Source organism: Bacillus paranthracis (assembly GCF_001883995.1).
Taxonomy (GTDB): Bacteria; Bacillota; Bacilli; order Bacillales; family Bacillaceae_G; genus Bacillus_A; species Bacillus_A paranthracis.
Window position 1 is genome coordinate 56,597 of record NZ_MACE01000029.1, and the last position, 46,688, is coordinate 103,284.

Here is a 46,688-nt window from a genome sequence, read left to right on the forward strand (position 1 = left end):
AAGTGCTAAGTAAATTACATCAAGTGCTTGAAGGAAATGAAAACTCAGTTCCAATGCTTCACCAAACGTTCTTTAAAACACTTATTGAACAAGTCGATAATTATTTACTATATCGCATTTGGATGATCGTAAATGATTACGTATCAACGCTTTCTTGTAAAGTTTCAGGAGATTCTATCGATATGTATAGAAAGCTTTACGCTATTTTGGAAGAAAAACAAGAAAATGATGCACTAAAAATTTACGATGAATTAGTAGAGAATATACAGTTTCACTCGTAATGTATAAAATTTGTCGAAATGACCATGACACGTTATGACAAACATTCTATCGCGTAGCGGTTAAAGTTAAACGTAAAGAGTGAGGTTATTAGACAGATTGAGAAGATAAGGCTAACATCAAACTTTGGTGTTAGCCCAATTTTCTTCTTACGCTAACCTTAGCTCTCAACGAAGGGGGTCAAATTGTGCTAAGAGATTTATTCGTGAAAAAGAAAAAGTACGCTGCAATACCTTCAGAACAAGTACGAAAAGATGTACCAGACGGCGTTATGACAAAATGTCCGAAATGTAAAAAAATCATGTATACGAAAGAGCTTCTAAAAAATTTAAAAGTATGTGTGAATTGTGGATATCATCATCCTATGAATGCATGGGAACGTCTTGATAGTATATTGGACGAAGGGTCATTCCGTGAGTATGACAAAGAAATGGTTTCATTAAATCCACTCGAGTTTCCAGATTATGAAGAGAAACTAGAGAGCGATCGTAAGAAGACTGACTTGAACGAAGCGGTTGTAACTGGTGAAGGAACAATTGATGACATGCTTGTTGTTGTTGCAGTAATGGATTCTCGTTTTCGAATGGGGAGCATGGGCTCTGTTGTAGGAGAAAAAATTGCCCGTGCGGTTGAAAAGGCATACGACTTACAAGTTCCATTTATTATCTTTACTGCTTCGGGTGGTGCCCGTATGCAAGAAGGGATATTAAGTTTAATGCAAATGGCAAAAACAAGCGTAGCTTTGAAAAAGCATAGTAATGCAGGAGGATTATTTATTTCTGTTATGACTCACCCAACGACGGGCGGGGTTTCAGCGAGTTTCGCTTCACTTGGTGATTATAATCTTGCAGAACCAGGGGCGCTGATCGGATTTGCTGGTAGACGTGTAATTGAACAAACGGTGCGTGAGAAACTACCGGAAGATTTCCAAACGGCAGAATTCTTACTAGAACATGGTCAATTAGATGCGGTGGTACATCGTGATGATATGAGAGAATCGCTTCGTAAGATTTTAGAAGTTCATCAAGGAGGGGAAATGGCTGTATGGCAGAGCTAGAATTTGAGAAACCAGTTGTTGAGCTAAGAAATAAGATTCGTGAACTGAAAGACTATACGAAAAACAGCCAGATGGACTTCAGTGAGGAGATTCGTATTTTGGAAGACAAGCTAGAAAATTTAGAGGAAGATATATACGGCAATATGAAAGTATGGGACCGTGTTCAAATTGCTCGTCATGCAGAACGACCGACAACGCTCGATTATATTGAGCACTTATTTACTGATTTTTTTGAATGTCATGGAGATCGTCTATTTGGCGATGATGCAGCGATTGTCGGCGGCATTGCGAAGTATAAAGGGATGCCTGTAACTGTAATCGGGCATCAACGCGGAAAAGATACGAAAGAAAATATTCGCCGTAATTTTGGGATGCCTCACCCAGAAGGATATCGAAAAGCATTGCGTTTAATGAAGCAGGCGGAAAAGTTCAATCGTCCAATTATTTGTTTTATTGATACGAAAGGAGCTTATCCTGGTAAAGCTGCTGAAGAACGTGGTCAAAGTGAAGCGATCGCCCGCAATTTATTTGAAATGGCAGGCTTAACGGTTCCTGTTATTTGTATCGTTATCGGCGAAGGTGGTAGTGGTGGTGCACTAGGTCTTGGAGTAGGAGATTACATTCATATGCTAGAAAATTCCACTTATTCTGTTATTACGCCAGAGGGTGCAGCGGCAATTCTTTGGAAAGATGCAGGAAAAGCAAAGGAAGCTGCAGAGGCGATGAGAATTACAGCAGCAGATTTGAAAGAATTAGGTGTAATTGACGAAATTATTCCAGAGGCAAAAGGTGGAGCACACCGTAATGTTTTGAAACAGTCAGAAAATATAGATTTAATGCTTAGAAAAACTTTTGAACAATTAAACGGAATTTCGAAAGATGAATTAATCGAAAAACGTTATGAAAAATATATGAAAATTGGGCAAGTTTCGTTTTCAAACGCTTCCATTTGGATAAAATAAGAAAAGCGTGCGTTCCACTTCGCGAATGCACGTTTTTATTATGAAAAGACACATCTTCTCCATTGTATTTTTATATTTTTTCGTGTTATTTTATTATAAGGCAAATAATCTTTATGAGGTGAGTACAAATGAAACGTATTGGTGTATTAACAAGTGGTGGAGATTCACCTGGTATGAATGCTGCCATTCGTGCAGTTGTTCGTAAAGCGATTTTCCATGATATTGAAGTATATGGTATTTACCATGGATACGCTGGATTAATTTCTGGTCACATTGAAAAATTAGAACTAGGTTCTGTTGGCGATATTATCCACCGCGGTGGTACGAAATTATATACAGCAAGATGTCCTGAGTTTAAAGACCCAGAAGTACGACTAAAAGGTATCGAGCAATTAAAGAAACACGGTATCGAAGGACTTGTTGTTATTGGTGGAGATGGTTCTTACCAAGGCGCTAAAAAATTAACTGAACAAGGATTCCCATGTGTTGGTGTACCAGGTACAATCGACAATGATATCCCTGGAACAGACTTTACAATTGGTTTCGATACAGCTTTAAATACTGTTATTGATGCAATTGATAAAATTCGTGACACAGCTACATCTCATGAACGTACATATGTTATCGAAGTAATGGGACGTCACGCTGGTGATATCGCATTATGGGCTGGTTTAGCTGATGGTGCGGAGACAATCTTAATTCCAGAAGAAGAGTATGACATGGATGAGGTTATCGCTCGTCTGAAACGCGGTAGTGAACGTGGTAAAAAACACAGTATTATCGTTGTAGCTGAAGGTGTTGGAAGTGCAATTGACTTCGGTAAGCACATTGAAGAAGCAACAAACTTTGATACTCGTGTAACTGTATTAGGTCACGTACAACGTGGTGGATCACCAAGTGCACAAGACCGTGTATTAGCAAGTCGTCTTGGTGCAAGAGCAGTTGAATTGTTAATTGCTGGTAAAGGTGGACGTTGTGTAGGTATTCAAAATAATAAACTTGTTGATCATGACATTATCGAAGCGTTAGCTCAAAAACATACAATCGATAAAGATATGTGTCAATTATCTAAAGAATTATCCATCTAATCGGCGTAATGTCGGATATTTGGGAACGGTTTCATAATTTTCGGAGGTGCAATATGCGTAAAACTAAAATTGTATGTACTATAGGTCCTGCTAGTGAAAGTATTGAAAAATTAGAGCAATTAATCGAAGCAGGTATGAACGTTGCTCGTTTAAACTTCTCTCATGGTAGCCATGAAGAGCACGGCGCTCGTATTAAAAACATTCGTGAAGCTTCAAAGAAAACTGGTAAAACAGTTGGTATCTTACTTGATACAAAAGGTCCAGAAATCCGTACTCACGACTTCGTAGACGGACAAGCTGAGCTTGTAACAGGTGCAGAAGTAGTTATTTCTACTGAGCAAGTATTAGGTACTGCAGAGAAGTTCTCTGTATCTTATGCTGGTCTTTATGACGATGTAAACCCAGGTTCTCGTATTCTAATCGATGACGGTCTTATCGAGCTAGAAGTAATCGAAAAAGCTGACGGAAACATCCGTACAAAAGTTCTTAACAGCGGAACTGTAAAAAATAAAAAAGGTGTTAACGTACCAAACGTAAGCATTAAGCTTCCTGGTATCACTGAAAAAGACGTAAAAGATATCATCTTCGGTATCGAGCAAAAAGTTGATTTCATCGCAGCTTCATTCGTACGTAAAGCAGCTGACGTATTAGAAATCCGTGAATTACTAGAAGAGCATAACGCTCAATACATCCAAATCGTACCAAAAATCGAAAACCAAGAGGGTATCGACAACATCGATTCAATCTTAGAGGTTTCTGACGGTTTAATGGTAGCTCGTGGTGATATGGGTGTAGAAATTCCACCAGAAGAAGTACCATTAGTACAAAAACGTCTAATCAAAAAATGTAACGTGTTAGGTAAACCAGTTATTACTGCAACACAAATGTTAGATTCTATGCAACGTAACCCACGTCCAACTCGTGCGGAAGCAAGTGACGTAGCTAACGCAATCTTCGATGGTACAGACGCAATCATGCTTTCAGGTGAAACAGCTGCTGGACAATACCCAGTAGAAGCAGTAACAATGATGGCTAACATTGCAGTACGTGTTGAAAAATCATTACAATATGAAGATATGTTCAAAAAACGTATTAAAGAGTTCACTCCAACAATTACAGATGCAATTAGCCAATCTGTTGCGCATACAGCACTTGCTCTTGATGTAGCTGCAATCGTAGCTCCAACAGAAAGTGGATATACTGCGAAAATGATCTCTAAATACCGTCCAAAATCTCCAATCGTAGCTGTAACATCTGACGAGCAAGTAGGACGTCGTCTTGCACTTGTTTGGGGTGTACAAGCATTTATGGCTGAGAAGCGTGCAGCTTCTACTGACGAAATGTTAGATACAGCGATTCAAACAGGTATGGATGCAGGTCTAATCGGACTTGGAGACACTGTAGTAATCACTGCTGGTGTTCCGGTTGCTGAAACTGGTACAACAAACTTAATGAAGATCCACGTTGTTGGTGAAGAAGTTGCTAAAGGACAAGGAATCGGTCGTAAAGCTGCAAAAGGTAAAGTAGTTGTAGCGAAAACAGCTGCTGAAGCTGTAGCAAACGTAAACGAAGGTGATATCCTTGTTACAACAAGCACTGATAAAGATATGATTCCTGCAATCGAAAAAGCTGCTGCTCTAGTTGTAGAAGAAGGCGGCCTAACAAGCCATGCGGCTGTTGTAGGTGTATCAATCGGTATTCCTGTTATCGTTGGTGTAAACGGCGTAACAGCAACTTTAAAAAATGGCCAAGAAGTAACAGTTGATGCAGCACGCGGAATTGTTTATAATGGACATGCGGAAGTGCTATAAGTAATACGGAGAGAAGGATCGGAGTCCTTCTCTTTTTTTTTTACACAAAAAATGAGATAAAACTAGCTTGAGGCGTCTGAAATTGCTTTTAAAAGCTATTTATTATGAAATTTGATAGGAAAGTGCATTCGGATTTCATGTGGTGTATATGAGCGTTTTGAGGGCGTTAAAAGTGATGGTATATGAAAGGAGTGTAGAACTATGAAGTGGTTACTATTCTTGTTTATATTAATACCGGCTATTGAGATTACAGTCTTAATTGGATCGAGTCATGTAATAGGTTTGTGGTCTACGTTCGCTATGATCGTATTTACAGGCGTTGTAGGTGTGTATTTGGCGAAAAGACAAGGGTTTAAAGTACTTGGAGAGATTCAATCTAAGTTGAATAGAGGAGAAATGCCAGGAGCAGCGGTTTTAGATGGTATTTTTATCTTTGTAGGGGGTATTCTTTTAGTGCTTCCTGGATATGTAACGGATATAATGGGTTTTATCTTTGTTATTCCTGTGACGAGGGCTTTGTTGAAACCGTTTGTTATGAAGTGGATGGAATGGAAGTTTAGAAAGAACTCTACTATTATTGTGCAGAAATAGTACTTAGATCATAGCGATCTAAGTACTATTTTTTTTATCTGCAACAGGATGAGAGGGTGGTTAAAGTTCAGTTAACGAAAGATGTGTTTTAACATGCTGCGAACGTGACGGTTAATAATCGATGGGGATACGATCCTTGTAGATTAAAGTTTTACTTTATTGTATTTGTTGTGTATTTTTTCGATTTGAGGAGTTATTAGCTCTTAATCAGTGTGTTTAAAGTGGGAATCTGAACTTAAGATTGTTTTTGTATGTAAAAGAATGAATTGGAACGAAAAGAGTTAAATAAGGGCAGGTAAATGGTCAGTTTAAGTCTCATTCTGTGCTATTTTGTATATTTATTCATTTACATAAAAAGTAATAAATGTAAGTAATAATTATAAAATTAATAGAATAAATATGTAAAAACACCACGAAATATGCGTTTTTTATGCAAAAAAACAAGAGAATTATCTTTTTTGAGTGCAATTCTCTTGTTTTATGTAATGAGTATGAAAAATAAGTACAAGGAATAATCAGTGGGAATTTCCCACTGATTACATGTAAGTTTTTTGTTGTGTATGAATTAGAAACTATTATTTTGAAGGTGAGCCTTTAATATATTTCCACAAATCATGGAATACACGAGCTTTGTGCAATGTATTAAGTAGTACTAAGGTGACTGGACCGATGATTAATCCTAAGAAGCCAAAGAGCTTAAAGCCGACAAATAGAGCAATCAGTGTTGCTAATGGATCAAGGCCGATATTAGATGAAAGTACCTTTGGCTCCATAATTTGTCTTTGGACAATCACGACGATATATAAAATGAGAAGACCGATGGCAAAAGCAGTGTCGCCAGTGAAAAATACGTATATAACCCAAGGAACGAAGACAGCTCCTGTTCCTAAATACGGGAGTAAATCTACAACCCCTGTAATAATCGCGATAGTAATGGCGTATGGTACGCGTAATATTAAAAGTCCGATTAGTACAATAACAGTTGTCATAGATACGAGTGTAAGTTGCGCTTTAACAAAACCGAATAAAGCTTTTCTTAAATCCACAAAAATAGTTTTTCCATAGCCATGAACACGGTTGGGCAAAAACTTTCTTACTTTCTGAGCAAGACGATGCCAATCGTAACTAATGAAGAAAGTGGCTAATAAAACGAATACAAGTACAGTTAAAGTAGTTGGTAGTGCACTAATGAAATTTGTTAACCCGCTTATAATAGCGGTTAAAAGTTCTTTCATTTGCGTCGTTGCTTCGGTTCCTAAGTTTTGAATGTTTTGTGTAATCGTATAGCGCTGCGGTTCCCCAAGATGATTAAATTTAGAGATTAAATCATCGTAGAGAGGCATAATATGATTAAGTGCAAACTGCTGAGCGAATGCAACGATATCCGGAAATTTTACTGTAACAAGTTGTAGTAAGTATGTTGTGGCAGATATTGCTTCTGTTACAAGATATGTAACGAGTCCGACGATAGCTCCAAATACGAGAATTAAGCTAACGAGTACTGCGAGTGCGCGAGGAAATTGTAGTTTTTGATTCAGGAAATTGACGACAGGATTAATTAAATAAGCAAATGCGAAAGCGATAATAAAAGGATAGATAAGTCCTGACATATATAGTAATGCATAGAACCCGGCTACCGTCGCTACAATGACAAATACGAGTCGCAATATCATATATAGTAAGTTTCGATTCAAAGATGTATACCTCCCATTCCAATTTGGATTATCCTAATTCGTTCAACTTATAACGAGTGTGCCCCACTGATTAAAGTTTCACTTTATGTTATAGTGGAATGATGGATTTTCCTGCTTTTTCAGTATGTGAGTGACTGTGAAAGCTTGGTGTTGATGCTTCTACTATATGGTAAAAACTTCATTTTCTCTTCTTTTTATTTTACCTGTTTCTAATTAGAAAAGAAAGGAGAGACGCCCGTTTTTTAAAATGTATACATGCTTACATTTGGATGGTGAAAGTCTCAGTTTGTCATTTTAAAATGCGTAAAAAAATGAAGTGATTCATGTTGAATAGGCATCGATATAGCATGTATAACGATAGGTTTAAAGGTATTTTTGTTTGGAAATGAGTTCATTATTTTCAGAAAGGAAGTGCAAACATGATTAGTCAGTCAACGTTATTTTTATTCATACTACTTATTATAGGACTTATTGCGAAAAACCAATCGCTTACTGTAGCTATTGGTGTGTTATTTCTATTAAAATTTACATTTCTAGGGGATAAAGTCTTTCCTTATCTACAAACGAAAGGGATTAACCTCGGTGTTACGGTTATTACAATAGCAGTACTCGTACCGATTGCGACGGGGGAAATAGGATTTAAGCAACTTGGAGAAGCAGCGAAATCGTATTATGCATGGATTGCTTTAGCTTCAGGGGTAGCAGTTGCTTTGTTAGCAAAAGGTGGCGTACAATTATTAACGACAGATCCTCATATTACAACTGCGCTCGTTTTCGGGACAATTATAGCAGTTGCTTTATTTAATGGGGTCGCTGTAGGTCCATTAATTGGGGCTGGAATTGCCTATGCAGTAATGAGTATTATACAGATGTTTAAATAAGGAATTTTATAGTAATATAAAATTTTTGAATTCTTTCTGTTCACAAAAGTCAGATAATTGTTTATAATAGGATTAGAAACTTTGAAAAGTTACATAACAGCAGAGACTTTACACCAGATAAAATAAAAACAACATAAAACAATTTTATAATGATATTGTTTTATGTTGTTTTTATCATAAAACTCTTCGGAATTCATTTTCCTCACTAACTTGTTGTTTTGAGCGTGAGGATTCGGGGAGACATTCACGCTCATGCTTTCCATGTAGACAATGGACAATAAGAGGGGAACATCGCAACAAATTTGCATGATCGTGCATTTTGCTTGCCTAAAGAGTGAACGGGCGTTCATAATTCAAAAGGGGAGCAAATAGATATAAGAAGCAAGGTTGGGAGAATTTTCAGGAAAAGGAGAGAATGTCATGACTGTTATTCGAGGTTTAGAAGGGGTAGTAGCAACAACATCATCTGTGAGCTCTATTATTGATGATACATTAACTTATGTTGGGTATAATATTGATGATTTAGCTGAGAATGCTACATTTGAAGAAGTAGTGTACTTATTATGGCATCGCAAGCTTCCTAACGAGCAAGAACTAGCGAAATTTAATGAGATTGTATCGGAATACTATAAAGTTCCAGGTGAGATTTTAGCATATTTGAAACAAGTAGATTTAAAAATCGCACATCCGATGTCTGTTTTACGAACTGCAATTTCCATGCTATCATTATACGATGAGAGCGCTGAAATTATGGATGAAAAGTCCAATTATTTGAAAGCGGTTAAATTACAGGCTCAAGTGGGTACTTTAGTTGCTGCTTACGCAAGAATCCGTAAAGGTTTAGATGTTGTTGAGCCTAGAAATGATTTATCATTAGCTGCAAACTTCTTGTACATGTTAAATGATCGCGAGCCAAATGAAGTTGAAATTGAAGCTTTTGATAAGGCGCTTGTACTTCACGCAGATCATGAGTTAAACGCTTCTACATTTACTGCACGCGTTTGTGTAGCTACACTTTCAGATGTATATTCTGGCATTACAGCAGCAATCGGTGCGTTAAAAGGTCCTCTTCACGGTGGGGCAAATGAAAATGTAATGAAGATGTTAACTGAAATTGGCGAAGAAGAAAATGTAGAATCATATATTCATAATGCTCTTCAAAATAAAGTGAAAATCATGGGCTTTGGCCACCGTGTATATGAGCAGGGTGATCCGCGTGCAAAACATTTACGCGAAATGTCTAAGAGATTATGCGTGCTTTTAGGAGAAGAGAAATGGTATAATATGTCTATCAAAATTGAAGACATTGTAACAAAAGAAAAAGGTCTTCCACCAAATGTTGATTTCTATTCAGCTTCTGTATACCATTGTTTAGGAATTGACCATGACTTATTTACACCTATTTTTGCAATTAGCCGTATGTCAGGCTGGTTAGCTCATATTCTAGAACAATATGAAAATAACCGTTTAATCCGTCCGCGTGCTGATTATAATGGACCAACACATCAAGTGTATGTTCCAATTGCACAACGATAAGCGAATAACACTATTTTGATAGTGAAAATACGCTTTCAAAAGTCTGATTTTTTCGGAAAGATGTAATGATTAGAATATTTTAATTTGACTAACGGTTTGAACTGAGGGGTTATTCCCTCAGTTTCATACATATGAAATTTCAAACATGGGGGTTATCACATTGACGACAGGTGAAAAAATTACTGTAACTAATGGTGTTATGAATGTACCAAACAATCCGATTATTCCATTTATCGAAGGAGATGGAATTGGTCCTGATATTTGGGCAGCTGCATCTCGTGTACTAGAAGCAGCAGTTGAAAAAGCTTATGATGGTGAGAAGAAAATCGTTTGGAAAGAAGTGCTTGCAGGGGAAAAAGCATTCAACCAAACAGGCGAGTGGTTACCAGAAGAAACTTTAAATTTAATTCGTGAATATTTAATCGCGATTAAAGGTCCACTTACAACTCCAGTTGGCGGTGGTATTCGTTCTCTAAACGTAGCACTTCGTCAAGAATTAGATTTATATGTATGTCTACGTCCAGTTCGTTATTTTGAAGGTGTTCCTTCACCTGTAAAACGTCCGGAAGATACTGATATGGTTATTTTCCGTGAAAATACAGAAGACATTTATGCTGGAATTGAATATGCGCAAGGATCTCCAGAAGCAGAAAAAGTTCTTGCTTTCTTAAAAGAAGCAATGGGTGTTAATAAAATCCGCTTCCCAGAAACATCTGGTATTGGTATTAAACCAATCTCAGAAGAAGGGACAAAGCGTCTTGTTCGTGCTGCAATTCAATATGCAATTAACGAAAAACGCTCTTCTGTTACATTAGTTCATAAAGGAAACATTATGAAATTTACAGAAGGTGCTTTCAAAAACTGGGGTTACGAAGTAGCGGAACAAGAATTCGGCGACAAAGTATTTACTTGGGCTGAATATGATCGTATCGTTGAGAAAGATGGCAAAGATGCAGCGAATAAAGCGATGGCAGACGCTGAAGTGGCTGGAAAAATCATCGTAAAAGATTCTATTGCAGACATCTTCTTACAACAAATTTTAACTCGTCCACGTGAGTTCGATGTTGTTGCAACAATGAACTTAAACGGAGACTACATCTCTGATGCACTTGCTGCACAAGTAGGTGGAATTGGTATTGCACCTGGTGCAAACATTAACTATGTAACTGGACATGCTATCTTTGAAGCTACGCACGGTACAGCTCCAAAATATGCAGGTTTAGATAAAGTAAACCCATCTTCAGTTCTTCTTTCTGGTGTATTATTATTAGAGCACTTAGGATGGAACGAAGCTGCGAAATTAGTAACTGCTTCAGTTGAGAAAACAATTGCTTCAAAAGTAGTAACTTATGATTTCGCACGCTTAATGGAAGGTGCAACAGAAGTGAAATGTTCTGAGTTCGCTAATGAACTTATTAAAAACATGGATGTAGCGATAATCAAAAACGCATAATTAAAGCGGGGGGTAAATTATGACAATCAAACGCAAGAAGGTTTCAGTCATCGGTGCAGGATTTACAGGAGCAACAACAGCATTCTTATTAGCACAAAAAGAACTTGCAGATGTTGTATTAGTGGACATTCCACAGCTGGAAAATCCAACAAAAGGGAAAGCGTTAGATATGTTAGAAGCGAGCCCAGTACAAGGTTTTGATGCTAACATTATTGGAACATCTGATTACGCAGATACTGCTGATTCTGACGTTGTTGTGATTACAGCAGGTATTGCGCGTAAGCCTGGTATGAGCCGTGATGATTTAGTAGCAACAAACTCCAAAATTATGAAAAGTATTACGCGCGACATTGCAAAACATTCACCAAATGCAATTATTGTTGTGTTAACAAATCCAGTTGATGCAATGACATATTCTGTATTTAAAGAAGCTGGATTCCCGAAAGAGCGTGTTATCGGTCAATCGGGCGTATTAGATACAGCTCGTTTCCGTACATTCATCGCACAAGAATTAAATCTTTCTGTGAAAGACATTACAGGATTTGTTCTTGGTGGACACGGTGACGATATGGTACCTCTTGTACGTTATTCTTATGCAGGTGGCATTCCGTTAGAAACGTTAATTCCGAAAGAGCGTTTAGAAGCAATCGTAGAACGTACCCGTAAAGGTGGCGGCGAGATTGTAGGCTTATTAGGAAACGGTAGTGCATATTACGCACCAGCTGCTTCTTTAGTTGAAATGACAGAAGCAATCTTAAAAGATCAACGCCGTGTATTACCGGCTATTGCGTACCTTGAAGGTGAATACGGTTATAGTGACCTTTACTTAGGGGTACCAGTAATTCTAGGTGGTAACGGAATTGAAAAAATTATTGAATTAGAACTTCTTGCAGATGAAAAAGAAGCGTTAGATCGCTCTGTAGAATCTGTACGTAATGTTATGAAGGTTCTTGTTTAATCATTAAATATAAGTAGAAAAAGATTCGGGGCCCCGAATCTTTTTCTACTATTTATACAAATGTTTTTTTGAAATAACATGAAAACGCTATCATTTGTAATATCCTATAATGAAACTGTAGATTTATACTATACATTGCCCTCATCATAGTAAATGTCGGATCAAGTATCGCTTTTAGTAGGATAATAAGGTGAAAAAATCGGAGGGGGTTGTAACATGTTAAAGAAAAAAGTTCAAATTGGTCGTAAAATGGATGAAATTACAGTAGGAGAGAAATTATCTATCACTGAAAAAATTGAGGATAAAGATTTGTTATTGTACTTAGGGTTAACGAATGATGCCAATCCATTATATATTCAGCATGATTACGCATCCCAAACTCCGTATGAAAAGCCGATTGTACCAAGCATTATGCTAACTGGAATGATTACAACGGCAGTTACGAAATATTTACCAGGTCCAGGTAGTCATATTACGAGAAAGGACCTTACGTTCGTGAAGCATGTTCACCATTATGAAACGTTACAAATCCACTTTGAAGTTGTGGCTGTTTCTGAGGAGGAACATACAATTGATATGCTTGTATCTGCTCATGATGAAAAAGGGGATACTGTTGTGAAAGGCTCATTAACAGTAACACCACCTTACAAATCAGTCTCTATTATGGAAAAAGCATTAGATAATTTTTAAAACATGAAAATGTGAATAGCGCTAGCATACCTTTCATAAGGGAGCTAGCGCTATTTTTAGTTAAAGAATCCTTGTGCGAACCCTTCAGCAAAATCTGAACACCCTGTTTTAATCGTATCCCAGCTTGGAGCGTTAAAAGTAAGAATACATGTTACTACTAAAGTTAAAATAGGTAGTAATAGTCGCATAATAGAACCTCCTTATCTTTTATATTTGAATGTTTGGATTAATAATATTTACTATATCTTTATTTGATGATTTAAGTCAATGAGAGGAGTGATTTTTAAGATGAGATGGAAAAGGGAAGACGTTACCTTGGATACGATAAGAGAAGCTGAAGTGTGGGCCAGATGGGGGCGCAAATGAAATGTATGGAAGAGTATTTGATGGATATGAAACGCTAGATTATAAAATCGCGTATGCTCTTTCTTTTTTCTTAGCGCAGGAGAGAGTGTGGATAGTTCATACGGAAGAACACTTTGGAAAAGATGCGGTCATCTATAAAGTTTGGATAACGTTGGTAGAGAAGGAATGAATGTATAAATGCTTCTATATTACGAAACAGTAGTATAAACGAGTTCCTTGAATAGACAATTATATTGAGAGGGACCTTGTTTTCTAGTATGATGAGAATAACGGGGAAAATACTAGGATGAAGAAGGTTTCAAGTCTATAACTTGGAGGAAAAGAATGAACAATCGTATTTTAGTAGTTGATGATGAGGAGTTTATCTTAACTTTAATCGAATTTAATTTACAACAAGCTGGTTTTGAAGTGATAACAGCGATGGATGGAGAAATGGCGCTTCAAAAAGCGACAACAGAACGTCCAGATTTAATTATATTAGATTTAATGCTTCCAAAAATGGATGGTATGGAAGTATGTAAAGAATTACGATTGCAGCGCGTTATGACGCCGATTTTAATGTTGACAGCAAAAGATGATGAGTTTGATAAGGTGCTAGGTCTTGAACTTGGGGCGGATGATTATATGACGAAGCCATTTAGCCCAAGGGAAGTTGTTGCGCGTGTGAAGGCAATTTTACGCCGTACGAAATTACAACAAGAAGAGCAAGTTACAGAATCGTCAGATGAAGAGAGCATTACAATTGCTGAACTTAAAATTTTACCGGAGTTTTATGAGGCTTATTTCCAAGGAAGAAAGCTTGAATTAACACCAAAAGAATTTGAACTACTTGTTTATCTTGCGAAAAATAAAAGTCGCGTATTAACGCGTGATCAATTATTAAGTGCTGTATGGAATTATGATTTCGCTGGTGATACACGAATTGTTGACGTTCATATTAGCCATTTGCGCGATAAAATTGAACAAAATACGAAAAAACCGACGTACATTAAAACGATACGTGGTTTAGGATATAAATTAGAGGAGCCAAAAGGGGATGAATAAATTTCGTTCCAGGCTTCTTTTTACATTTGTTTCTCTTATTGTTTTTATTTTAGTCGGACTCGGTTTATTGCTGGAAACCGTGTTTGAAAACTATTATATAGATCATGCGAAAGAGAGAATGGTAAAAGAGACAGAGTATGTTGCGGTATTAGCAGAAGAACAAGGTTTTGATGATGTTTTAAAAAATCCATATATATTTAAAAAGCTAGAAGAAAAAATTCAGGCTTCTATTGCCTTTGTAGATGAGAAAAAGAAAGTTCAATATAGCGGGGGAGAACCGTCTGCTTTTAGCCAAGGGATAATAAAAGAACTTTCCTCTGAAACAACGAAACAAAGAAATAAAGTCATTACGAAAGAAACAGATCAAAATAATGAATTTTACCATGCGGTGTTCGTGCAAGATGTAGCAGGGAAACAAGGATACATTTTTGTGAAGAGCACAATTGAGCCTTTGAAAGACGTTCATCAAAAAACGTGGGGATTATTAATTATCGGATTTGTTATTGCGTGTCTTGTAGTCGTATTTTTAGGTATGAAAATTACAGGGCAATATATTAGGCCGATTGAGTCCGTTACGAAAGTTGCCATCGAATTAGCGAAGGGTAATTATAAAGCACGCGCTTATGAAAGTCATTCGGATGAAACGGGAATGTTAAGTAAAGCGATTAATATTTTAGCTCGTAATTTACAAGAGATGACACTTGAGCAAGAAATGCAACAAGATCGTCTGCATACGTTAATTGAAAATATGGGAAGCGGAATGATTTTAATTGATAGCCGCGGTTATATCAACCTTGTAAACCGTTCGTATAAGGAAACTTTCCACGTCACAGATGAAGAATATTTAGATCGTTTATATTATGAGTCGTTTCATCATCCGGAAATTATAGAGCTTGTGGAAGAAATCTTTATGACAGAAGTGAAAGTGCGCAAACAAATGTTATTGCCACTTGGAATTGAGCGAAAGCATTTCGAGGTATATGGAGCACCGATTATCGGGACGAACCATGAATGGAAAGGGATTGTCCTTGTATTCCATGACATTACTGAGCTGAAAAAGTTAGAACAAATGAGAAAAGACTTTTTAGCGAATGTTTCTCATGAACTAAAAACGCCGATTACTTCTATTAAAGGTTTTTCAGAAACACTTTTAGACGGTGCTATGGATAATAAAAAATTCTGCGAACATTTCTTGCACATTATTTTAAAAGAAAGTGAACGTATGCAAGGATTAATTGAAGATTTATTAGATTTATCAAAGATTGAGCAACAAGGATTTAAATTGAATATGGGTACCGTTGATATGAAGGGACTTCTTGAAGATATTCATATGGTGCTTGATAATAAAGCGGGAGAAAAAGAAATCTCTTTACAAGTAAATGCATTAAAACGTGTCTCTGTCATTGGAGATCCAAGTCGTTTGCAGCAAATCTTTATTAATTTAATGAATAACGCAATCGTATATACACCGGCTGGAGGCGTTGTTTCTGTAGAATTAGCAGAAGATAAATATAATGCTTATATAAAAGTGTCGGATACTGGAATTGGTATTAGTAAAGATGAAATTCCACGTATTTTTGAACGCTTTTACCGAGTGGATAAAGCGAGGAGTAGAAATACTGGTGGTACAGGTCTTGGGTTATCAATCGTAAAGCATTTAGTCGAGGCCCATCACGGTACGATTACAGTGGATAGTGAAGTAGGAGAAGGGACAACCTTTACAGTTGTTTTACCAAAATCAGCAACTGAAAAATAGGATGAAGGATGTTTACAATATATTAACAATGGCTTAATTAAATATTAATAAAGCTCTGTTAATATAATACATGAAAACCCCTTCATCCAAGGAGTAATTTTGGACGAGAATAGTTAAGCTATTCTCGTCACTTCCCTTTATGCCAATATAAGTCTGTTTTATATATGAAAGAAAATAACCGTTATTTTTCTTCTCTCTATTAGTCATGTTAATATAGAGAGAGGAAAGAAACGGTTTTTTTCTGTGAAAAAAATCATTTCAAATTTGTATGGGGAGGTTTCTGATTTGGAAAAAAAGGTCGTATTAGTAGATGGTAATAATATCGCGTATCGTGCTTTCTTTGCACTACCGCTTTTAAATAACGACAAAGGTATACATACGAACGCAATTTACGGTTTTACAATGATGTTAATGAGAATATTAGAGGAAGAAAAACCGACGCATATGTTAGTTGCATTTGATGCGGGTAAAACAACGTTCCGTCACAAAACGTATAGTGAGTATAAAGGAGGACGTCAAAAGACTCCGCCTGAGTTATCAGAGCAATTCCCATTTATTCGTGAGATGCTTGATGCATTCAATGTACCGCGTTATGAATTAGAAAATTATGAAGCGGATGACATTATGGGAACGCTAGCGAAAGAAGCGAGTGAACAAGGAGCTAGTGTAAAAGTTATTTCAGGAGATAAAGATTTACTTCAACTTGTTTCTGATAACACGCTTGTATGTATTCCTCGAAAAGGGATTACGGAAGTAGATGAATATACGAAAGAAGCTTTATTTGAGAAATACAGCTTATCACCGAAGCAAATTATCGATATGAAAGGTTTAATGGGAGACCAATCAGATAATATTCCAGGTGTACCAGGAGTTGGTGAAAAAACTGCGATTAAATTGTTAACACAGTTTGGAACGGTTGAAGAAGTGTATGAAAATATAGATCAAGTAAGCGGGAAGAAATTAAAAGAAAAGCTGGAAGCAAATAAAGACCAAGCTCTTATGAGTAAAGATCTTGCAACGATTATTACAGACGCACCGATTACTGTGCATGTGGATGATATGGAGTATAAAGGATATGAGCCAAGTGATGTCATTCCAATGTTCGAGAATTTAGGATTCACATCTCTTTTAAATAAATTAGGTGTTACTCCAGAAGAAACGGCTCCAGCTGAATTAGATGATATTACATTTGATATTGTGGAAGAAGTTACAGAAGAAATGCTTCAGCAAGATAGTGCGCTTATCGTTGAAGTACAAGAAGATAATTATCATAAAGCAGATATTCAAGGTTTCGGTATTCAAAATGAAAACGGATGTTACTTTATTCAGACAGACATTGCACTTAAGTCAGATGCTTTTAAAGAGTGGCTTGCAGATGGAGAAATGAGAAAGTATACATTTGATGCGAAGCGTGCGATCGTTGCACTGAAATGGAACGGTATAGATATGCAAGGGATTGACTTTGATCTATTAATTGCTGCTTACTTACTTGACCCGGCTGATACAGATAAAGATTTCCGTACTGTAGCGAAAATGAAAGAAACACATGCTGTGAAATCTGATGAAGAAGTTTACGGAAAAGGTGCGAAGCGTGCTGTTCCAGAGTTAGAGATAGTAGCGGAGCATGTAGCTCGTAAAGTGCATGTATTATATGATGTGAAGCAAACATTCGTTGAAGAGTTAGAAAAGAATGAGCAATATGAACTGTTTACAGAGTTAGAATTACCACTTGCACGTGTATTAGCTGATATGGAAGTAAAAGGTGTAAAAGTTGATACAGAACGTCTTCGTAATATGGGAGAAGAACTTGCAGGTAGATTAAAGGAAATGGAACAGGAAATTTATAAGCTGGCGGGAACAGAATTTAATATTAATTCACCGAAGCAGCTTGGTGTTATTCTGTTTGAGAATTTAAACTTACCGGTTATTAAGAAGACGAAAACAGGTTATTCTACGTCAGCTGATGTACTAGACAAGCTGATGGATCACCATGAAATTATTCCAAACATTTTACATTACCGTCAATTAGGGAAACTAAATTCAACTTATATTGAAGGTTTATTAAAAGTTGTACATGAAGATTCATCTAAAATCCATACTCGTTTCAATCAAGTATTAACGCAAACGGGCCGATTAAGTTCAACGGATCCAAACTTACAAAATATCCCGATTCGATTAGAAGAAGGAAGAAAGATTCGTCAGGCATTCGTTCCATCAGAAGAAGGATGGATTATGTACGCAGCGGATTATTCACAAATTGAACTTCGTGTATTAGCTCATATTGCAAATGATAAAGGGCTAGTCGACGCGTTCCAACATGACATGGATATTCATACAAAAACAGCTATGGATGTATTTGGCGTTGAAAAAGATGAAGTAACTTCAAATATGAGACGACAAGCGAAAGCTGTTAACTTCGGAATTGTGTATGGTATTAGTGATTATGGTCTTTCACAAAACTTAGGAATTACAAGAAAAGCAGCAGCGGAATTTATTGAAAAGTATTTAGAAAGTTTCCCTGGTGTACAAGAATACATGGATGACATCGTAAAAGATGCGAAACAAAAAGGATATGTAGCTACATTATTAAATCGCCGCCGTTACATTCCGGAAATTACGAGTCGTAATTTTAACTTGCGTAGCTTTGCTGAGCGTACAGCTATGAATACACCAATTCAAGGTACTGCAGCAGATATTATTAAAAAAGCGATGATTATTATGGCAGATCGTTTAGAAGAAGAAGGATTACAAGCGCGTCTTCTATTGCAAGTACACGATGAATTAATATTTGAAGCACCAAAAGAAGAAATTGAAAAATTAGAGAAGCTTGTACCAGAAGTAATGGAGCATGCAATTGAACTCGCAGTTCCGTTGAAAGTTGATTATTCTTACGGTCCAACTTGGTACGACGCAAAATAAGGAAGTGATGAAATGCCTGAATTACCAGAGGTTGAAAACGTCAGACGGACACTTGAAAATCTTGTAACAGGAAAAACGATTGAAGATGTTATTGTTACTTATCCGAAAATCGTAAAACGACCGGATGATGCAGAAATCTTTAAAGAAATGCTAAAAGGCGAGACGATTGAAAATATAAAGCGAAGAGGAAAGTTTTTGCTTTTATATGTAACAAATTATGTCATTGTTTCACATTTGCGTATGGAAGGTAAGTTTTTACTGCATCAAGAGGATGAGCCAATTGATAAGCATACGCACGTCCGTTTCTTATTTACAGATGGAACTGAATTACATTATAAAGATGTGAGAAAGTTTGGTACGATGCATCTCTTTAAAAAAGGTGAGGAAATGAATCAAATGCCTCTTGCTGACTTAGGTCCGGAGCCATTTGATGCTGAATTGACACCACAGTATTTACAAGAGAGATTGCAAAAGACAAATCGTAAAATAAAAGTTGTATTGTTAGACCAGCGTCTTTTAGTAGGACTTGGAAATATATATGTAGATGAAGTTTTATTCCGTTCTCAAATTCATCCAGAACGAGAAGCGTCGTCTTTAACAGTAGAAGAAATTGAGCGAATTTATGAGGCGACTGTTACAACGTTAGGCGAAGCAGTGAAGCGTGGCGGAAGTACAATTCGAACGTATATCAACTCACAAGGGCAAATTGGCTCATTCCAAGAACTTCTAAATGTATATGGAAAAAAAGGAGAACCGTGTGTGACTTGCGGTACGATATTAGAAAAAACAGTTGTTGGTGGAAGAGGAACGCATTACTGCCCAATTTGTCAGCCAAGAATATAGAAAAGAGATAACATCGGATAGGCATTTGTCATATACATACAGCAGAGCTATGTATAAGGGAGGAGCTTACCGATGTACCTTTATTTATCTCTTATTTTATTAGCTTTTACATTAAGCTTAGATAGCTGTAGTGTAGGGCTAACATATGGTTTAAGAAGCGTAAGAATTCCACTAAGATCAATTGTAATTATCGGGATGTGTTCAGCGGCTGTTATGCTTGTTTCAATGGGAATTGGACATATGATCGCGAAAGTATTTTCACCTGTTATCGCAACGCGTATCGGTGGGCTTGTTCTTATTGGAATAGGGATTTGGGTATTATACCAATTTTTTCGAAGTGAGAAAAAAGAAGAACCGAAGCAAGAGGAGAAGGTATGGAAATTAGAGATTGCCTCGCTTGGGTTAGTCATTCAAATTTTACGGAAACCGACTGTAGCAGATTTCGATAAATCAGGCACCATTTCTGCAGGAGAAGCGTTACTTCTTGGTATCGCTCTTTCTGTAGATTCATTTGGTGCTGGAATTGGTGCATCTTTATTAGGGTATGCACCTGCTATGATGGCGATATTAGTTGCAGTGATGAGTTCTTTGTTTTTATTTATTGGAATGAAACTTGGAACGGTTTTATCAAATATGAAATGGTTGCAAAAATTTACATTCCTGCCTGGGGTATTACTCATTATTATTGGAATTTGGAAAATGTAAGTACGGGCGTGGAACATTAGTTTCGCGCCTTTTATTATGAGGAGGATTATATGATGACAGTAGTAATTGGATTAACGGGAGGTATTGCAAGCGGAAAAAGTACAGTATCTCAAATGTTTCGCGAGCTAAATATACCAGTTATTGATGCAGATATTATTGCGCGAGAAGTTGTAGAACGAGGAAAGCCAGCATATAACAAAATTGTAGAAGTGTTTGGAACAGAAGTATTACAAGAAGATGGAGAACTAGATCGTCCAAAACTAGGAAGTGTCGTTTTCTATAATGAAGAGAAACGATTGCAGTTAAACAAAATTGTTCATCCTGCAGTGCGTGAGGAAATGAATAGGCAAAAGGAAATGTACATAAAAGAAGGTATGCAAGCGGTTGTGTTAGATATTCCTCTCTTATTTGAAAGTAAATTAACAAGTCTCGTTGACCGCGTTTTAGTTGTAGCAGTTAAGCCACATACGCAATTAGAACGTTTAATGAAGCGAAATAATTTTTCAGAAGAAGAAGCGACAGCTCGTATTCAATCTCAAATGCCGTTAGAAGAAAAAGTGAAACATGCAGATGAAGTGATAAATAATGATGGCACAATTATGGGAACGAAAACACAATTACAGGGGATTTTAAAGAAATGGAACATTATTGACTAAAAAATTGTGAAATTAATGAAAATGCTTAGTGACATATCCCCTTTTTGTGTTATACTATTATTGGGATTGGAGATAAATAGTATAACGCATTCAAGGGGGATAACATATTATGACTCGTGTGGCAATTAATGGATTTGGACGTATTGGGAGAATGGTATTTCGTCAGGCAATAAAAGAAAGCGCATTCGAAATTGTAGCAATCAATGCAAGCTATCCATCTGAAACGTTAGCACATTTAATTAAATATGATACAGTTCACGGCAAGTTTGACGGAACAGTAGAAGCATTTGAAGATCACTTATTAGTTGATGGGAAAATGATTCGCCTTTTAAACAACCGCGATCCAAAGGAATTGCCTTGGACAGATTTAGGTGTTGAAGTTGTAATTGAAGCAACTGGTAAATTTAATTCAAAAGAAAAAGCAATTCTTCACGTTGAAGCTGGAGCGAAAAAAGTTATTTTAACAGCGCCTGGTAAAAATGAAGATGTAACAATTGTAGTAGGTGTGAACGAAGACCAATTAGATATTACAAAACATACTGTTATTTCAAATGCATCTTGTACAACAAACTGTTTAGCACCTGTTGTGAAGGTGTTAGATGAGCAGTTTGGAATTGAAAACGGTTTAATGACGACAGTTCACGCTTATACAAATGACCAAAAAAATATTGATAACCCACATAAAGATTTAAGAAGAGCACGTGCTTGCGGACAATCAATTATTCCGACAACGACAGGTGCTGCGAAAGCGCTAGCAAAAGTTCTTCCGCATTTAAATGGAAAACTTCACGGTATGGCACTTCGTGTACCAACACCAAACGTGTCTCTTGTTGACTTAGTAGTAGATGTAAAACGTGATGTGACAGTTGAAGCTATTAACGATGCATTCAAAACTGTTGCAAACGGTGCGTTAAAAGGCATTGTAGAATTCAGCGAAGAGCCTTTAGTATCTATTGACTTTAATACAAATACACACTCAGCTATCATTGATGGTTTATCTACAATGGTAATGGGTGATCGTAAAGTGAAAGTGCTGGCTTGGTATGATAACGAGTGGGGCTACTCTCGTCGTGTTGTAGATCTTGTAACGTTAGTTGTTGACGAATTAGCGAAGCAAGAAAATGTGCAACATATTTAAGTGAATAAGGGAGAGGGCAAGTGGAAGATTTGCCCTCTTTTTTTTATTTTTTTCTGAAAAGGAAAAAAATTATAGGAGTATATTTTTGAAAGTGGACATACCACGAAACGTTGGGGTTACTGTATTTGTGAATCATTTATTTTTTTTAGGGAAAAGTAAAGAGGAAAATATGACAGAAAATCGAAAAAACTGTTGTTGCAAAATGAAAATAAACAAAGTATACTAACACTCGTAAACTTAAGAGCTGAGGTACGTAGTCACTACTTAAAGGGTTAGGACCTCTCTGGACTAACTTTCCCCCGTGGTAGTGGAGCAAGCCAAATTGCAAATTAGTTTTCAATTCGAACAGTTAGAATAAATTTACAAGGGGGAACTGTAGAATGGATACTATGGATACGATGGGTCGTCACGTGATCGCTGAACTTTGGGATTGCGATTTCGACAAGCTTAATGACATGCCGTATATTGAACAATTATTTGTGGATGCAGCACTAAGAGCTGGTGCTGAAGTGCGTGAGGTTGCTTTCCATAAATTTGCACCACAAGGTGTAAGTGGAGTAGTAATTATCTCGGAATCACATTTAACAATTCATAGCTTTCCGGAGCACGGTTACGCAAGTATTGATGTTTATACTTGTGGGGATCGTATTGATCCAAATGTTGCTGCAGAATATATTGCAGAAGGTTTAAACGCGAAAACGCGTGAGAGCATCGAGCTTCCTCGAGGCACTGGTAGCTTCGAAATTAAGCAGAGAGAAACAAAAGCTCTTTAAAAAAGAACATAATTGATTTAAAATGTAAAGAGGTGTATAATGCACCTCTTTTTTAGTTTATAAAAAAGGGAAAATATAATGTACTCGTTAGTTGAATAAATGGAGCTCTTACGAATAAGTTAACAACGCATCTATCATCGTATTTTTTTAAACGAGATAATAATGCGCTTAAACTTAAAGTGGTAAGAGAGTTAAAATGAGTTATATAATAATGTATATATATTGTCAGATGAAGTAAGTAGAGAAAAAATAAAGAGTATAGTGTAAAGGAGTGAATATATTGCGTTGTCCATCCTGTTCTCATAATGGTACAAGAGTGTTAGATTCGCGTCCGGTAGACGAGGGGCGCTCTATTCGAAGAAGGAGAGAGTGTGAAAGCTGTTTAAGCCGCTTTACGACATTTGAAAGAGTGGAAGAGTCACCTCTTATCGTTGTAAAAAAAGAAGGAACACGAGAAGAGTTTAATAAAGAAAAGATTTTACGTGGCTTAATTAAAGCGTGTGAAAAAAGACCAGTATCTTTAAGACAATTAGAAGAAGTGACTCAAAGTGTGGAACGTGAACTTCGTAATTTAGGTATATCAGAAGTGAAAAGTGATATGATTGGTGAAATTGTTATGGAAGAACTACGTGATATCGATGATGTTGCTTACGTGCGTTTTGCTTCTGTATATCGCCAATTTAAAGATTTAAATGTATTTATTGAAGAATTAAAAGATATACTGCAAAAAGAAAGAGAGTAGAATCTGTATCGTATTCTCTTTACATACCGTAAGTAATGAGATAAGAGAGCTAGAAGCGAAAGCTAATAGCTCTTTTTCGCTAATAAATTATATAGTGAAGATTGGATGAGAGAAAGGAAAGCAAGAATGGAAAAACAGTCATGGATGGAGCTATTGCCGATTGATCGTTATAAAGTAAGTGCGAAAGGATTATTGCATAATTACGACCGAAAAGTGTTAACGATGTTATATCAGCCGTTAATAGGTAGTAGAGCTTTTAGCTTGTACATGACGCTATGGGGAGAGTTAGAACAAGATCGTGTATTTGGAAAAGAGAATACGCATCATTCCCTTATGGTGACCATGCAAATGCAGCTTCCTGAAGTATATGAGGAACGAGTAAAGTTAGAGGCAATTGGACTTTTGAAAGTATATATTAAGAAAGAAAAAGATATTCGAATGTTTATATATGAGCTGCAACCACCTTTATCTCCGAAGCAGTTTTTTGATGATATTGTTTTAAGTATCTTTTTATACAATCGATTGAGTCGGACAAAATATAATCAAGTAAAGCATTATTTCTTAGAAGAAGAATTTGATTTTGCATCTTATGAAAATGTTACGCGTTCTTTTAATGATGTGTTTGGTTCGTTTAATCCAGGGCAGCTTGAGCATGCGCAAGAAGACCTTCGTATTCCAAAAACGACAGCTATGCCAAGTAATGAAAAGGGAGACGCTCCAAAAGTTTGGAATGATTTCTTTGATTTCTCCTTATTTGTAGATGGCTTGTCCGCTCTTGTTCCTAAAAAGGCGATTACAGATCAAGTGCGAGAATGTGTCATTACACTTGCTTACGTGTATGATGTAGATGTGTTATCGATGCAAAATATCGTTCTTGGTGCGGTGACAGAGCTGCAGACAATTGATATCGAAAGGCTTAGAAAAGGAGCGCGTGATTGGTATCAGTTCGAAAACGGCCAAGCGTTACCTGTATTAAGTGAAAGAGTACAGCCTCACGCTGCACGTATGATGAAAGAAAAAGAGCCTTCTACGCAAGAAGAGATGTTAATCAAACAGTTAGAGGAAATCTCACCAAAACAACTATTGAAAGAAATCTCTGGCGGTGCAGAGGCAACGAAGGCTGACTTGCAAATCGTTGAAGATGTAATGATGAATCAAAAGTTAACACCAGGTGTTGTGAATGTACTTATTTATTACGTTATGCTACGCTCAGATATGAAACTTGCGAAAACGTATGTGGAGAAGATTGCTGGACATTGGGCACGTAAAAAGGTCGGCACAGTAGCTGAAGCAATGGCGTTAGCGAAAGAAGAAAACCGTCAATATCAAGAATGGGCTGAGACGAAGAAGAAAGGCCGTACGTCGAAGAAAACGGTACGAAAAGAAATGGTACCAGATTGGTTGAAAGAAGAGCCGAAAGAACAAGAGAAAGAAACTGTGAAAAAAGATGTAAGTGCTGAAAAAGGTGCGAGTACGTTAGAGGACGAACGAAAACGATTAGAAGAAGTGTTAAAAAAATATAAGCGTGATTAATAGAAGAGAATGAACGCTCTTTGAGGTGAGAAAATGGAGCATATTCAAAATTCATTTGCAAAGTTAATGGAAAATGAAAATTTTAAAAATAGATATGAAGTATTAAAGGCGGAAGTAATGGCACATCCGCGTGTGAAAGAATTTATAGACGAACATAAAGGGGAAGTAACAACGTCTATGATTGAACGCAGTCTTGTGAAATTATACGAATATATTGGACAAAGTGTAGGTTGCGCGGATTGTCCGGATCTAGGTTCGTGTAAAAACATGCTGCAAGGATATGAGCCAAAGCTCGTTATCCAAGGGAAGATGATTGATATTCAATATGATCGTTGCGTTAGAAAAGTAGCATATGACGAGAGGAAGAAATATGAAAAGCTCGTTCAAAGTGTATATATGCCAACTGATATTTTACAAGCAACGATGGAAAACTTAGACCCTTCAGATTTAGATGCGCGTATTGATGCAATTGGTGCAGCTAATGAATTTTTAAGTACATATGAACCTGGTAAAAAAGTACAAGGTTTATATTTGTACGGTAAATTTGGTGTAGGGAAAACGTATTTATTAGGAGCAATTGCGAATGAGCTTGCTCGAAAGAAAATAAGTTCAATGCTCGTATATTTCCCTGAATTTTTACGTGAAATTAAAAGTTCAATTCAAGATAATTCGATTGGGGAAAAGATTGATGCGGTGAAACGCGTACAAGTTTTAATGTTAGATGATATTGGAGCAGAAGCGATGTCAAGCTTTGTGCGTGATGATGTACTCGGTGCAATTTTGCAATTCCGTATGTTAGAAAACTTACCGACGTTCTTTACGTCTAACTTTGATTTTAAACAACTAGAACATCATTTAACATATACGCAGCGCGGTGAAGCGGAAGAAATGAAAGCAGCTCGTATTATGGAGCGAATTAAATATTTGGCGAAACCAATTCCGATTGGCGGGAAAAACCGTCGTCATAAGTAAAGAGCAAGCTGAGAAGCTTGCTCTTCTTTTGTAGTTAAACGCTTTTTAAAGTAGCCGAATGATAAAATGAAAAGTTCTTATTGAAAATTCCTAGTAGCTTGTATCATTTTTTTCTCCCTCCCTTAATATATATAAAATTAGCAAGCCATATCGAGTGGATTTTCTAACGATAAGAAATGTAATTCTACTAAGAGTGAACTTTCACGCGGGACGGACTCTTATAGGATTTGTAACGTATAGATACAGTCCTTTAGAGCAGGGATAAAAGGGGGGACAAAAGTGATTGAAATTTGCTTCGAAGAAAAAAATGATGCTATGCACGTATATAGACAACTATTGAAAAGAGCGGAACTGTTATATAAGGAAACGAGTGTGTATTTACAGGAACAAAAAGTGGTGATTCACATACCAGTATGTGAATCAAATTATATTGAAAAGATTTTATTGCCAGTAATGGTATATTTCATTGTGAATGTGAAACAAAATGAGTGGATATATACAATCTTAAAAGAGAAGTTTTTTTATGAAGAAGAGGAAGAGTGCCATCAAATATTGCATATGGCACAAGAGATTTTAAAAGGAAGAAGAAAAGGAATTGCTCGTGAATTAACACGTCACACATTTGAATCATATATTAAATCCTCTTTAAATAACTGGCTTTGTGATCCGCTTTCATTCTCGTTTTCATCATATGTTCGTTTTCGTCTTCGTACATATAGGGAAATGGTAGCTAAGCTTGCTGAAGTGGCAATTGATGAGTATAAGTTAGAACAAGAATATCAAATGTTTATTGAGACGCTCCGGCAACAAGTCCGTAGCCGGAAATCACGTTTGTCATGTGTACATCTTATTTTTGATGAAAGTTTTATTTTCTATGATGATAAAGGTAGACGTTTAAAACAAGAGAAATTGGTTCAATATATAGATGAAGACTTATTAAAACAAAAGGATGTATATATTGATACGAAAGTAATTGCACCACTTCTTTCTATTTCGCCGAAAAAAATTTATTTGTATACGAAAGAACAAGACCATAATATGATTATTACTTTGCGAAATGTATTTCAAGAACGGGTACAATTACATGGATTACATGAGTTTGAGCGCAATGTGAAAAATTTAAAAAATAAAGGTAACGCCCTTGATTTTCTAAGTTTTTGAGCATATAATTACCTACATAAATGAAATATATTGAAATGTCATGATGAGGACATGAGTAGTTTTCTACGATTTTCAGAGAGGGAAGCCTTAGGGTGTGAGCTTCCTAGTACGGGATTATTACTTACCACCTCTAAACTTTAGCAGTGAACGGTTTTTCTAGTAATTGCTAACGGACAACACCGTTATGTTGAACTTGAGCAATTAACAATTATGTTAATTGGAACAAGGGTGGAACCACGAATTCAACACTCGTCCCTTTTTACGGGATGAGTGTTTTTTATTTTGAGAAAAAGAGGAGTGACCAGTGATGGCAGATGTAGTTAAAATTACTTTCCCTGATGGAGCTGTGAAGGAGTTTCCAAAAGGCGTAACAACTGAAGAAATCGCAGCTTCTATTAGCCCAGGCTTAAAGAAAAAAGCTGTGGCTGGAAAATTAAATGATGAGATGATTGATCTTGTTACACCAATCGAAGAAGATGGTGCAGTTTCTATCATTACATTAGATTCTGAAGATGGCTTATATATTTTACGCCACTCAACAGCTCACCTTTTAGCGCAAGCGTTAAAACGTTTATATAAAGATGTTAAGGTTGAGCTTGGCATTGGTCCAGTAATTGAAAATGGCTTCTACTACGATATTGATATGGAAGAAGCAATTACAGTTGAAGACTTCAAGAAAATCGAAAAAGAAATGCAAAAAATTGTGAACGAGAACTTAGAAATCGTTCGTCATGAAGTACCACGTGCAGAAGCAATTCGTCGTTTTGAAGAAATCGGCGATGAGTTAAAATTAGATTTAATTAACGATCTTCCAGAAGATGCAGTTATTTCAATCTATGAGCAAGGCGAATTCTTCGACCTTTGCCGTGGTGTCCACCTTCCATCTACAGGGAAAATTAAAGTATTTAAATTATTAAGCGTTGCGGGTGCTTACTGGCGCGGCGATAGCAATAATAAAATGTTACAACGTATTTACGGTACTGCATTCGTTAAGAAAGCAGAATTAGATGAGCATTTACGTATGCTTGAAGAAGCGAAAGAGCGCGATCACCGTAAATTAGGTAAAGAATTAAAACTATTTACTAATAGCCAAAAAGTAGGACAAGGTTTACCACTTTGGTTACCAAAGGGTGCAACAATCCGCCGCATTATCGAGCGTTACATCGTTGATAAAGAAGCAAGCTTAGGCTATGATCACGTATACACTCCAGTACTAGGAAGCAGAGAGCTTTATGAAACTTCGGGTCACTGGAACCACTACCGTGATGGTATGTTCCCATCAATGGAAATGGATAATGAAGAGTTAGTTCTTCGTCCGATGAACTGCCCTCACCACATGATGGTTTATAAAAACGATATTCACAGCTACCGTGAATTACCAATCCGTATTGCGGAACTTGGAACAATGCACCGCTACGAAATGTCAGGTGCGTTATCTGGATTACAACGTGTACGCGGAATGACTTTAAACGATGCTCACATTTTCGTACGCCCAGATCAAATTAAAGAAGAATTAAAACGTGTTGTAAACTTAACTCTAGAAGTGTACAAAGATTTCGGTTTAGAGAACTACTCATTCCGTCTATCTTATCGCGACCCAGCAGATACTAAAAAGTACTATGCTGATGATGAGATGTGGGAAAAAGCACAAGGTATGTTAAAAGAAGCTATGGATGAAATGGGTCTTGATTACTATGAAGCTGAAGGTGAAGCGGCATTCTACGGTCCAAAACTTGACGTTCAAGTTCGTACTGCTCTTGGAAAAGACGAAACACTTTCAACTGTACAATTAGACTTCTTACTTCCAGAACGCTTTGAACTATCTTACGTTGGTGAAGACGGTAAACAACACCGTCCAGTTGTAATTCACCGTGGTGTTGTATCTACTATGGAACGTTTCGTAGCCTTCTTAATTGAAGAATACAAAGGTGCATTCCCAACTTGGTTAGCTCCAGTTCAAGTACAAGTAATTCCAGTTTCTCCGCAAGTACATTTAGACTATGCGAAGAAAGTACAAGACGAATTACGCCGTGCTGGTATCCGTGTTGAATTAGATACTCGTGAAGAGAAAATTGGTTACAAAATCCGTGAAGCACAAATGCAAAAAATTCCGTACATGCTTGTAGTAGGTGACAATGAAGTAACTGAAAACGGCGTAAACGTACGTAAATACGGTGAACAAAAATCAGAAACAATCGCATTAGATGCTTTTGTTGATATGATTAAAGTAGAAGGAAAACGATAAGAAAAAGCCGCGGTATACCGCGGCTTTTCTATGTAATATGAGTAAGGGAAATTAGAAAAAAAAACCATGTAACACTTATCGTAAAAAAGTATTGCAAGTATGTTAGTTGTTTGTTACAATATTTCTTGTTGTTAGTAAAACACATTGCGTCTTCTTGACAGACGTCATGTCCTATGATAAACTCATCAAGGATAATAGAATATTGTTTTGTGGAACAAGTAGAAGCACCCGCTTCTCACCTGATGGACGCATTCGCAGTTTACAGGTAAATGTATTTCTTACTTAAGATTTTACAAGTGTGGGTGTCGTATGCCCGCACTTTTTTTGTCGGGTTCTATGACTACAAACTATGTTCTGAGAAAACCTTGGAGGTGGCTTACTATTAGCAAGGATATGATGATTAACGAGCAAATTCGTGCACGTGAAGTACGTTTAGTTGGTGCAAATGGCGATCAACTTGGAATCAAGTCTCGTAATGACGCTTTAGACTTAGCTGCAAATCTTAATCTTGATTTAGTATTAGTTGCTCCAAATGCGAAACCGCCAGTATGCCGCATTATGGACTACGGTAAATTCCGCTTTGAGCAACAGAAGAAAGAAAAAGAACAGCGCAAAAATCAAAAAGTAATTAGCATGAAAGAAGTTCGTTTAAGTCCAACAATTGATGAACACGACTTTAACACAAAACTTCGTAATGCTATCAAGTTTTTAGAGAAAGGCGACAAGGTTAAAGCGTCAATTCGCTTTAAAGGACGTGCCATTACTCATAAAGAAATCGGTCAACGTGTTTTAGATCGCTTCTCAGAAGCTTGTGCTGAAGTTAGTACAATCGAATCTAAGCCTAAAATGGAAGGACGCAGTATGTTCTTAGTTTTAGCACCGAAAAACGATAAGTAATAGATAGAGGAGGAAATACCTATGCCTAAACAAAAAACTCATCGCGGCGCTGCAAAGCGTTTCAAAAAGACTGGATCAGGTAAACTGAAACGTTCTCACGCTTACACAAGCCATTTATTCGCTAACAAATCTACAAAAGCTAAACGTAAACTACGTAAAGCTGGTGTAGTAAGCGCTGGTGACTTCAAACGCATTCGTCAAATGCTTGACAACTTAAAATAAGTTCGGCTGATATATAGAACAATTAGGAGGTAATATTATGCCAAGAGTAAAAGGTGGTACAGTTACTCGTCAACGTCGTAAAAAAGTAATTAAATTAGCAAAAGGTTACTACGGTTCAAAAAATACATTATTCAAGGTTGCTAACCAACAGGTTATGAAATCTCTAATGTATGCATTCCGTGACCGCCGTCAAAAGAAACGTGACTTCCGTAAATTATGGATTACACGTATCAACGCAGCAGCTCGTATGAATGGTCTTTCTTACAGCCGCTTAATGCACGGTCTTAAAAATGCTGGCATCGAAGTTAACCGCAAGATGCTTGCTGACTTAGCTGTTCATGACGAAAAAGCTTTCGCTGAATTAGCAACAGTTGCAAAAAACAACATTAACTAATTAATTAGTTGAAACCTTAGAAGATTTTTCTTCTAAGGTTTTTTTATTTGTATGCAAAGAGAAGTGTGTCGTTATCGATATGACAAAATCAATATAAAAGTTATAGCAATATAGAAGAATATGCATATGAAGTCAGGAGAATCCTCCTGGCTTCTTTTAATTATCATCCTCTGGAAAGAAGAGTATCTTTCCTACCTCAAACGACACTGCTATAATGGAAAGATGATATGGAACTTTCATCAGATAAAATAATATTTTTAATAGTGGGCAATTCCTGGATAATTATTAACTATCACCAATCGGAGTGAACAATCTAATCGTGATGATTGAAACGTATTTGTAAATTAAGGACAAGCTATTTTGTGTAAAGAGGTAAATGGCTGACTTATTAATAAGAAACGAAAAATAATAATGAACTTTGAGATGAAACAACATTGTTGCGTAAAATGCGATGTTGGAGGAGGACAATAGAGTGGACTTACTACAACTATTTAAATTACAAAAAGAATTAGATGACCGTATTGCGAAAGAACATGACTTACAACCGAAAAAATTGTTAAAAGAGAAAATGTTAGCTCTTCTTGTAGAAATTGGAGAACTTGCAAATGAAACACGTTGTTTTAAATATTGGAGCAACAAACCAGCATCAGAACGTGAAGTCATACTAGAAGAATACGTAGATGGCTTACATTTTATTTTATCAATCGGAATTGATTTAGGTATTGATAAAAACTTCTTATTCTATAAGTGTGCACAGACGAATAAAACACAAGTAGAAATTTTCTTAGACACGTATGCGAAGGTGATTCGTTTTACAGATCAACCATCTATTACGAACTATATTGAATTATTTACAAGCTACCTTCGACTTGGACAAGCACTTGAGTTTGAACAAGAAGAGATTGAAAAGGCATATTTAGATAAAAACGAAGTAAATCATCAGCGTCAAACACAAGGATACTAAGTTAATTTTTGAATATTTCAATTTCCTTTTGTATAATGAAGTGACTGAAGAAAAAGGAGGGTGTTGGCAATGACAAAATTAGACGAGACATTGACAATGCTAAAAGAATTAACAGATGCACGTGGTATTGCGGGTAACGAGCGTGAACCACGCGAAGTAATGAAGAAATATATTGAGCCGTTTGCGGACGAACTTTCTACTGATAATTTAGGAAGTTTAGTTGCGAAAAAAGTAGGGGAAGAAAACGGCCCGAAAATTATGGTTGCAGGTCATTTAGATGAAGTTGGCTTTATGATTACGCAAATTGATGACAAAGGTTTCCTTCGTTTCCAAACAGTTGGTGGCTGGTGGTCACAAGTTATGCTTGCACAGCGCGTAACAATTGTAACGCGTAAAGGAGATGTAACAGGTGTTATCGGTTCAAAACCACCGCATATCTTACCTCCAGAAGCGCGTAAAAAGCCAGTTGACATTAAAGACATGTTCATCGATATTGGTGCTTCTAGCCAAGAAGAAGCAATGGAGTGGGGCGTACGACCAGGAGATCAAGTTGTACCTTACTTTGAATTCCAAGTGATGAAGAACGAAAAAATGTTACTTGCAAAAGCATGGGATAACCGAATTGGTTGTGCAATTGCAATTGACGTATTAAAACAATTAAAAGATGAAAAGCATCCAAACGTTGTATATGGCGTAGGGACTGTACAAGAAGAAGTCGGTCTTCGTGGTGCAAAAACATCTGCAAACTATATTAAACCAGATATCGCGTTCGCGGTAGATGTTGGTATTGCTGGTGACACACCGGGTGTAACGTCAAAAGAAGCGCAAAGTAAAATGGGTGATGGACCACAGATCATTTTATATGATGCTTCTGTTATTGGCCATACAGGTTTACGTGACTTTGTAGTTGATGTTGCTGATGAATTACAAATTCCATACCAATATGATTCAGTAGCGGGCGGTGGAACGGATGCAGGTGCAATTCATATTGCTGTAAATGGTATTCCGTCTATGGCAATTACGATTGCAACCCGTTACATTCATTCTCATGCGGCAATGTTACACCGTGATGATTATGAAAATGCAGTGAAGTTAATTGTAGAAGTTATTAAACGTCTTGATAAAGAGGCTGTACATAACATTACATTTAATTAATAGAAAAAGCGAAGGAGCCTCTCCTTCGCTTTTTTGTGTTTTAAAAAGGTCGTTCTAATCCTGCGGCAGTATGAGCCCCTAAAATGATTAAACGAGTTAATTGCATGGCCATAAAATGCGGGGTATATATCATCCCTTTTTTTAGCCATGACATAATCATGCCGAGATGGGCACCAGTAACATAACTAAGGAGAATGTCACGTGGAACCATTAGTTTTTCATCGTTAGGCTGTGCAATAGAGAGGCTTAATGTTAAATGTGTTTGAATGGCTTTCATCATTTTATACGTAAAGTTTCCGGCAGCTTTATCACCAAGCATGACGTTATAGAAGTTCGCATTTTCTGCGATATGTTCAAATAAAGACAAGAAATTTGGATGTGGTGAATCAAATGTAAGTTGAAAATCTTCTTTATTTCTATTTTTCGGTTTAATAACTTCTGTTAGCTTCTCTAACATTTCTTCAATGCTTTTGTCTAGTAAGTCATATTTATCGTGGTAATGGCTATAAAACGTAGCGCGATTTACAGGAGCACGTTCTGCAATATGTTGAACAGTTACATTTTCAAACCCTTTTTCGCCTACTAAAGCGACAAAAGCATCCTGTATGAGTTGTCTCGTCCGTTTTACACGTGGATCATTTGTATTTTTAATAGACATTTTTATTTCCCCTCGTTTAATTTTCTGTATTTAAACAACATATTGGTATTATATTGTTGTTTAAGCGACATTTCATACGTAAATTGTCGGTTGTAGATTTGAAATAATTATTTATAATTATAAACGATAGTCCTTCAGAAATCAGCACCGCTTGCAGGTAGATAAATTTCGATTTACACCGCAGATGGTGTGATTTTTTTGTTTAAAAGTTAATATAATTAACAATTAAACAATCTAAACAATAAGGACGTAAATAGTCTAGAAAAAAATTATATGCGATATAAGGAGAGGAATGCAATGAATCAGTTTCGAAGAATGGTGATTATCAACATTATCACATTAATTGTACTAGTTGGTGGCGGTATTGGCGGTTATTACTATTACAATCAAGCGGAAAATTACTTAAAAACAGACAATGCAAAAATTGATGGAAAGGTAATTCCGATTGCATCACCAGTAGCAGGGAAATTAACTGACTGGAAAGCTGAAGTAGGTAAGAACTACAACGAGAATGATAAATTAGGTGCTGTCACTGTAGCGGCAGCGAATGGAGAACAAACAGTAGATGTAACAATTCCACAAAATGCAACAGTTGTACAATCAAACGCAACAACAAATGCTTTCGTTGGAGCAGGTAGCCCAATCGCTTATGCATTTGATATGAACAATTTATGGGTAACAGCAAATATTGAAGAAACAGATGTTGATGATGTTCAAAAAGGTCAAGATGTAGATGTGTATGTAGATGCATACCCAGATACAACGTTAACAGGAAAAGTAGAACAAGTTGGCTTAACAACAGCGAACACATTCTCTATGTTACCATCAAGCAACGCAACAGCGAACTATACGAAAGTAACACAAGTAGTACCAGTTAAAATTTCTTTAGATCATAGCAAATCAGTAAATATTGTTCCTGGCATGAATGTGACAGTTCGTATTCATAAGTAAGGGGGAGATGAGATGTCCTCAATTGTAATTGCAGGATATGCACTATTTTGTATAATCGTCTTCTTCCTTGTAAATCGTCTTTTACGAAAGAAAAAAACGAAAATGGGAGAAGAACAAGTCCCAGCCGTAAGTAAAATAGAAGTAAGTAAAGTTGAAACAGAAGAGAAAGACATTGAACGAAAGCAAGAACCGGAAATTTCTAATGTAGTTGAGTTGGAAACAGGAAAGCAAGAAGAAGTAAAACAAGAAAAAGAAGTGCCGAAAAAACAAATGTCTATGCCTGTAGAGAATGTGAACGTAAAAGCAGTGGTAGCTGTATTAATTCTCGGCATGTTCGTTTCTATTTTAAACCAAACAATCATTAACGTTGCATTGCCTCCGTTAATGAATGAATTTAACGTATCAACTTCAACAGCACAATGGTTAATTACAGGCTTCATGCTTGTAAATGGTATTTTAGTACCGATTAGTGCCTTTTTAGTTTCACGATTTACGTATCGTAAATTATTCGTAGCAGCAATGTTATTCTTTACGGTAGGATCTATCATTTGTGCTACTTCAGGAAACTTTACAATGATGATGACGGGCCGCGTTATTCAAGCGGTTGGTGCGGGTATTTTAATGCCGGTTGGTATGAATATCTTCATGACATTATTCCCGCCTCATAAGCGCGGAGCTGCAATGGGATTACTAGGTGTAGCAATGATTTTAGCACCAGCTATCGGACCAACTGTAACAGGTTGGGTAATTGAAAATTACAGCTGGAACTTAATGTTCTATGCGATGTTTATTATCGGTTTAATTATTACGTTCCTATCTTTAAAATTCTTTACACTAGCGCAGCCAGTGTCTAAAACAAAATTAGATATATTTGGTGTTGTTAGTTCAAGTATTGGACTAGGAAGCTTATTGTACGGATTTAGTGAAGCTGGAAATAATAGTTGGACTAGTGCAGAAGTTGTTATTTCACTTATTATCGGTGTAATTGGTTTAGCGTTATTTATTTGGAGAGAGTTAACAACGGACAATAAAATGCTTGATTTACAAGTATTTAAATATCCAGTATTTACTTTCACTTTAGTAATTAACGCAATCGTTACGATGGCATTATTCGGAGGTATGTTATTACTTCCGGTATATCTGCAAAACATTCGTGGCTTTACGCCAATTGAATCTGGTTTACTACTTCTTCCAGGATCATTAATTATGGGGATCATGGGACCAGTAGCGGGTAAATTATTCGATAAATATGGCATTCGTCCATTAGCGATAATTGGATTGGCAATTACGACGTATGCGACATATGAATTTACAAAATTATCGATGGATACACCGTATAGCGTTATTATGACGGATTATATTATACGCTCAATTGGTATGTCATTCATTATGATGCCAATTATGACAGCTGGTATGAACGCGCTACCGATGAAATTAATTTCTCACGGTACAGCAACGCAAAATACGTCAAGGCAAGTAGCTGGTTCAATTGGAACAGCGATATTAATCACGCTTATGACGCAACAAACGACTGCGCACGTAGCAGATTATGGAAATATGTTAACAACGTCAAACCCAATTTTAGTTGATAAAGTACACGGCATGGGGCAAAGCTTAGCAGCGATTGCTGGATCAGCACAAGCAGGAGATGCGATGAGCACGCAACTATTATTCGGACAAATTTCAAAGTTATCTGCAATTAACGGTATTAACGATGCCTTCTTAATTGCAACGATACTCGCAGGGATTGCTTGGGTGTTATCGTTCTTCTTACCATCAGGCAATAAACCAAATAGAAAAGCAGGGAATTAATTTCCCTGCTTTTTTGTGCTTTTTATGCAGTTACATATAAAAGATGATAACCAGTTACGGAGCAAAGCCCTGCTATAAACAAAATCGTCCCCATAGAACGAATACTCGATATTTGTCTTCCGCTTATAATAGCTAATAGTCCAGCTAAAGAGAAGAAGCACCAATATAAAGTTCCCGAAATTGGAACCATCCCCTCTAAATCTATTCCAGAACCTATACAAATGATAGGAACAACGATAAGGAATATGCTAATGAAACCAGCTATAGTGGTAAGTGATTTCCGATGTTTCATGCCACCAATAATTAAAAAAATACCGACGATGAATTGGCATAACATCAAAGTAAGAGCTAAAATCATCCAAGTTAATATTCCGAACACTTCTGTACTACCTCCGATTTGTGAGTTTCAAAAAATATTATATATAGTATGAATCACCCACAGTCATGAGTAACCAGAAGATAACCCCTAATATACCAGCGATAAAAATAATGAATCCCATATTACGGATACTTTTAATTTTTGCTTGTAATCCACTTACTCCAGCTAATAATCCAGTTAAAGAAAACAGTATCCAATATAAAGTAGTTGAAATAGGAAGGATTGTATTGCCCTCCATTCCCATGCCCCAAAAAACAAAAGGTAGTGTGACAAAGGAAAAGCTAAGTAGCCCCATTAAACCGACAAATAATTTACGGTGTTTCACGCTAGTAACAATTAAAAAAATACCACCAAAAAATCCGCATAAAACAAGAAGTGGCATATAAATAACCCAAAGTAAGCTCAACATATATAATCTCCTTCTGTGTAATCAGTTATATTTTACTACATGAGGTTTATTTTGGATATTATTAATGAATATGTATAATTTGATAGAAATGAGTAGTGGTCATACGAATTAATAAAAGAGGTATCGCGATGATACCTCTTTTTAACTCAAGAACGCCAACATATTATTCATAATATGAAATAACATAGCTGGAATAATGGATTTTGTTTTTTTACATAAAATAGCCATTAATAATCCCATGAAGAAAGTAATTACCATAACCCCAAGTGAGTATGTATGAGCGATACCGAAGAAGAAACTTGTTACGATGGCTGCGATCCAAAATGGAAAGCGTTCTGAGAAGAAGCGAAGTATAAAACCACGGAAAATAAGTTCTTCAAAAATGGGTGTGAGTATGGCGAAGCTGAGAAGCAATAATATTTGATATTGCTTAAAGACGTCTAAGCTTAGTGCGGAAGATTGCTGCTTCGTTGCATTTTGGAACACATAATTTAACAGTATGTAATTGAGTACGATGTTTATAACGAAGAAAAGAAGTAAATATACGTATGTGCGCCATTCTTTCAGTGCTTTAAAGTTAAAAGATTTTAGTAGTAATTTTTTTGCGGGTTCGAATTTAAAAATGAAGAATAACAGTACGGCTAGTTGTAATACGGTACTTGCGGTATTGGCAATAGATTCGTACAGGGCAATTTGTTTTTTATTTGTGAGACCAGCTGTATAAATTGTTAATGGCATTGCGAGGAACACAGTAATAAGTCCGGTTCCGAAAAAAGCGAATAAAACGGAGCTAATAAATTGTAACCATGACATAGAGTATTTCTGTTCATTAGAAAGTTGTGTAGCGGGTTGCATTTGTAAAATCACCTCTTTATATTTGTATATTTAATTATAAAGCATATTGTTTTCGGGTGTAATATTTAAATATTACATATAAAGGTGTATTTTCCATAAAATAATAAAAGAGGTATCACCCTATAGTGATGCCTCTTTCTCATTGATAACTATGTTCTGTTTTGTTGTTTGATTTCGATTGCTCTATTTGTAATTCACGCTCTACCAATCGGTCTAACTGTTGAATTGCTTTTAGTGCTTTTTCATAAGAAATTGTTCGATAATGATGCGCTCCGCCTGGTTCTTCATCTGCTTCGTCTGCCCATTTAATAATGTTTTGCAGAGATGTTCTTTCGATTTCTTGCTGTACTAAGAAAGAATCTGTATGAAGAAGAATTGCGATAGAAATTTCTTTTGCTAGTTTAGGGTGTTCTCCTAATCTAATAAGCAATTTATGAGCTCTTTCTGCTCCTTTAATTGCGTGTATATCATTCTTTTTATATAAATCATAGTCCCATTCGCCGCCTGTGTACCACGTATGATGTCCGATATCATGAAGGAAACCGGCTTTTGTCGCAGCATCGACTGAGGCGTGATGCTTTTTAGCTAAGTGAAACGCATGGTAAGCGACAGCGATCGCGTGGACCATCCCAGAACGATTTACGTATTTTTGTGTAATGTGGTGTTTAAAAATTTGTTCAAGCGTAATACGGTGCATAAAACATTCACTCCTTTTATCTAATGGTGTATATGAAGAAAAATCGATCGGTTTAAATGTATTTTGAACATTGTACTCCATCGAGTAGCGTTAGTAAAGTAGAAATGTTTAGGAGAAGAAAAAAATCACCTTAGCTTATGCAAAGGTGATTTTTAAATTGCTTATTTTTTTAATCCTTGCTCTAGTGTTTCTAACATTTCATGCTTTTCATTTTCATCAGCGTTTTTCCAAATGACTTCAAATAAGACACCAAGACCTGGAAGCATTTTCTCTTCACCGCTTTGAATTGCATCGACAATTGTTTCTTGTAATTGATCTTGTGTATTACCAGATACATTTGCTAATACAGCACCGCGTAAATTAAAACTCATTGTTTTCACCTCTTCTTCAGAATTGAAACTGACGTTAGTTTTTGTTCTTTTTTATGTAAATATGTATGAAAAATAGGCTATAATGATAAGACAAGAAGAGAGGGAAATACATATTATGAAAAACATTGATTCAGTACAAAATCCGCGTGTGAAGCAGTGGAAAAAGCTGCAAACGAAGAAAGAGCGCGATAAAAAAGGTTTATTTTTTGTAGAAGGATTCCATTTAGTGGAGGAAGCTTTAAAAGCAGGAGTTGTAACAGAACTTATCGTTTCAGATCAGACAGACCTTCCGAAAGATTGGACAGTTAATGATGTAGAAATGTATATCGTACCGGAAGCAATCGTAAAAGTACTTCGTGAAACAGAAACGACGCAAGGTGTATTTGCTGTTTGTGAAAAGCATGAGAAGGAAGTAGCTCTTGCTGATGGGAAGTTTCTTTTATTAGATGGCCTGCAAGACCCAGGTAACTTAGGGACAATTATTCGTACAGCTGATGCAGCTGGTATTCATGCCGTTGTGCTTGGAGAAGGTTGTGTTGATGTTTATAATAGTAAAGTACTCCGTTCTACACAAGGTTCTATTTTTCACTTACCAATTGTAAAAGGGAACTTAGAAGAATGGGTAGACAAGCTAAAAGAAAATAACGTTCCTGTATATGGAACAGCTCTTGAAAATGGAGTTCCGTACGGGGAAGTAACACCAGCTGGTAGCTTTGCATTAATTGTAGGAAATGAAGGAAACGGCGTACGCCAAGAAATTCTTGCAAAAACGGATCGAAACTTGTATATTCCGATTTACGGCGGGGCAGAATCATTAAATGTTGCAGTTGCAGCAGGGATTTTAACGTATTATTTGCAAAGCCCGGTTGCGAACAAATAAAAAACTTCTTATAATAAGTTGAAGTACATTATATTAAAAGTTAAATAACGAAAAACGTTGATAGAGAAGAGTAGCTTACAAAATCGCCATATAGGGAGAGAATGCCGTAGACTGAAAGCATTCTTATGGTAGACGGAAGTGAATTCACCTCTGGAGTTGACGCCAGGACCATGTATATGTAAAGGCGTTCCGGTCAGAATTGATCGTTATAACTAATGAGTGGGCAGACATGTTCTGTCAATTTAGGGTGGTACCGCGAATTTACCTCGTCCCTTTTTGGGAGCGAGGTTTTTTTATTTTTAAAATTAGGAGGGTTCCAAATGGAAGCACGTTTAAAAGAGCTAAAGCAAAAAGCGTTAGAGCTTATTGAAGAAGCGAAAGAGCTAAAAGGCTTAAACGACGTACGCGTAGCGTATTTAGGAAAAAAAGGTCCAATTACAGAAGTATTACGCGGCATGGGAAAATTATCAGCAGAAGAGCGTCCACGTATGGGAGCATTAGTAAATGAAGTACGTGAAGCGATTCAAACGCGTCTAGACGACAAAATCAGCAACTTAGAAAAAGCAGTAATTGAAGCGAAATTAGCAACTGAAACAATTGATGTTACATTGCCAGGTCGTCCTGTTGAAACAGGTTGTCACCATCCGTTAACAGCTGTTGTTGAACAAATTGAAGATGTATTCATCGGTATGGGTTATGAAGTAGCGGAAGGAACAGAAGTAGAAAAAGACTACTACAACTTCGAAGCATTAAACTTACCGAAAGATCACCCAGCGCGTGATATGCAAGATACATTCTACATTACAGAAGAAACGTTACTACGTACACATACATCTTCTGTGCAAGCACGTACGATGGAAAATAATAAAGAAAAAGGCCCAATTAAAATTATTTGTCCTGGTAAAGTGTATCGCCGTGATGACGATGATGCGACGCATTCACACCAGTTCATGCAAATTGAAGGTCTTGTAATTGATAAAAACATTCGCATGAGTGACTTAAAAGGTACACTGCAAGTATTCGTGAAAAAGATGTTCGGTGAAGATCGTGAAATCCGTCTTCGTCCAAGTTTCTTCCCATTCACAGAGCCATCTGTAGAGATGGACATTTCTTGTATGATGTGTCATGGCAAAGGTTGCGGCACTTGTAAAGGAACTGGTTGGATTGAAATTTTAGGCGCAGGTATGGTTCACCCGAACGTACTTGAAATGGCTGGTTATGATTCGAAAGAATATCAAGGTTTCGCATTCGGTATGGGCGCAGAGCGTATCGCAATGTTGAAATACGGCGTAGATGACATTCGTCATTTCTATACAAATGATGTACGTTTCTTACAACAATTCAAACGAGCGTAAGGGAAGGAGAGGATAAGTATGTTCGTATCATATCGTTGGTTACAAGAGTATGTAGATATTAAAGATGTAACGGCACAAGAACTAGCAGACAAAATCACGAAAAGTGGTATTGAAGTAGAAGGTGTTGAAGTATTAAATAAAGGTGTAAAAGGTGTTGTAGTTGGTCACGTATTAGAATGTGAAAAACACCCAGAAGCTGATAAGTTAAGCAAATGCTTAATCGATATTGGTGAAGAAGAACCAGTTCAAATTATTTGTGGTGCTGCTAACATTGCAAAAGGTTTAAAAGTACCAGTTGCAAAAGTTGGCGCTGTACTTCCTGGTAATTTCAAAATTAAAAAAGCAAAACTACGTGGTGAAGCTTCTCACGGTATGGTTTGTGCTCTTCAAGAGCTTGGCATTGATGGAAAGTTAGTTTCAAAAGAATACGCAGATGGTATCTTCATCTTCCCAAGTGACGCTGAAGTTGGTGCAGATGCACTTGAAATTTTAAACTTACATGATGAAGTACTTGAGCTTGGTTTAACACCAAACCGTGCAGATTGCTTAAACATGTTAGGTGTTGCATATGAAGTAGCTGCTATTTACGGCCGTGAAGTAAAACTTCCAGCTATCGACTTACAAGAAACAGCAGAAAAAACTGCCGATTACATTTCTGTAAGTGTAGAAGCGAAAGAAGAAAATCCATTATACATTGCAAAAATGGTGAAGAACGTAAAAATTGGTCCATCACCAATGTGGATGCAAACTCGCCTTATGGCAGCTGGCATTCGTCCGATTAGCAACGTAGTTGATATTACAAACTACATTCTAATGGAATACGGTCAACCGTTACATGCATTCGATTACGATAAATTAGGTTCAAAAGAAATCGTTGTTCGTCTTGCAAAAGAAGGCGAAAAAATTGAAACGTTAGATGATCAAGAACGTACGTTACAAAGCCACCACCTTGTTATTACAAACGGCACAAAAGCGTTAGCTGTTGCTGGTGTAATGGGCGGAGCGGATTCAGAAGTTACAAATGAGACAGTAAACGTTCTAATTGAGTCTGCATACTTTTCAGGTCAAACAGTACGTCGTACATCAAAAGACTTAGGTCTTCGCAGTGAATCAAGTGCACGTTTCGAAAAAGGAATCGATCCAACACGTACATTTGAAGCAATTCAACACGCAGCCGCTTTAATGGCGAAATATGCTGGCGGAGAAGCGCTTGAAGGTGTCGTAGAAGTTGATAACTTACAAGTACAGGAGCGTACAGTATCTGTTACTGCTGAAAAAGTAAACCGAGTATTAGGCACAAATATTTCTGCGAGTGAAATGGGTACAATATTCACAAACTTGAAATTCCCATTCACAGAAGTAGAAGGAACATTCCACGTGAATGTACCAGCACGTCGTCCTGATATTACAATTTCAGAAGACTTAGTAGAAGAAGTGGGCCGTCTATACGGTTATGACCACATTCCAGTTACATTACCTTCTGGAACAATGACTCGTGGTAAATTAACAGCAGCGCAAACGAAACGTCGTAAAGTACGTCGCTTCTTAGAAGGTGCTGGTTTATATGAAGCAATTACGTATTCATTAACAAGCGCTGACAAAGCGAAACAATATATGGTGGAGCCAAACGAAAAAGCGCCTGTAGCTCTTGCACTTCCAATGAGTGAAGAACGCAGCCAACTTCGTTTAAGCTTAGTGCCACAATTGTTAGAAGCAGTTTCATACAATGTCGCTCGTAAAAACGATAGCGTTGCTTTATACGAAGTAGGTTCTATCTTCTTACCGACAGAAGAAGGAGAACTTCCGAAAGAAGAACAACATCTTGCGGGTGTTATGACAGGTCTTGCTCTTCACCATGCATGGCAAGGTGAGAAAAAAGTAGTAGACTTCTTCGTTGTGAAAGGTGTACTAGAAGGTCTATTTGACGTACTTGGCGTTTCAAACCAAATCACATATGCACCAGCAAAACGTGAAGGTATGCACCCAGGTCGTACAGCTGACATCGTATTAGAAGGCGAAGTAATTGGTTTCATCGGTCAATTGCACCCAGAAGCAGAAAAACAATTAGATGTGAAAAATACATTCGTATTCGAACTATCTCTTGTAAAAGTATTCGGTGCAGACGCTGAAGAAACTTACTACTCAGCAATTCCACGTTTCCCATCTATGACACGTGACATGGCTGTTGTCGTAACGAAAGAAACAAAAGCTGGCGAAATGAAGCAAGTTATTGCTGAAGCTGGTGGAGAACTTCTGAAAGACGTAACACTATTTGACTTATACGAAGGTGAAAAAATGGAAGAAGGCAAGAAATCACTTGCATTCTCTATGAACTACTTCGATGCAGAGCGTACGTTAACAGACGAAGAAGTAACAGAAGCACATAACCGCGTGTTAACAGCGGTAGAAGAGAAATTTGGTGCGGAGTTACGTAAATAATAAGAAATTGCCGGATCTATTCCGGCAATTTTTTTAGTGGATTGGTTGTCGGAAAATGTCGGTAAGTCGATATATTACAAAAATCGCCGATATATTTGGAGTTACGGTCGATATATTACAAAAATCGCCGATATATTTGGAGTTACGATCGATATATTATAAAAATCGCTGATATATTTGGAGTTACGATCGATATATTACAAAAATCGCTAATATATTTTCCGACATCTTGCATCTTTCTCTCGAATGTAGTACATTAATTTTAGTTTAACAAAATGAAAGACGATGATAAGGAAAAGTAGTATATACTATAATCCAAAGCGAGTCAGGGACGGTGAGAGCCTGATGAGGCGGTATATGTGAAGAACACCTTGGAGTTGCTAACCGAAATTGAATCTTGTATTCAAGAGTAGACTTAGACGGGAATCCGGCCTGTTACAAACCGGGAAGTATGTATTACATACGAGTTAAAGTTGGTCTTTATGACAAATTGGGTGGTACCGCGAAGTTTAACCTTTCGTCCCTTTATGGATGAAAGGTTTTTTTGTATTTAAATATATCAGCAAAGGAGAATTTCACTATGGAAAACACATTAGTAAAAAGTCTGTATAGAGATACAGATAAATACGCAGGTCAAACAGTACAAGTATCAGGGTGGATTCGTAACTTACGTGATTCAAAAGCATTTGGCTTCATCGAATTAAACGACGGTAGCTTCTTCAAAAGCGTTCAAATCGTTTTCGATACAGAATTAGATAACTTTAAAGAAATTGCAAAGCTTCCACTTAGCTCTTCAGTTAAAGTAGAAGGTAAAGTAATTGTAACGCCTGGAGCGAAACAACCATTTGAAATTAAAGCAGAAAAAATTGATATTGAGGGCTTATCAGATTCTGATTACCCACTTCAAAAGAAACGTCATACGTTTGAATACTTACGTACAATTGCTCACTTACGTCCAAGAACAAATGCATTCTCTGCAACGTTCCGCGTACGTTCTATCGCAGCATTTGCGATTCACCAATTCTTCCAAGAGCGTGGATTCGTACATGTTCACACACCAATCATTACTGGTAGTGATACAGAAGGTGCGGGCGAAATGTTCCGTGTAACAACGCAAGATTTAAACAACGTACCAAAAGGCGAAGACGGACAAGTTGATGAATCAAAAGACTTCTTCGGCAAAGAAACAAACTTAACAGTAAGTGGACAGCTGAACGCTGAAGCTTATGCATTAGCATTCCGTGATGTATACACATTCGGACCTACATTCCGTGCAGAAAACTCAAACACAACTCGCCACGCTGCTGAGTTCTGGATGGTTGAGCCTGAGATTGCATTCGCTGAACTAGGTGACGTAATGAACCTTACAGAAGATATGCTGAAATATGCAATGAAATACGTATTAGAGCATGCACCAGAAGAAATGGAATTCTTCAACAGCTTCGTTGATAAAACAGTTTTAGAGCGCATGAACAACGTAATTAACTCTGACTTCGGTCGCATCACTTATACAGAAGCAATTAAAGTACTTCAAGAATCAGGTGCTGACTTCAAATACCCAGTAGAATGGGGTATTGACTTACAAACAGAGCATGAAAGATACTTATCAGAAGAAATCTTTAAACGCCCTGTATTCGTAACGGACTATCCGAAAGACATTAAAGCATTCTACATGCGCTTAAATGACGACGGTAAAACAGTAGCTGCTACTGACCTTCTAGTTCCTGGCATCGGTGAATTAATCGGCGGAAGTCAACGTGAAGAAAGAATGGACGTTTTAGTAGACAGAATTAAAGAATTAGGCATGAAAGAAGAGGACTACTGGTGGTACTTAGAACTTAGAAAATACGGCGGTACAAAACACGCTGGATTCGGTCTAGGTTTCGAGCGCTTCCTAATGTACATCACTGGCATGGCTAACATCCGTGACGTAATTCCATTCCCAAGAACTCCAGGTTCTTCTGAATTCTAAAATATGAAAAAAGCGAGAGGATTTCCTCTCGCTTTTTATTTTGTATAGTTTACTGCCTCGTAGCAAAAAGTAACGCGAAGGGGTGAATATAAATGAGTAAAAAAGTGAAAAAAGATCATTCAAGATCGGGCCTCGGTTCTCCAGAAGTAGAAGGACAAGGAACGACGACGCATGAAACAGGTTCTCATAAAGTATCTTCATCTAATAAGAAGCAGAAACAAAGCTAACATAAAAAGGAGAGTCTTGGCGACTCTCCTTTTTATGTGTTACATCTTTTTATCATGAATCTCTTTTGTAATGTTATCCCGCATTAACGGGCAGTAAGACCCCCATCTCAAAATTCAGCGAACACGAAGAAGTTAGGTGGGGGATCAACTGCCCGTAAAAGCCCGATTGGTTCAACTAATAATCAGTGGGAGATGAAC

General features: G+C 37.0%; 44 protein-coding genes, 1 pseudogene and 4 other annotated features (1 of these 49 cut by a window edge). Of the genes and pseudogenes, 37 read left to right on the forward strand and 8 right to left on the reverse strand.

The annotated features are described in order from the left end of the window. From BAQ46_RS13135 to BAQ46_RS13160, 6 genes are all read left to right on the forward strand, one after another. Positions 1-281: the end of a FadR/GntR family transcriptional regulator gene (locus tag BAQ46_RS13135; RefSeq protein ID WP_000204431.1), read on the forward strand. Its footprint begins 364 nt before the window's first position; only the last 281 of its 645 coding nucleotides appear in the window; its start codon lies beyond the left edge, outside the window; it ends in the stop codon at positions 279-281. 185 nt (positions 282-466) lie between these two features. Further along, positions 467-1,336, forward strand: a complete 870-nt coding sequence (accD, locus tag BAQ46_RS13140) for an acetyl-CoA carboxylase, carboxyltransferase subunit beta (RefSeq protein ID WP_000942861.1) — start codon at positions 467-469, stop codon at positions 1,334-1,336. Then, positions 1,324-2,298 carry an acetyl-CoA carboxylase carboxyl transferase subunit alpha gene (gene accA, locus BAQ46_RS13145; RefSeq protein ID WP_000818794.1) on the forward strand — a complete coding sequence of 325 codons (975 nt, stop codon included), beginning with the start codon at positions 1,324-1,326 and terminating at the stop codon, positions 2,296-2,298. Before accD ends, accA begins: the two co-directional genes overlap by 13 nt. 128 nt (positions 2,299-2,426) lie before the next feature. Further along, positions 2,427-3,386: a 6-phosphofructokinase gene (gene pfkA / locus BAQ46_RS13150; RefSeq protein WP_000821160.1), complete on the forward strand. Its 960-nt coding sequence runs from the start codon at positions 2,427-2,429 to the stop codon at positions 3,384-3,386. A gap of 53 nt (positions 3,387-3,439) precedes the next feature. Beyond that, entirely contained in the window at positions 3,440-5,197 is a 1,758-nt protein-coding gene (gene pyk, locus BAQ46_RS13155) for a pyruvate kinase (protein ID WP_001232661.1), read from the forward strand. A 201-nt stretch (positions 5,198-5,398) separates the two neighbouring features. Next, complete coding sequence (locus BAQ46_RS13160) at positions 5,399-5,788, forward strand: FxsA family protein (protein WP_000871627.1); 390 nt, start codon at positions 5,399-5,401, stop codon at positions 5,786-5,788. Between the two features lie 575 nt (positions 5,789-6,363). Here BAQ46_RS13160 and ytvI read toward each other — a convergent pair. Next, a complete protein-coding gene (gene ytvI / locus BAQ46_RS13165; RefSeq protein WP_001081397.1) occupies positions 6,364-7,482 on the reverse strand; it encodes a sporulation integral membrane protein YtvI in 1,119 nt (372 codons plus the stop codon). Between the two features lie 419 nt (positions 7,483-7,901). On the opposite strand from ytvI, the gene BAQ46_RS13170 reads away from it, so the two are divergent. The 5 genes from BAQ46_RS13170 (at position 7,902) to BAQ46_RS13195 (ending at position 13,000) form a co-directional block, all read left to right on the forward strand. Beyond that, the gene (locus BAQ46_RS13170) at positions 7,902-8,363 is read left to right on the forward strand and encodes a DUF441 domain-containing protein (protein WP_000625507.1); all 462 of its coding nucleotides are present in this window, start codon (positions 7,902-7,904) and stop codon (positions 8,361-8,363) included. Positions 8,364-8,750: 387 nt separating this feature from the next. Then, positions 8,751-9,899, forward strand: coding sequence for a citrate synthase (citZ, locus tag BAQ46_RS13180; RefSeq protein WP_000503660.1), 1,149 nt, complete (start codon positions 8,751-8,753; stop codon positions 9,897-9,899). Between the two features lie 160 nt (positions 9,900-10,059). Then, entirely contained in the window at positions 10,060-11,352 is a 1,293-nt protein-coding gene (gene icd / locus BAQ46_RS13185; RefSeq protein WP_000206898.1) for an NADP-dependent isocitrate dehydrogenase, read from the forward strand. 19 nt (positions 11,353-11,371) lie between these two features. Continuing rightward, complete coding sequence (gene mdh / locus BAQ46_RS13190) at positions 11,372-12,310, forward strand: malate dehydrogenase (RefSeq protein ID WP_000153232.1); 939 nt, start codon at positions 11,372-11,374, stop codon at positions 12,308-12,310. Between the two features lie 216 nt (positions 12,311-12,526). Continuing rightward, entirely contained in the window at positions 12,527-13,000 is a 474-nt protein-coding gene (locus tag BAQ46_RS13195; RefSeq protein WP_000914178.1) for a MaoC family dehydratase, read from the forward strand. 56 nt (positions 13,001-13,056) lie between these two features. Here the strand turns inward: BAQ46_RS13195 and BAQ46_RS31370 are convergent, their stop codons facing one another. Continuing rightward, positions 13,057-13,188: a hypothetical protein gene (locus tag BAQ46_RS31370; protein ID WP_084638329.1), complete on the reverse strand. Its 132-nt coding sequence runs from the start codon at positions 13,186-13,188 to the stop codon at positions 13,057-13,059. Positions 13,189-13,288: 100 nt separating this feature from the next. Between BAQ46_RS31370 and BAQ46_RS30650 the strand changes: the two are divergent. The 19 genes and pseudogenes from BAQ46_RS30650 to BAQ46_RS13290 all read left to right on the forward strand — a co-directional run bounded on the left by BAQ46_RS30650 (position 13,289) and on the right by BAQ46_RS13290 (position 33,485). Beyond that, positions 13,289-13,535 (forward strand): annotated as a pseudogene (locus tag BAQ46_RS30650) (hypothetical protein). A gap of 155 nt (positions 13,536-13,690) precedes the next feature. Further along, complete coding sequence (phoP, locus tag BAQ46_RS13205; protein WP_001065225.1) at positions 13,691-14,410, forward strand: two-component system response regulator PhoP; 720 nt, start codon at positions 13,691-13,693, stop codon at positions 14,408-14,410. Continuing rightward, positions 14,403-16,166: a sensory box histidine kinase PhoR gene (gene phoR / locus BAQ46_RS13210; RefSeq protein ID WP_001032115.1), complete on the forward strand. Its 1,764-nt coding sequence runs from the start codon at positions 14,403-14,405 to the stop codon at positions 16,164-16,166. The genes phoP and phoR overlap by 8 nt, the downstream gene beginning before the upstream one ends. 285 nt (positions 16,167-16,451) lie before the next feature. Then, on the forward strand, positions 16,452-19,085 hold the full coding sequence (polA, locus tag BAQ46_RS13215; protein ID WP_000412813.1) for a DNA polymerase I: 2,634 nt from the start codon (positions 16,452-16,454) through the stop codon (positions 19,083-19,085). Between the two features lie 12 nt (positions 19,086-19,097). Continuing rightward, on the forward strand, positions 19,098-19,928 hold the full coding sequence (gene mutM / locus BAQ46_RS13220) for a DNA-formamidopyrimidine glycosylase (RefSeq protein WP_001114483.1): 831 nt from the start codon (positions 19,098-19,100) through the stop codon (positions 19,926-19,928). A 72-nt stretch (positions 19,929-20,000) separates the two neighbouring features. Next, a complete protein-coding gene (gene ytaF / locus BAQ46_RS13225; RefSeq protein WP_000281751.1) occupies positions 20,001-20,633 on the forward strand; it encodes a sporulation membrane protein YtaF in 633 nt (210 codons plus the stop codon). Positions 20,634-20,686: 53 nt separating this feature from the next. Next, a complete protein-coding gene (coaE, locus tag BAQ46_RS13230; protein ID WP_000219295.1) occupies positions 20,687-21,289 on the forward strand; it encodes a dephospho-CoA kinase in 603 nt (200 codons plus the stop codon). 109 nt (positions 21,290-21,398) lie between these two features. Continuing rightward, positions 21,399-22,427 carry a glyceraldehyde-3-phosphate dehydrogenase gene (locus BAQ46_RS13235; RefSeq protein WP_000198972.1) on the forward strand — a complete coding sequence of 343 codons (1,029 nt, stop codon included), beginning with the start codon at positions 21,399-21,401 and terminating at the stop codon, positions 22,425-22,427. Positions 22,428-22,816: 389 nt separating this feature from the next. Continuing rightward, positions 22,817-23,200 (forward strand): adenosylmethionine decarboxylase, encoded by a 384-nt coding sequence (speD, locus tag BAQ46_RS13240; RefSeq protein WP_002003660.1) that lies wholly within the window; start codon positions 22,817-22,819, stop codon positions 23,198-23,200. Positions 23,201-23,480: 280 nt separating this feature from the next. Beyond that, positions 23,481-23,942 (forward strand): transcriptional regulator NrdR, encoded by a 462-nt coding sequence (nrdR, locus tag BAQ46_RS13245; RefSeq protein WP_001203687.1) that lies wholly within the window; start codon positions 23,481-23,483, stop codon positions 23,940-23,942. Between the two features lie 126 nt (positions 23,943-24,068). Continuing rightward, complete coding sequence (locus tag BAQ46_RS13250; RefSeq protein WP_000415042.1) at positions 24,069-25,475, forward strand: replication initiation and membrane attachment family protein; 1,407 nt, start codon at positions 24,069-24,071, stop codon at positions 25,473-25,475. Between the two features lie 33 nt (positions 25,476-25,508). Next, complete coding sequence (gene dnaI / locus BAQ46_RS13255; protein ID WP_000400101.1) at positions 25,509-26,447, forward strand: primosomal protein DnaI; 939 nt, start codon at positions 25,509-25,511, stop codon at positions 26,445-26,447. 279 nt (positions 26,448-26,726) lie between these two features. Further along, a complete protein-coding gene (ytxC, locus tag BAQ46_RS13260; protein ID WP_000569618.1) occupies positions 26,727-27,608 on the forward strand; it encodes a putative sporulation protein YtxC in 882 nt (293 codons plus the stop codon). A 31-nt stretch (positions 27,609-27,639) separates the two neighbouring features. Next, positions 27,640-27,868 (forward strand) — a binding site (T-box leader). 47 nt (positions 27,869-27,915) lie between these two features. Then, on the forward strand, positions 27,916-29,853 hold the full coding sequence (gene thrS, locus BAQ46_RS13265) for a threonine--tRNA ligase (protein ID WP_000786083.1): 1,938 nt from the start codon (positions 27,916-27,918) through the stop codon (positions 29,851-29,853). 210 nt (positions 29,854-30,063) lie between these two features. Then, positions 30,064-30,184 (forward strand) — a sequence feature (ribosomal protein L20 leader region). A gap of 62 nt (positions 30,185-30,246) precedes the next feature. Next, the gene (infC, locus tag BAQ46_RS13270; RefSeq protein WP_000973214.1) at positions 30,247-30,750 is read left to right on the forward strand and encodes a translation initiation factor IF-3; all 504 of its coding nucleotides are present in this window, start codon (positions 30,247-30,249) and stop codon (positions 30,748-30,750) included. 21 nt (positions 30,751-30,771) lie between these two features. Next, positions 30,772-30,972: a 50S ribosomal protein L35 gene (gene rpmI, locus BAQ46_RS13275; protein WP_001125945.1), complete on the forward strand. Its 201-nt coding sequence runs from the start codon at positions 30,772-30,774 to the stop codon at positions 30,970-30,972. Positions 30,973-31,009: 37 nt separating this feature from the next. Beyond that, positions 31,010-31,366, forward strand: a complete 357-nt coding sequence (rplT, locus tag BAQ46_RS13280) for a 50S ribosomal protein L20 (RefSeq protein WP_001138362.1) — start codon at positions 31,010-31,012, stop codon at positions 31,364-31,366. Between the two features lie 472 nt (positions 31,367-31,838). Beyond that, complete coding sequence (locus BAQ46_RS13285) at positions 31,839-32,330, forward strand: dUTP diphosphatase (RefSeq protein ID WP_000365050.1); 492 nt, start codon at positions 31,839-31,841, stop codon at positions 32,328-32,330. A 69-nt stretch (positions 32,331-32,399) separates the two neighbouring features. Further along, complete coding sequence (locus BAQ46_RS13290) at positions 32,400-33,485, forward strand: M42 family metallopeptidase (RefSeq protein WP_000163564.1); 1,086 nt, start codon at positions 32,400-32,402, stop codon at positions 33,483-33,485. 40 nt (positions 33,486-33,525) lie between these two features. Here the strand turns inward: BAQ46_RS13290 and BAQ46_RS13295 are convergent, their stop codons facing one another. Continuing rightward, positions 33,526-34,143: a TetR/AcrR family transcriptional regulator gene (locus tag BAQ46_RS13295; RefSeq protein WP_000023670.1), complete on the reverse strand. Its 618-nt coding sequence runs from the start codon at positions 34,141-34,143 to the stop codon at positions 33,526-33,528. Between the two features lie 297 nt (positions 34,144-34,440). Here BAQ46_RS13295 and BAQ46_RS13300 point away from each other — a divergent pair, with 297 nt between their 5' ends. Both BAQ46_RS13300 and BAQ46_RS13305 read left to right on the forward strand, forming a co-directional pair. After that, positions 34,441-35,094 carry an HlyD family secretion protein gene (locus BAQ46_RS13300; protein WP_001071404.1) on the forward strand — a complete coding sequence of 218 codons (654 nt, stop codon included), beginning with the start codon at positions 34,441-34,443 and terminating at the stop codon, positions 35,092-35,094. Between the two features lie 12 nt (positions 35,095-35,106). Further along, positions 35,107-36,906: a DHA2 family efflux MFS transporter permease subunit gene (locus BAQ46_RS13305; RefSeq protein ID WP_000095286.1), complete on the forward strand. Its 1,800-nt coding sequence runs from the start codon at positions 35,107-35,109 to the stop codon at positions 36,904-36,906. A 22-nt stretch (positions 36,907-36,928) separates the two neighbouring features. Here BAQ46_RS13305 and BAQ46_RS13310 read toward each other — a convergent pair whose 3' ends face one another. The 5 genes from BAQ46_RS13310 to sspI form a co-directional block, all read right to left on the reverse strand. Continuing rightward, on the reverse strand, positions 36,929-37,285 hold the full coding sequence (locus tag BAQ46_RS13310) for a hypothetical protein (RefSeq protein WP_000467061.1): 357 nt from the start codon (positions 37,283-37,285) through the stop codon (positions 36,929-36,931). 37 nt (positions 37,286-37,322) lie between these two features. After that, the gene (locus tag BAQ46_RS13315; protein ID WP_000950045.1) at positions 37,323-37,694 is read right to left on the reverse strand and encodes a hypothetical protein; all 372 of its coding nucleotides are present in this window, start codon (positions 37,692-37,694) and stop codon (positions 37,323-37,325) included. Positions 37,695-37,835: 141 nt separating this feature from the next. Further along, on the reverse strand, positions 37,836-38,549 hold the full coding sequence (locus BAQ46_RS13320) for a CPBP family intramembrane glutamic endopeptidase (protein ID WP_001182127.1): 714 nt from the start codon (positions 38,547-38,549) through the stop codon (positions 37,836-37,838). Positions 38,550-38,688: 139 nt separating this feature from the next. Next, on the reverse strand, positions 38,689-39,246 hold the full coding sequence (locus tag BAQ46_RS13325; protein ID WP_000554792.1) for an HD domain-containing protein: 558 nt from the start codon (positions 39,244-39,246) through the stop codon (positions 38,689-38,691). Positions 39,247-39,407: 161 nt separating this feature from the next. Beyond that, positions 39,408-39,617, reverse strand: coding sequence for a small acid-soluble spore protein SspI (gene sspI / locus BAQ46_RS13330; RefSeq protein WP_000009513.1), 210 nt, complete (start codon positions 39,615-39,617; stop codon positions 39,408-39,410). An 82-nt stretch (positions 39,618-39,699) separates the two neighbouring features. Between sspI and BAQ46_RS13335 the strand changes: the two genes are divergently transcribed. The 5 genes from BAQ46_RS13335 to BAQ46_RS13355 all read left to right on the forward strand — a co-directional run bounded on the left by BAQ46_RS13335 (position 39,700) and on the right by BAQ46_RS13355 (position 46,490). Further along, complete coding sequence (locus BAQ46_RS13335) at positions 39,700-40,497, forward strand: TrmH family RNA methyltransferase (protein ID WP_001993769.1); 798 nt, start codon at positions 39,700-39,702, stop codon at positions 40,495-40,497. 48 nt (positions 40,498-40,545) lie between these two features. Beyond that, positions 40,546-40,774: a binding site (T-box leader), on the forward strand. 43 nt (positions 40,775-40,817) lie between these two features. Continuing rightward, complete coding sequence (pheS, locus tag BAQ46_RS13340; RefSeq protein WP_000388219.1) at positions 40,818-41,852, forward strand: phenylalanine--tRNA ligase subunit alpha; 1,035 nt, start codon at positions 40,818-40,820, stop codon at positions 41,850-41,852. A gap of 18 nt (positions 41,853-41,870) precedes the next feature. Beyond that, complete coding sequence (gene pheT / locus BAQ46_RS13345) at positions 41,871-44,291, forward strand: phenylalanine--tRNA ligase subunit beta (RefSeq protein ID WP_071742020.1); 2,421 nt, start codon at positions 41,871-41,873, stop codon at positions 44,289-44,291. Positions 44,292-44,567: 276 nt separating this feature from the next. Next, positions 44,568-44,819, forward strand: a binding site (T-box leader). A 52-nt stretch (positions 44,820-44,871) separates the two neighbouring features. Continuing rightward, positions 44,872-46,263, forward strand: a complete 1,392-nt coding sequence (gene asnS, locus BAQ46_RS13350) for an asparagine--tRNA ligase (protein WP_000432166.1) — start codon at positions 44,872-44,874, stop codon at positions 46,261-46,263. 92 nt (positions 46,264-46,355) lie between these two features. Beyond that, the gene (locus BAQ46_RS13355) at positions 46,356-46,490 is read left to right on the forward strand and encodes a YuzL family protein (protein WP_000039589.1); all 135 of its coding nucleotides are present in this window, start codon (positions 46,356-46,358) and stop codon (positions 46,488-46,490) included. Positions 46,491-46,688 lie beyond the last annotated feature (198 nt).

Bases quoted from the DNA above. Each gene is read 5' to 3' on its own strand.
- BAQ46_RS13355 (WP_000039589.1), top strand. From the start codon at position 46,356: ATGAGTAAAAAAGTGAAAAAAGATCATTCAAGATCGGGCCTCGGTTCT.
- BAQ46_RS31370 (WP_084638329.1), bottom strand. From the start codon at position 13,188: ATGCGACTATTACTACCTATTTTAACTTTAGTAGTAACATGTATTCTT.
- BAQ46_RS13235 (WP_000198972.1), top strand. From the start codon at position 21,399: ATGACTCGTGTGGCAATTAATGGATTTGGACGTATTGGGAGAATGGTA.
- thrS (WP_000786083.1), top strand. From the start codon at position 27,916: ATGGCAGATGTAGTTAAAATTACTTTCCCTGATGGAGCTGTGAAGGAG.
- ytaF (WP_000281751.1), top strand. From the start codon at position 20,001: ATGTACCTTTATTTATCTCTTATTTTATTAGCTTTTACATTAAGCTTA.
- BAQ46_RS13170 (WP_000625507.1), top strand. From the start codon at position 7,902: ATGATTAGTCAGTCAACGTTATTTTTATTCATACTACTTATTATAGGA.
- pheT (WP_071742020.1), top strand. From the start codon at position 41,871: ATGTTCGTATCATATCGTTGGTTACAAGAGTATGTAGATATTAAAGAT.
- sspI (WP_000009513.1), bottom strand. From the start codon at position 39,617: ATGAGTTTTAATTTACGCGGTGCTGTATTAGCAAATGTATCTGGTAAT.
- BAQ46_RS13325 (WP_000554792.1), bottom strand. From the start codon at position 39,246: ATGCACCGTATTACGCTTGAACAAATTTTTAAACACCACATTACACAA.
- phoR (WP_001032115.1), top strand. From the start codon at position 14,403: ATGAATAAATTTCGTTCCAGGCTTCTTTTTACATTTGTTTCTCTTATT.
- speD (WP_002003660.1), top strand. From the start codon at position 22,817: ATGGATACGATGGGTCGTCACGTGATCGCTGAACTTTGGGATTGCGAT.
- BAQ46_RS13315 (WP_000950045.1), bottom strand. From the start codon at position 37,694: ATGTTGAGCTTACTTTGGGTTATTTATATGCCACTTCTTGTTTTATGC.
- pheS (WP_000388219.1), top strand. From the start codon at position 40,818: ATGGAAGCACGTTTAAAAGAGCTAAAGCAAAAAGCGTTAGAGCTTATT.
- BAQ46_RS13335 (WP_001993769.1), top strand. From the start codon at position 39,700: ATGATAAGACAAGAAGAGAGGGAAATACATATTATGAAAAACATTGAT.
- BAQ46_RS13290 (WP_000163564.1), top strand. From the start codon at position 32,400: ATGACAAAATTAGACGAGACATTGACAATGCTAAAAGAATTAACAGAT.
- rpmI (WP_001125945.1), top strand. From the start codon at position 30,772: ATGCCTAAACAAAAAACTCATCGCGGCGCTGCAAAGCGTTTCAAAAAG.
- dnaI (WP_000400101.1), top strand. From the start codon at position 25,509: ATGGAGCATATTCAAAATTCATTTGCAAAGTTAATGGAAAATGAAAAT.
- BAQ46_RS13250 (WP_000415042.1), top strand. From the start codon at position 24,069: ATGGAAAAACAGTCATGGATGGAGCTATTGCCGATTGATCGTTATAAA.
- asnS (WP_000432166.1), top strand. From the start codon at position 44,872: ATGGAAAACACATTAGTAAAAAGTCTGTATAGAGATACAGATAAATAC.
- phoP (WP_001065225.1), top strand. From the start codon at position 13,691: ATGAACAATCGTATTTTAGTAGTTGATGATGAGGAGTTTATCTTAACT.
- pfkA (WP_000821160.1), top strand. From the start codon at position 2,427: ATGAAACGTATTGGTGTATTAACAAGTGGTGGAGATTCACCTGGTATG.
- BAQ46_RS13195 (WP_000914178.1), top strand. From the start codon at position 12,527: ATGTTAAAGAAAAAAGTTCAAATTGGTCGTAAAATGGATGAAATTACA.
- BAQ46_RS13320 (WP_001182127.1), bottom strand. From the start codon at position 38,549: ATGCAACCCGCTACACAACTTTCTAATGAACAGAAATACTCTATGTCA.
- BAQ46_RS13160 (WP_000871627.1), top strand. From the start codon at position 5,399: ATGAAGTGGTTACTATTCTTGTTTATATTAATACCGGCTATTGAGATT.
- infC (WP_000973214.1), top strand. From the start codon at position 30,247: ATGATGATTAACGAGCAAATTCGTGCACGTGAAGTACGTTTAGTTGGT.
- coaE (WP_000219295.1), top strand. From the start codon at position 20,687: ATGACAGTAGTAATTGGATTAACGGGAGGTATTGCAAGCGGAAAAAGT.
- pyk (WP_001232661.1), top strand. From the start codon at position 3,440: ATGCGTAAAACTAAAATTGTATGTACTATAGGTCCTGCTAGTGAAAGT.
- BAQ46_RS13305 (WP_000095286.1), top strand. From the start codon at position 35,107: ATGTCCTCAATTGTAATTGCAGGATATGCACTATTTTGTATAATCGTC.
- rplT (WP_001138362.1), top strand. From the start codon at position 31,010: ATGCCAAGAGTAAAAGGTGGTACAGTTACTCGTCAACGTCGTAAAAAA.
- mdh (WP_000153232.1), top strand. From the start codon at position 11,372: ATGACAATCAAACGCAAGAAGGTTTCAGTCATCGGTGCAGGATTTACA.
- accA (WP_000818794.1), top strand. From the start codon at position 1,324: ATGGCAGAGCTAGAATTTGAGAAACCAGTTGTTGAGCTAAGAAATAAG.
- mutM (WP_001114483.1), top strand. From the start codon at position 19,098: ATGCCTGAATTACCAGAGGTTGAAAACGTCAGACGGACACTTGAAAAT.
- BAQ46_RS13295 (WP_000023670.1), bottom strand. From the start codon at position 34,143: ATGTCTATTAAAAATACAAATGATCCACGTGTAAAACGGACGAGACAA.
- BAQ46_RS13300 (WP_001071404.1), top strand. From the start codon at position 34,441: ATGAATCAGTTTCGAAGAATGGTGATTATCAACATTATCACATTAATT.